Below are 57,671 nucleotides of genomic sequence, written 5' to 3'. Positions count from 1 at the left end.
GCTGACGCCGTCTATGCCGGACTGACGCAGTTTTCCGCCCGCGCCGGCGCAGGGAACTTCACGAGTGAGGCGCTCGACGAGCTGATCGGCTATGCACACAGCCTCAGTCGCCATGTCTATGTAACCTTCAACACGTTGGTGCAGCAGCGCGAGCTCAATGCGGCACTCGAAACATTTGCGCTGATCCGCGATCTGAACGCCGGCGGCGTCATTGTCCAGGACATGGGCATGGCCCGTTTGATCCGAAATAACTTTCCGCAGCTTCGTCTGCATGCCAGCACCCAGCTCGCGGTTCATAATTTGGCTGGAGCAAAACAATTAAAGGCATCCGGATTTTCCCGCGTCGTGCTGGCGCGCGAATTAAGACTCGCTGAAATTAGAGAAATCAGCCGAAACTGCGGCCTCGAAACTGAAGTATTCATTCATGGCGCCCTTTGCTTCTCCTACAGTGGACTCTGCCTTTTTTCGTCGCATATGCTCGGTCGAAGCGGCAACCGCGGTCGCTGCGCCTACTGCTGCCGCCAACCCTTCAAGGCTAAAGACGAAAATGAATCGCTGCCGTTTTCGATGAAGGATTTTTCTGCGGCTTCACATTTGCCCGCACTGCTTGATGCTGGTGTGGCATCGCTCAAAATTGAAGGGCGGATGAAGAGTCCGCTTTATGTTGCCGCTGTTACCGAATTCTACCGCAAAGCGCTCGAAGGCGATTCAGCGGATGAAGAGCAACGGCTCTCGGACATCCAAACCATTTTCGGACGGCCTTCAACCGGCCTTTATCTTGATGATTCAGCCGACAATCCGGTTGATCCTGTAAACGATGGGCACCGTGGTGCGTTGATTGGAACAGTTAAATCCGTTGTCGGTCCATGGCTCGTGCTTCACAGCAGTCGCGCTCTGCAAAAGCACGACGGTCTAAAGATAGAAAGCGATGGAACCCATCCGTTTGGTTTTGCGGCCGATGAGATGCGACTAGCGAGCGATCCGGAAAAGAAACGCCGTTTCGAACTTCCAGCGGCTGCGGAGATAGCGCTCAAGCTGCCAGCAGATTCGCCACGGATCGAGATTGGAGTTCCCGTCTATTGCTCATTTTCGCAGGCGGTGCGCCAGCGCTACGAATTCAGCACCCCTCGCCCCGGAGTGTTCCGCCAGCGCCGTCCGGTTGATATTCATGTTTTGCAATCCGCTGAAAGCGTTGCGCTGACGGCCTCGGCCGACTGCGACGGAACTCAGGTGCAAGTGGAAAATACCCTGCCTGGTCCATTTGAACCGGCGCGCCAGCCGGAAAAATCAGTGGAGGCAATTCGGCGCTGCTTTGAAAAACTCGGAGAGACCGATTGGATGCTCGGTAAACTCACCTTCGGCGAAGGTTCCGATCCGGTTTTTGTTCCGGCTTCCATGTTGAATAATGCCCGTCGGAAGTTGATCGACGATTTTTCCGAGGTATGGAACCAATCCAGAAAGAGCTTTTTCATTGAGGAGGTTATTCCTACCGAACCTGCAGCGCAGTTAATTTCGTGGTCCGTTAAAACGCGATGTTTTAAACTATTGGAAAACCTCGAAGGCATCGATGAACTTGTGTTGGAGGTTGATTTGTCTAACCTTGCATCTATTAATACTGCGATTGTTGCTTTGCCCCCGGAAAAATTACGGCTCGCCCTACCCGTTATTATTCGCGAAGAAGACACCGTTGCATTTCGCGAGTTCATTGATTCGTTGCCAAACCAGCAAAAATGGGAAGCAGCGAATGTTGGGGGGCTTCATCTATTGAAGGGCAAAGCGGATATTACTGCCGATTGGCCGCTTTACACACTTAATACCCAGGCCGCATTGCAATGGTGCGATCAAGGAATCCGGCAGTTTGTCTTTTCGCCCGAGGACGATTCGCAAAACTGGTCGGCATTGATTCCGCAGCTGGGCGATGCGGCCATTGTACCGGTTTACCAGCATACGCCCCTGATGATTTCCGCCACACCGCCGGCTGGGCACGAAGAAAAACTGACCGACCGCTCGCGCCGCTCCTTCCGTATTGAAAAAAACGGACGGCAGTTTGTAGTTGTTGGAAAAACGCCGTTTTCGTTGGTTGAACATTTCGATGAGCTGAAAGAACTTGGTGCGCGTCGCTTCCGCATCGATCTCTGCTACGGCATCGATACATCCGAGCAAGCTGGCGACATAGTCCACAAAATCATTCACGCTCAGCCCATAAATGGGCATTCCGGAAACTTTAACCGCGAGCTGCAATAAACGGATGCGACGAAGCGCATCCACCATACAGTCTAATGCTCAAATAGCATGGTTTTGCAATCGACGCCGGCAATGGCCTTTATTTCTGTAATCATTCTGCAGGTTTCAGCGGTATCCGCCATTTCCAGCAGAATGAGGCCGTTTGAGGAGCAGATGTCGTCATGAATGCCCAACCGGGTTTTTATCTGGGAACCGTAGCGGGTGAAAAGCTCTTGCACTTGAACAGCGTGTACTTCTCGCTCTACAATATGCACCCCAACAATAATATGCTTATCCATTATTTTTTCCTTATCCCATTCGTGAAGCGTGACGATTGAGGCGTGAATTCAATTCGATTACACCTTAATCTTCATGTGAAAATTCACGCCGCCTGATAATACTACACAAGTTCCTTTTTGTAGTATTTAGTATGGAGCAACTCATGCGATTTATGGCCCAGGGGTACGCCGAGGAATTCTTCGTAGAGTTTGGCGACACCTTCGTTTTCGTGCGACTTTCGCAGGGTCTTGCCTTCGTCTTCTGCGTAGATCGCGGCGATACGCTTTTTGCGGACTTCGTCGGTGGTGATGCGCGGTTGTCCTCCGCCTCCAATGCAGCCGCCGGGGCAGGTCATTACTTCAACGAAGTGATATTCCGCTTCGCCGGCACGGATTTTATCGACGAGTTTGCGGGCGTTGCCCAAGGCATGCGCCACGGCAACCTTGACGGTCACCCCTTCAAGGAAGCTCCATTCAGGAACGGTTCCCTCAATGGTAATTTCGGCATCTTTGATCCCTTCAAGGCCAACGACCGGCGAGACGTGCAAGTTTTCAAACGGCAGTTCGCGACCGGTAACAATTTCATAGACGGTACGAAGGGCAGCCTCCATCACTCCACCGGTATTGGCAAAAATGTCGGCCGCGCCGGTGCTGAGTCCGAGCGGCGCATCCATTTCGGAATCGGCGAGGCTGGAAAAGTCGATTCCAGCTTGTTTGACCATTTTCCCCAGTTCGCGGGTGGTGAGAACAATATCCACATCCTGCGCATCGCTATCGTTCATTTCGTCGCGGGCGGCTTCATGCTTCTTGGCGGTGCAGGGCATGATGGAAACCATGACGATCTCTTCCGGCTTTTTTTCTATTTTTTTTGCATAGTAGGTTTTAACCATGGCCCCCATCATCTGCTGCGGTGATTTGCAGGTGGAGAGATTGGAGAGCATATCGGGGTAGAAATACTCCGCGAACAGAATCCAGCTGGGACAGCAGCTGGTGAACATGGGCAGGGCCACGTCCTCCTTGTCGACTAACGCCTTTTTCAGGCGGGTGAGCAGCTCCGTCCCCTCTTCCATAATGGTAAGGTCGGCAGAAAAGTCGGTGTCGAATATGGCGTCGAATCCCATATTGCGCAGCGCGGTAGTCATTTTTCCGGTAACGAGCGTTCCGGGTTCCATGCCAAAGCATTCGCCGAGCGCGGCGCGGATGGCCGGGGCGGTTTGCACGACAACGGTTTTGGATGGGTCGTCCAGCGCGGCCCAAACCTCGTCGATCTGGTCGCGTTCGGAGATGGCACCGACCGGACACACAGCCGCGCACTGTCCACACTGTACACAGGTCACCGTGTCGAGGTTCTGCGCAAAGGCAGGGCCAATCGTGGTTTTGAAGCCACGGCTTTGCGGGAAGAGAGCGGATACGGTCTGAATGGCCGTGCAAACGGTTACGCAACGGCGGCACGAAATACACTTGGCGCTATCGCGCACAAGCCCGGCCGTACTGTGGTCCTGGAAGCGCTGCGCCTTTTCGCCCTCGTAACGCAACTCCTTGATGCCGAGGTCATGGGCGAGACTTTGCAACTCGCAGTCTTCGTTGCGATCACAGGTTTGGCAGTCGCCTTCATGTTCGGAAAGCAAGAGTTCAACGACCACTTTGCGAGCCTCGCGGACACGGCGGTTGTTGGTAGTTACCTTCATGCCCTCGGCCACGGGCATCACGCAGGAGGCCACCAGGTCCTTCACCCTCTCGATTTCGACTAGACAGACGCGGCATGCACCAATGGCTTGGATGTTTTCAAGATAGCAGAGCGTGGGGATCTTGATGCCTGCCTGCTTGCAGGCTTCCAGCACTGTGGTTCCTTCTTCAACGGTAAGCGGTGTGTTGTCGATGGTCAGATTAATCATATCTCAATTTCTCGTTTATTAAATTTCCATTACCAAGTGTGGACTTCTTCGCGGTAGTCGCAACGCAGGCAGCGTTTGGCCTGCCGGATTGCCGTGGCTTCATCCCACGGCTGCTCAACCTCGTCGAAGTTGCATCGCCGCCGCTCCACGGGAATGAGCGGCTGTTTTTCACGTTCATACATAACGGGTTCCGCATCGGGATCGAAGAAAGTGTTGTTCCGCTTCTCCTCGCGCCAAAAGGCATTGTTTTTACCGGTAAGAAATTGGTCGATTCCTGCCGCGGCCTTTTCACCGTCGGCCACAGCTTCAATCACTGAAGATGGGCCTGTAGCGACATCGCCGCCAGCAAAGATCCAATCTTTAGAAGTTTTTTTAGTGAGCGCGTCGGTAGAAAGATAGCCGTTGCGCTGTAAATTAAACGTGTAGTTGCCGCTCAGTGCCGGCAAATCCACACTTTGACCAATGGCCACGATGACTTGGTCGCACGGAACAATAAAGTCCTTGTCTTCCCCTGCAACGGGACGCCGTCTTCCGGAACGGTCGAATGCACCGAGCTCCATCGGTTTGCAACGGATGCCAACCACGTGGCCGTTTTCCACAACAATTTCTTCAGGAGAAGTAAGTAGCTGTAGTTTAACGCCTTCGGCTTCTGCCTCTTCAATCTCCTCTTCGTAGGCCGGCATTTGCTCCCGCGTGCGGCGGTAGAGCACGGTCACGGTTTTTGCATCTAGACGGGTGGCGGTTCGGGCGGCATCAATGGCCGCATTGCCGCCGCCAATAATGACGACGTCCTTGCCAACCGGAACGGAACCGCGGACGTTGTATTCGCGCAGGAAACTGATTGCTTCGGTGACGCCCTCTGCGTCCTCGTTTTCCAGCCCAAGCATTAAACCATCTGGGGCCCCTACTGCGAGAAATACGGCTTCGTAGCCGTCCGCCTTAAGGCTTTCGAAGGTAAAGTCCCGTCCAAGCGCCCGGTCGCATTCGATATCGACGCCGAGGCGTTCAATCATGCGGATCTCGCGAGCGAGGATTTCGCGAGGAAGGCGGTAGGATGGAATGGTCTGCGCCATCATGCCGCCGGGGCGTGACGAGGAATCGAACACCTTAGGCTTGTAGCCGAGGCGCGCAAGAAAGTACGCACAGGACAGTCCCGCTGGACCTGCGCCGATGATGGCGATTTTTTTTGAGGCATTCTTTGCGTTCTCTTTGCATTCGGGAACTTGAATGATCATTTCTTGTTCCACCATGAAGCGCTTTATGCCGCGGATGGAAATCGGGCTGTCGAGCGAGGAGCGGCGGCAGTGCTCTTCGCAGGCGTGGAAGCAAATGCGGGCACAAGCGGCCGCAAATGGGTTGCGTTCGCGGTGCAGCTTGAGCGCATCGGCATAGCGTTTTTCTCCGACGAGCGAAACGAAGCCAGGTACATCGACCGAGGCCGGACACGCACTTTGGCAGGGGGCACGGACGAGGCCGGCGCATACGCCGGCGCGGCACTTCTTTTCGCGAATGTGCTCTTCGTATTCCACCCGAAAATGCCGGATGGTGGATAGCACCGGATTGGCGGCGGTTTTGCCTAGGCCGCACAAGGCCGTTTCTTTGATTTGGTTGCCGAGGGAAATAAGCTTTTCAATATCGCCCTCCTCCCCTTTTCCATCGCAGATGCGCTCGAGAATTTCGAGCAGTCGTTTGGTTCCCACACGGCACGGGGTGCATTTGCCGCATGATTCTTCCTGAACAAATTCAAGGAAGAAGCGGGCAACATCGACCATGCAGCTTTCTTCGTCCATCACGATCAAACCGCCGGAGCCCATGATGGCGCCGAGTTCGTTGAGCGATTCATAGTCGAGCGCCACATTGAGATGCTCTTTTGGAATGCAGCCTCCAGACGGGCCGCCAAGTTGCGCGGCCTTGAACGGCTTGCCATCGATCATTCCGCCGCCGATGTCGTAGAGGAGTTCGCCGAGAGAAATGCCGATTGGCACTTCCACCAATCCGGTGTTGTTTACCGCGCCGGCCAGTGCGAATACTTTCGTTCCCTTGCTCTTTTCAGTGCCGAGTTCGGCATATTTTTCGGCACCGTCAGAAATGATAACCGGTATGCTGGCAAACGTTTCCACGTTGTTCAATAAGGTAGGCTTTCCCCATAGCCCTTTGATGGCGGGGAATGGCGGCCGCGGCCGTGGTTCCCCGCGGTTGCCTTCGATCGAGGTCATTAGCGCGGTTTCCTCTCCGCAGACAAATGCGCCGGATCCCATGCGTATTTCCAGATCAAAGCAAAACTGGGTTCCAAGTATGTTTTCACCAAGCAAGCCAATGTCGCGCGCTTGGTTGATGGCCCTTTGCAGGCGTTCGATGGCGATTGGATATTCAGCGCGACAGTAAACATACCCGCGAGCGGCACCAACGGCATACCCCGCGATGGACATGCCTTCGATTACGCTATGGGGATCGCCTTCCAGCACACTGCGGTCCATGAATGCTCCTGGATCACCTTCGTCCGCGTTGCAGACTACGCTTTTGATATCGGACTCCGCCTCGCGGGTGAATTTCCACTTCAGTCCGGTCGGGAACCCTCCCCCGCCCCGCCCACGCAATCCGGATTCCAAGATGCTGTTGACTACTTCTTCGGAACTCATTGAAGAAACGGCCTTTGCAAGCGCCTGATATCCTTTGGTCGCGATGTACTCGGTTATTTTAAAAGGGTCGATATTTCCGCAATTTCGTAGCACCACCTTATTTTGCCGTTTGAAATACTCGATATCATCAATGTCCGCTACCGGTTTTCCGCTAGCGGCGTCCTTATGCAGCAAATGCGAAACTATCTGCCCCTGCATAATATGCTGCTCGACAATGGTTTTTGCGTCCTCAGCAGTGATACCTTGGTAGAACACATTGTCGGGCATAATTTTAGCAACAGGACCTGCGGCGCAAGGCCCCATGCATCCGGTTTCGACCAACGTGGCCTTATGTGCAAGGTCGTTGTCTGCAATGGCCTGCTTAAAGGCTTTGCAAATTTCCAGAGCACCAGAAGCCAAGCACCCTCCTCCAACACAGACTAATATTTCACGCGCTGAGCCATCGCGAGACTTTGGAAGCGAGTGATCGACACGAAGTCCAAGCTTTTGGATCTCTCGGATTTGTAGTTTCGTTAGATCTGCCGGCGATTTAATTTTTTCAGACATAGCTACGCTTCCTCCATTTCAGTTTTATAGTAAGGAGCAAGGATTTGCTTAATTCGTGTAGGTTTGACGCGTTGATGGACGTCGTCATTGATCATGATGGCCGGCGCTAACCCGCAGGCGCCGAAGCAACGTGCCACCTCCAATGAGAAAACCTTATCTTCAGTCGTTTCGCCAACGTCAATATGGAGCTCCTTTTTAAGGGAATCCAAAACCTGTTTTCCACCTCGAACATAGCATGCTGTTCCTAGGCAGACTCTTATAACGTTATTTCCGCGTGGTTGCGTTGAAAAGTAGGAATAAAATCCTACGACACCAGCCACCTCGCTATAGGGCTTGTTCATTTTAGTTGCAATGTGATGCAGCGCCTCTTCTGGGAGAAAGCCAAACAGCCCTTGTGCGATTTGGAGAACAGGAATAAGGCCGCCCTCTTTGAATTTGTACTCTTCGAGAATCTCATCCAGCTTATCAAATAGTGTTTCATTGTTTTCATTCGTTCCACAGGAACAAGTTACAGACATATTTGCATCAGGCATTTTAATCTCCACTGCTAGGGTTCTCACGCTGTATATACGGAAAGTCCACATTCCAAAATACTTAAAAAAACGGAAAGATCAACGGAACTCCTTTTATATCGATATATTTATACGAAATATAGTTTACAGACTAATCACTAGCATTATTTATCCTGCCATACTTGGTAATAGGTAGCTAATATGATCAACTTTATCGTCATTTATCTCGGCATCGAAAATATACTTGAGCATTATATGCTAAATTTCAGGATAAATTTGTAATCCACTATATGGTAAGAATAAACCCTCGCTTAAATTATTAATTAGAGCCAAAAGGATGCCCCGCTAAAACCTAGTCATGAGTTCGATTTAAATGAGGGATTCGATAAATAAATCCATGAACTCAAAGTTGAGACATGGATCTAATGGTAGGGATGAAAAATCTATTAATATACGGGGAAATGAAATGACGATCTAAGACATCGTCAAGGCACTATTTCCGTTGTATATGGCGTTTAAGCCACATAGCAAGAATGGAAACGTCGGAAGGATTTACACCCGATATGCGGGCAGCTTGGCCCAGGTTTTCTGGTTTTATTTTCTTCAGTTTTTCACGGGCTTCAAAACGCATGCTATTAATCACATCGTAATCAAAATCGAGTGGTATTAACTGACTTTCTTGCTTTTTCGATGATTCAATACGCTCTTTTTCCCGCTTAATGTATCCAGCATATTTAACTTCAATTTCAACCTGCTTAATTACTTCTTCATCTAAGGAAGATGATTCCTGCGGCAAAGTTTTATATGAAGATTCCGGGCGACGGAGAAGTTGGCCGAGAGAGTTTCCTTCGTGAAATACTTTTTCGAGGCGTGAGATTTCCTTTTCGATCTCTTTCCATTGCCGAGAAATAAGGCCTATTTCATTGGAGTCGATAATACCGAGCTGTTTTGTTTTTTCCAGCAAACGGAAATAGGTATTGTCCTGACGAAGTGTAAGGCGATGTTCTGATCGCGAGGTAAACATGCGGTATGGCTCATCCGTACCTTTGGTAACTAGATCATCGATTAAAACGCCAATATAGCTTTCGTTACGGCTTAAAGTTAGGGGGTCTTGGCCTGAAACCTTTAGCGCAGCGTTGGCACCGGCAATAAATCCTTGTCCGGCGGCTTCCTCATAGCCAGTTGTCCCGTTTAATTGGCCTGCAAAATAGAGGTTTTCTACTCGTTTTGTTTCCAGAGTATGGAATAGCTGCGTTGGATCGGAATAGTCATACTCAATGGCATAGCCTGGTCGGAGGATTTCAGCGTTTTCAAGCCCGTGAATTGAACGGACCATTTGCTCCTGAATGTCCTCGGGAAGGCTGTTGGATGTTCCGTTGGGGTAGAGGCGGATGTTGTTTCGCCCCTCAGGTTCAATAAAGACGTGATGCGAGTTGCGGTCGGAAAACTTAACAATTTTATCCTCGATTGAGGGGCAGTAGCGCACGCCTGTGCCTTCAACCATTCCGCCATACATTGCGCTTTTGCTGAGGTTGTCCGCTATTATTTGGTGAGTATTTTCATTCGTGTGAGTGAGCCAGCATGGAATCTGATCTGCGCCCGGCATCCATGGGTGAAGAGCGTTATGTTCCACGTGGAACAAGCGCTTCATCTCTTCTGGGTCTGGGTTTCCATGTTCCACGTGGAACATTTTCCATTCTTTGCGGGCCATTCGCGAGAAAAAGGGAGGTGGATCATCCCCTGGCTGATTCTCCATTTTGGAATAATCCACCGAATCTCTGTGAATACGGGGCGGGGTGCCTGTTTTAAGCCGTCCTAGGTCGAATCCAAATTGGTCAAATGATGCGGAAAGACCTTCAGCAGATTCTTCTCCCATGCGTCCTTCCTTGATGCTTTTCATGCCGATAAGCACTCGGCCACGAAGAAAGGTTCCTGTGCATATTACAACGGATTCGGCATTAATATCTCCGCTGGAGCGACAGGTGACTCCGCATATTTTTCCATTCTTTGTCCGGATGGCCGTTACAATATCATCCAGCATTTCCAGATTGTCCTGCATGGCGAGAACTGCTTGGATTCGTTGGGGGAATAAGTCCTTGTCGCACTGAATCCGGTTTGATTGCACTGCTGGTCCCTTTCGGGTATTTAGCATGCGGTATTGGATTCCGGTGTAGTCAGAGTTGCGTCCGAGTTCTCCTCCAAGAGCGTCCAGTTCAGAAACAAGGTGTGATTTTGCAATTCCTCCAACAGCAGGGTTACATGGTAGTCTACCTATAAGTCCCTTTTTTAGAGTTATTAATAGAGTATCAACTCCCATTCTCGCAGAGGCTAACGCGGCTTCGTATCCAGCATGGCCTCCTCCAACTACAACCACTTTGTATAAAGACTTGTACATAAATAAATCCAATCTTTCAGCGTAATAAAATAGAAGCAGATAGTTGCACCCTCTTAACTAGGGGTCAACAAGCAGTTGCACACAATAAGGGAAGGGGGGTGGTTATTCTTCCAAGTCGCCCTTTATGGCCTCCGCTGTATCCATTGCGCGTTTGCATTTGCGAATCTGCTCGTTGTAGTCTTCAACTGATTCTTTAGTGATATCAGTTCCATAACGGGCGGCTAAAGCAGCCATATGATTGATGGAGCGGTAGGCCTTCTCATACTCACTGCTGACGTAGTAGGCCTCAGAAAGCGTGCTCCATACGTGGTGGTCGTTCGGGGCAAGTACGATAGCCTGCCTAGCCAGAGAAATGGCCTTTTGGCCATCACGGAAACTCGGATCCTCTGCTGTCGCATAGAGCCATGCCAGGTTGTTCAGTAGTTTGAAATCTTCAGGGTAATCTTCAATCAGGGCAGAAAGCTGTTCCTCGGCTTTCTTATACTGTTTTCCGCTGATGTAAACATGGCCGATGATGAATCGCGTTTGCTGGTGCATGGGATCGATCTCTAAGATGCGCTCATAGGCACTGATCGCCGACTCAAAATCGTCTTCATTGAAATACGCCGTTGCGACATCCAGAAGAAACTGAATACGTTCTTCGGTGGTTTGAGTTTCGATTGAAAGTCCTGACAAGGCCGCATTTGAAGTGCTTCCAGTTTCCTGTGAAAAAACGCAGGAGGAGGCGAGTAGAAGGCTTGCAATGACTAAAAGATGGGATTTCATGGTATAAATTTCCTCTGCTAATTTTCAACATCAACGTGTACAACCGTAGGAACTGTTTTAACAAGCTGAACATCTTGGGGAAGATCCAAAACAACGGGCAAATCGTAGCCGGTGTTTTCCGCAAGGTCGGAACAGCTTACAAAAGCAAAGACATCGCTTGATCGCATTTGTTCAATCCGCTGCTGCTGCCCTTTTACGGTGACTGATATAGTTTGCGGGTGAATATTGAAGTGCCTTTGTTCTCCAGATGCGCACATTATTTTAACTTCTACGTTTTCAAAAGATTGCACAGAGCTGCGCTCTTCCAGGATAAATTCAACCGATACCCAGTCGGGATCCACCTGCATTCTGCCCGCCTGGGGCAGGGCAACAGGAATGCTTTCCTTGAATGTTGCTTGGCGGTCTTTCAGTTCAATCGTTTCCGTATGAATGCTTTCCATCCCATCCAGCACCTGCTGCGCACCGAAAACCCTAACCGATGCAGGTGTGCAGACAATCCGGTCCACCTCTAGTCCTTCAGGCAGGGTTCCGTTGATCGTCGCCTTGACCGGGAGGAGGCGTTCGCCTTCATGGTCGAGTTTGACCGTGACGTCGGAAGGGCTGAAACGGACCACTTTGGCGCCCGTCGGGTTCCTGAGGAATTTTTCCGAGAGCTTAACATTAATATCTTCGCCGTATGCAGGATTGGGCAAGGGGATGACAACGCGAAGCTGCTCGTTATTTAGATAACGGATGTCTTCGCGCGATCCACGAAATAGAATATTCACCCGGTGCGTGGATTTTTCCCAAACCGCAACGCCTTCGGGAACATCCACATCGACCAATATATCGGATACAGAAACCTCGAAGCCCAGATTTCTTCTAATCCCTTGCCAGGCAAAGAAAGCCAGCACGAAACAAAAAAGCATCAACCACTTTTCTTTGCGGAGGTTGCCCCAGAATTTGGAAAAAGGCTTACTCATCGTGCTCTTCTCCGTAGGGCATCAAGACCGTATCCGAGAGCGTCGCTTCTCCGGTTTGGATTTTCTGCTGGAACCGCGCGAGGCCGGTTCGTTCGCGCCTAAGCATGGATGTGAGAACCCGTCGCAAGCGTTCTTCTTCCATGCCCCGCCGCAGGCGTCCGTTGTATGCAATCGAAACGGCCCCGGTTTCTTCCGAAATCACGACGACAATCGAATCGGTTTCTTCAGTCAGTCCAATCGCGGCGCGGTGGCGGGTTCCAAGCGTCTTGCTTAGCTCTTCCTTTTGGGAGAGGGGGAAGAGGCAGCCTGCCGCGCAGATGCGGTCGCCGGAAATAATGACGCCGCCGTCGTGCAGCGGCGTATGCGGAAAGAAGATGGTGGAAAGCAGTTCGGCGCTGACCACGCTGTTGATCTTGGTGCCGGTATCCTGGATGGCGCGGGTTCCGATTTCCCGTTCAATGGCAATCAGCGCCCCGATCTTTCGGGTTGAAAGTGTTTTTACGGTTTGCATAATCGGTTCAACCAGAGACTTTTGCTTCGTTATTCCGTTGGTGCTCCAAGGTTGCCTTCCCAGTTTGGCAAGTACGCGTCTGATCTCCGGTTGGAAAATAACCACGACGGCCAGCGAGATATAAAGCATGAGTTTGGAGAGCAGCCAATTCAGCACGTCGAGATGGCTCAGGCTGGTAATGGCGTAGAGCGTGCCGGATAAGATGATCAAGCCGGTTAGGATCGCCGCGCCGCGTGTGCCTTTGAATAGCCGGAAAATAAAATAAAGCAGGGCGGCCACGATGAATATTTCTATCCATCCCAGCACGTCCGGCAGTTCAAAGGCTTCTTTCCATTGCATCAGGGCTCTCCGCAAACGAATGTATCCAACATGCGGCAAACATCGCAAGTTTCGATTACATCGTGCACCCGCAAAATATGCGCGCCTTGAAGCACCGCCCATGCGGCTGCGCCCAGGCTGCCGGACAGTCGTTCGGCGGGATTGTCGCGCCCAAGCAACTGTCCGATGAAGCTTTTTCGCGAGGCGCCAACGAGCAGCGGGCGGCCGCATTCCGCCAAATCGGGCAGCCTGCGCATCACGTCCAGATTGTGTTCAAGTGTTTTGCCGAAGCCGATGCCGGGGTCTACCACCAAGTGTTCGCGCCCGACGCCGTGGGATGCCGCAAAGTCCATGCGTTGCTGCAAATAGCTCCGAACATCCTGAACCACGTTTGCATAAGCGGGATCATCCTGCATCGTTTGCGGTGTGCCCTTCATATGCATTAAAACCGCTCCTGCAGCAGTCTGTGCGGCTACTTCAACCATTTTGGGATCGGTCTCGAACGCCGAGATGTCATTAATGATGTTTGCTCCGGCTTCCAATGCCTGAAAGGCCGTTTCAGCCTTCATCGTATCGATTGAAATCGGAACAGAGGAGTGCTCGCGGATCTTTTCTATGACGGGAAGCGTGCGTTTAATCTCTTCTAAAGCCGGAACAGGCGTTGCGCCGGGCCGGGTTGATTCGCCGCCAATATCAATGATGTCTGCGCCTTGGGCCTCCATGTCCAGCGCACGGTCCACGGCGGCATTGATATCGTAAAAATCGCCGCCATCGGAAAACGAGTCGGGCGTCGCATTTAGAATGCCCATCACCAGCGTTCGGTCGCCCAACTTCAGAGTGAGGTTGCGACACTTCCAATTGTAGGTTCTGCGGTTCGTCATAAGTTGTTCATAGCACGATTTGCAGGCCATCCCAAGGAACGGTTGCCGCTTCGCCAAGCTTCTGCTGCAGGCTGTGGTGCTCGGAGTTGTGGGTGAGGTGGGTGATGAACGAACGCTTGGCGCCGATCCGTTCCAACTGCTCGATGCATTCGCCGGTGGAAAAGTGGGTGGGGTGCTTTTGCGGGCGGAGGCCGTCGAGGATCATCGCATTCATGTTTTCCAGCAACTCGAAAGTAGTTTCTGGAATGCCGTTGCAGTCTGGAATATAGGCAATCCGCACCCCACCGGCTTCTACGAGAAATCCGTAGACGATGTCCTTTCCGTGCGAAACGGGCAGGGGAGTGACCATCACCGCGCCGCCGATTTCAACCGGTTCGGTCTGATCCGTAAAGCGAACGCGCGGAACGCCTCCGAAGGAGTGGCTCTTCCGGTCCACATAGTCGAACTTTTTTCGCATCTGTTTGATGGTTCTGGGCGATCCATAGACCGGGATATGGCCGTTTTGAATATCGGAAAAGCGGCGGACGTCATCGAAACCATAAATATGGTCGGCATGCGGGTGCGTTAGAAAAACCGCATCAACGCGCTCGACGCCAAAGTTGAGCACTTGGTCGCGGAAATCCGGAGGTGTGTCGAAAATAAGGTGCTGGCCTTCGGCGACCACATAAAGGCTGCAGCGCCGGCGCTTGTTTTTAAGATCCGTGGAAGTGCACACGCTGCAAGAGCATCCAATCATCGGGATGCCGTGCGAGGTTCCCGTGCCGAGAAATGTAAATTTCATATCAGGCCACCACGCAATGCCGCACCAGCGCTTGGCTGCGAGGAAAAATAATGTCGAAGCGGTCGGACAGCTCGCTCTCGGTATCGATGGAAGGCTTGTGGGCCACGTTGCGGAGCAGCAGGTATTTTTCTGAATATTCCTGCAGCAGCCCAGCGAATTCGATCACCTCGCCATCCTCGATAATTTCAACAATCACTTGCTTGCAGAGATATTTTTCAAGCACCGGTTCGTAGGCGTTCGGCACGGTGCCGAGCAGCGTATTGCCAATATCCCCCGCGCGCTTGTCGGCACCGGACACCTTGCCCATAGGGGTCTTGGTCTTCATGGTGCCGATAATCATGCCGAGCGACTGCGAGATGGCATCGCGCAGCGTATTGAAGACATTCCAGATCCAGCGGCGACAGCGGCGCAATAACGAGGGATTCGCGATCTGCTGGATTTCCTTTTTCCATTTTTCGTGTTCTTTTGTGCCCGACTCCGGCGGGGGCTGGAGGATTTTCTTGATGCCGTCAATCTCCGGCGTATAGAGGACATAGCTCGCCTTCCGTACGCCCGATTCGTCTTTGGGCGGATTATCGAAAACCAGTTCCATGGTTTTGGGGTAGGCGAACAGCTGCCCCCAAAGCCACTTGCCCGACTGCATCAGAATCATCACCGGCTCGCGGTTGAAATATTTCAAGCAGCGGTCGCGCTTTCGCCTCGCGACGATCGCAGCAATGGTGGCGGCGACAAAAAGCAGGGCCATCGGCAGCCAAAAATCGAACATGGTTGAACTCCTTTTCCAAAAATCCGCAAAAAAAAACGCGGTGTCAAAACAGACACCACGCAATACAGGTAAAATCTGAAAAAGAAAAGCCCCGTTTGAATCCGCTCAAACGGGGCGCTCGCTATGCGGCGGCGTGTTCGTAGTAGTGGGCGTCACTCCAGCACTGCGGCAGCGCTTCTCCTGAAGGGAACGCGAGTTCGGTCTTCAGGAAGTTTTCCGGACGCTGAATGATCTCGCCCGTATGGGCTCTTGCCCGAACCGTGGGGGATCCGGGGTTGATCACGTCCGGCAGGTCGATCACCTCGACCAAGTCGCCTGATGGTACATGCTTTAGGAACATAACATACCTCCATTGCTTTCAAACCCTTCGACCACATTGCCTCAAAAGGGTTCAAACCGGTATTGTGCTCATTTCCTAAATATATATTGCTCAACGGATTTCATTCCATCGAGCGCCGAACTTACGATGCCTCCGGCATAGCCGGACCCCTCGCCGCACGGGAAAAGCCCTTTTACGCCAGTCGATTCGCCGTCTGTATCACGTAAAATGCGCACAGGGCTGGAACTGCGCGTTTCAGAGGCATATAGAACTGCTTCTTCCAGTGGCGTGCGGTTCAATTCCCGCAACATGTTTGGAACGGCTGATTCCAACGTGTGGAATACGAACTCCGGCAAAATATCCTGCAGGAGGGCGGGGGAGGACTGCATGCACGAGCGCTCTGTTGGTAAGTCGCCCTTTTTTCCTTCAAGAAAATCGATTAACCGAGCGGCGGGCAATCCATAATTGGAGCCTCCGGCTTCAAAGGCCGCCCGTTCCATCCTTTTCTGAAAATCAATGCCGGCGAGAGCGGGGTTTTCTGCAACTGGAAAGTCAGCTACATCAACCGGAACCAGGAACGCCGCGTTTCCGAACGGTTTGTCGCGCGCAGAAAGGCTCATTCCGTTGGAGGTTATCAGCCCTTCCGACGAAGCGCACGAAATCACCAATCCGCCCGGGCACATGCAGAAGCTGTAGCAGCGGCGCGCGTTTTTTTCTTCTTTGCGGGTCAGCCGGAAGCTCGCGCTTCCGAGCATCGGAAGTTTTCCCGCCCACTTGCCATACTGCGCCTGGTCGATCCGCTGTTGGGGAATCTCCAGCCGCACGCCAACGGCAAAAGGCTTTGCTTCGAGGGGAACGCCGTGTTTGTCGAGCATTCCATAAACATCGCGTGCGCTGTGGCCCGTGGCTAAAAAGCAGGCATTCGTTCGGATTTGATTTCCAGACGCCACAATGCCGTGCAAGGCGCCGTTTTCAATCTGCAGCCCTTCGAGCTTGGAATTAAACGCGCACGCGCCGCCCAGTTCCCAAATGCGGTTGCGGACGGCCGGAATAATATGGGTTAAATCATCGGTGCCGATATGCGGCATGGCATCGAACAGAATCTCCGGCGATGCGCCACAGGAAACCAGTGTTTCAAAAAAGCGGCGGATGCGCGCGCGGTCCTTCGAGCGTGCCGTCAGCTTGCCGTCGGAAAAAAGGCCGGCTCCGCCTTCGCCGTAGAGCACGTTGCTCTCCACATTGAGCGCTCCGTCCTTCCAAAAGGCTTCCACCTGCTTTTCTCGCTCGGGGGTTTCTGCGCCACGTTCAATCAGCAGCGGCTTGCGTCCTGCTTCGGCGAGCGTCAGCGCAGCCATCAATCCCGCGGGGCCGGCGCCAATCACCACGGGCGGGGGATCAATTGCTTCAGCGCTTGGAAACACCAGCGGCGGTTCAGGCTTCGGGGCTTTTTCAAGATGCCCCTGTTTCCACATTGGCGGCTTGCCGGAATAATCGATCTCCACCGAGAGAATATAGCGGGGTTCCTTGTCTTTTTTGCGCGCATCCAGCGACCGGCGCAGGATTTCCAGATTTTGGAGCTGCTCCTTATGGCAACGCAACACGCGGCAGACGGCCTTGAGGACGTCGCTCTTGCCATAGGTCAGCCGAACGGAAATTTGATTTATTCTAAGACGCATGGGTAAAGGATCCTTTTTCAAAACGCGGATAGTGCCTGATTAAAGCGTAAAACTGCAATTAACATTTTACACGTGTGATGACTCGGATCTAAAAATAGTTCTAATTCAGATTGACGGCCGTGAGTCTGGATTAGAACATGGTACACATGAGGTGGGTGGAGTTCCATGATCCCAATATCAGTCTTCCGGTCGTGAAAAGGCGCATCGGGCTTGAGCTGATGGAAATGCTGGACCTGACGGCAACCTTCTTGACCCAGGGCGGGTGGGGGCTGCTGAAAAAGTCGTGCTATCCAAACGAGAAGGCGTATTGGAACGCCGTCTACCGGCTTCGCAAATCCGGACTGGCCGTTACGGGGCAGGGCGGAGGGAGAATACCGGTGCTGCGGCTGACCGAAGAAGGGGAGGGAGTGCTCGCCGCCTATTTCCGGCCTGAAAAATATTGGAACCGGTCGTGGAACGGCATTTGGTATCTCTTTGTCTACGACATCCCTGAGCGGAACCGCGTCTATCGAGACGGGTTGCGCAAATATTTGAAGCGGCTGCATATGGGATGCTTGCAGCAGAGCGTGTGGATTTCGCCAAACGACATCCGGCCGGAGTTTGACGACTTGGCGAAGGCGGCGGGGGTGGACTCGTTCGCCTATCTGTTCGAGTCGCGCACGGTTCTGGGGCTTCCGAACCGCCGGGTGGTGGACGATGCCTGGAACTTTGACCGGCTGAATGAAATCCAGCAACGCTACTGCGATGTATTCGGCGAAAACCTAGACCGGCTCAGCTCCGGCGTATGCGACGCTGAAGCACTTGCTTTTTTGGTTAGGGATGAGCTCGGCGCCTACCGGTCGGCATTCGTGCTGGATCCGCTGCTTCCGCGGGTGTTGCGTCCGTCCGGCTACATGGGCGAGAAGGTGTATTCCCTTCACAACCAGATCATGCACGCCGTAGCGTCCCGTCTAGAAAACATCTAATCCAAACTCACGGCCGTGAGTTTGGATTAGAGCTTTTTCTGGGGAGCGGGCTATGCCTTAGCGGAGGCCTGGTCGTTCCCTGCCTTCTTGAGCATGAACCACTTCATCGGCAGGCCGAGCCAAGCCGTAATGAGGCCGCGGCCAACAAAGAACATGCAGATAACGCCGATGGTCAGCGAAGAGGCCACCAGCCGGCCGATGCTTCGGAAGCCAAAGCCATTGATGAAGCCGGCGGCGATGGACGAAACCAGCATGCCGCAGGTCAGCAGCAGGTTGACGGCGGTATCGTAGACAAAATGGCCGACGGTGTAGGAAGAGGTTTGCGCCGAGGCCGGGTCAACGCCCAGTATGCCGGAAATCAGATTCAATGCTCCGAGAATCATCGTGAGCAGGAGCAGGGTAATCATAACATAGCCGCTGCCGAAGAGGAACGCGGCGAATTTGGTGCGTTTCTGGATGGTGCGCGAAAGGAACAGCTTCTTGCCGTGCGCCATGAAAGCGCGCATTACGCCATAGGCCCATCGCATTTGCTGGCGGAATAGATCGCCCGGCGTGTAGGGGACTTCGCAGCGGATGCGCAGGTCGGAAACATAGGCGATGCGCTTGCCGTCGGTAATCACGCGTAGCGAGTAGTCCACGTCCTCCGTCAGCGCGCCGGCCGTCCAGCCCCCGTGCTCTTCGAGATAGCTTTTCTTTACCAGCTCGCCCGAACCGCAGAAAACGCATTGGTTCGTGGCTGCTTTCAAAAAGGGAAGAATCACGGTGTGGATAATGTTTACGATGCCGGTGCCCATCAGCGTGCTGTGGTTGTCGTGCACGTTAATGATGCGCCAAGCCGCCTGTGCGCCGGCCAGCGTTGGGTCCTTGATCACCGGAACCACCAGGCGCTTGAGGAAGTCCCGCTTCGGCAGGAAGTCGGAATCGAGGATCAAAAGATAGTCGCCCGTGGCCTTGGGCAGCATCACGTTGAGGTTGCCTGGTTTAAAGCCGGCGTTGTCGCCCCGGCGGCTGATTTCGATGCGCGGGTTGGCGACGGCAAATTCGTCGATCTGGGCCGAGAGCTCCGGTTGGTTGCTGTCGTCGCCGATCATGATCTGCAGCTTGTCGGCTGGATAGTCGAAGTCGAGGCAGCGCGCGGCGCAGTTCAAGGCCGCCAGCTCGTTGTACGTTGGAATCTGGACGGTGACGGTTGGATAGAGCGACTCGTCTTCAATGGTCTCAGGCTTGTCCCGAAGCCGCGAAAGAGCCAGTGCAAATGCGGTCACAATAAAGTAGCCGAGCGAAAGAACAAACGCCCCTGTCAGCGCAACTTCAAAACCGGTTTTAACAATTGTGTGAAACCCCATATCTATATCCCCCTGAAAAAAAAGGTTATATCCTGTTTTCTCTTTCAATAGACGGCGTTGTTTATAGGGATTTTTATCCAAAGGCAACCCCCATAAGGCTTTATTTTTCCGCTCGGATAACGTTGGAAATGGCTTCCGTGGTTTGGGCGCGCCTGTTCCTGCAGAGTCGCGGTCGACGATTGGCTCGGCGCCCGTGTCCGGAACAGGAGGGAACCGCCGAATCATTTACTGCCACGGCTTCATAAGAACAGGAATAAAAACATATTAAATACGCATTCAAATACTATTTAACATGCGGTGAATGGTTCTTGCATTTCTTGATTGAACGGGTGTATTCCTGCTTTGGGCTTTGCGCAAGTACGGAGGCGTGGCATGACAACGAACATTCGGATGGCAACATGGTTTGTTTTCCTTATTGGCGGGCTCTTTGCCTTTAATGCTGAGGGAACGACCGCCGCCTACACCTTTGACAACTATGTCGACGGCTCGATTTGCGGGCAGCAGGGGTGGAAAATAATCTTGGGCGTGCCCAGTGGCTACCGTGTGGTCGATGGGGCGGGAAAGAGCGGAAATCCCGGGGACAAGGCGCTTAGAATTGAATTCAAAGGGGCCTACAGTAAGATTTCCGCACCGGAGACGCTCAGCTGGAAGCCCGGGGAAACCAGTTCGGTCGAATTTGATTTCCGGCTCAATTTGGACGCGAAGCCGGTTCCGGAGACCCGCGAATTTCTCCTGCTGGCCATGGGCGACCCCAGGCTGGAAGAGGACTCCCGCTGGGTGGAAGCGCTCGGCACCGAACCTGATGGTGAATGGTGCTGGGGGGGCGGTGCTCCCGACTGGCAGCTTTTGCGCAATCAACCTGCTTCGACATTTGTCGCCCGGCCGGAAACGGGGAGCGCCGATTCAAAGTGGTTCCATTTGGTGTTCACAACAACCAAGGCGGATGAACAGGGCGCTTTTGAGAGCGTGCTTACGGTAACCGATTCCGCTGGCGTCGCAGTGCTGCATCGGGTTTACACGACGGAGCCGGACAACAAACCGAAACAGATAAAAGTCTGGAGCCTTGAAGAGATGACGTGTGGTTTTGTTGTGGGAAAAGAGTCTCCCCACGGAACGGTATTTATCGACAACTTGAATATTTCATCCAAGCCGAGGGCAAAAAGCTATGCCTGCAACTTCGATGATTTTCACGAAGGTTGCTTGGCCGGGCAGCAGAACTGGGCTCTTATCCGCGGAAGCTCCGTCGGCTTCAAGGTCGAGAAAGCGCCCGGCCGATCAGAAGGAAAGGCGCTTAAAATAGACTTCGAAACTGCGCACAGCACGATTTTGGCGCCGGCCGCGCTAAGCTGGGATTTGGGCGAAACCTGGTCGCTGGATTTTGATTTTAAACTGGATCTGGAAGCCGGGGGAATCAGCGAAACCATTGAGCTGTTCACTCTGCTGATGGGAGGTGGCGAACTGGCCGATGGCTGCCGCTGGGTCGAAGCTTTGGGAATCCAGCCCGACGGGAAGTGGAGCTGGATAGGGGGTGCGCCGAATTGGAAGCTCGACAAGAATCTCCCGGCATCCCTGTTTCTGGATCGCCCAGAGACCGGCCTTTCCAAATCGCCCTGGTTCCATTTCAGCTTTTCGTCGAAGAAGTCCGAGGAGAGCAATCGGTTCAAAAGCATCTTGAAAGTCATCAAACCCGATCAGAGCGGCATCATTATCGAACATGCCTACAAAACCGGCCGGGACAACACGAAAATGGCTTCCACGGTCTGGAATCTGAAGTCGATGCGGTTTGGGCTCAGTCAAGGCAAAGCCCCGCCAAGAGGAAGCATCTGGATCGATAATATTAAGGCGGCTTCCCTCGAGGCCGAGCGCGGGGCCGTGGCTGCGCCTTCCAGTCGGGCGGAAAAAAGAACCGAGGCGGGTGGATATGCAAAGATATACTGCAAAAGGCCGTTCAGCGGATTTCGGAACGACGATGATATATCCCTCGATGAATGGGGCGGGGTTTTTGCTTCAATTCCCGATAGGTTCAAAGGGTTCAAAATAAGCCAAAGCCGTACCAATACAGAGAAACCCCTTCAGTTTACGGTTAAGAGCCAAGGGACCGTTTGTCTCGTTGCCCAAAAATCGTCAGTTAGAACGCTGACCAAGGATGGGTGGAAAATTTCGGGAGAAGCTAGGATGCTCAACAGGGAGACCGGCGCAACGGTACCGCTGATGATCCTGGAAAAGCATCTGGATGCAGGTGAATATGAATATCCCAGCAAAGGAAGGATCGGCACTCAGATTCTTAAGGATTAGCTGGCATGTCCCGCAAAGATCAAATTGTTGCAGACGGGGTTCTGTCTATTCGTCACGTCGGACCGCGGTAAATCAAATTCAAGTTTACTGCAATTTACTCATTCCTCACTTTATTCATGGGATAAACTGGAGTACATTGGATTTCAGTTTACCGCAGTTTACGAATAATCGGAGGCAGAGGCATGGAACAGGATTTGGATCGTGAATCGTTGATTTGGGCCAATTACGGCTTTTTGAGCAATCCCTTCGAAACCCGGCCGTTGAGCCTTTTCAGCCAGTCCGAGCTTTCTGTGAGTAATGCGTATCTTCCACGGGAAACGACGGAGGAGCTCAATCCCAGCGAAAAACTGGACCAGTTCCTCAAATCCGAAGGCGGAGGCTGTGTGCTGGTTGAAGGGAAAATCGGGGTCGGCAAGACGTCGCTCGTAAACCACCACCGAAACGGGTGGCGCAAAACGAGTCGGCCGCTTTTTACGCCCATCAGCGAAATCTCGGCGGAGAAGGATTGGACGAAACGACAGTTCCTGATCGATATCCTAAGCTGTCTGGCCCGCACCTTCATTACCGAGCTGGATGACAAGTCGATTGAAGAAAACCAGCTGCTGATGGAGGTAATCGCAACGACGGGCACCTACTATCAAAGCAAGAGCGGAAAAACCTACGGATTTTCGATTGCCGGATCGGGGCTGCAGTTTGGGCAGGGAAAGGCCACCACCATCCATAAGGGCGAGATTTCAAATACCCAGCTGGAGGACTATATCCGCAGAGTCATTACGATGTGCCAGGCAAACGGCTACCGCGGCGTGCTCATCCATTTGGACAACGTTGAAATCCTGTTGGACAAGGATGCCGATGCCTGCCGGGAGTTTTTCGACGACATCAGAGATGTTCTCCAAATCAAAAACGCCTACTTCGTATTTGTCGCCAGAAGCGGATTCTTTCAGCAGGTCGTTTCCCCCCAGGAGCGGGTGCGGAGCATTTTCTATGGCAACCCGGTCTACGTTCGCCCTTTTACCGAAAACGAGACCATTGCCATCATAAACAAGCGCTATGAAGTGCTGGCCCACGAAGACCGGCAATTCATCAAGCCGGTGGATGACGATCTGATTAGGCGGCTCTGCAGAATTCATGACAGCCGGATTCGGAATGTGATGAACGACATCGAGATGCTGGTTTTGGAAAACATTTCGCCTAACCGGGTGGGTACGCTGAAAACAGAGCAGGCGCTCGATGCCTTGAAAAGGCTGACGGAAGAAAAGCTCAATTGCCTGACCGCCGGCCAGAAAAAGTTCATGCTCGGTCTGCCTGTCGGCACCTTTTCGAACCAGGATCTGGTGGATTCGACCGGCAAGTCCAAGCAGAATGTCAGCAACGTGCTGCGGGAGCTAAAGAAGAACAACTTCATTCGGCAGGCGGAAGGGGAAGAGGATCATGTCTACGAAATATCTCCAGAGTTTGGAATTTTGTATGAGGCTGGAAGCGCAGGGAAATAACAGGCTCTGATCCTCGTCATCAGCTTGCTGCGGATGTTGAGCGAGAGGCTGGAAGTATTTCCTCCACCGGATGCTGCTTTGGCTCGTTCTTCCCGATTTTATTAGGCGGATGCTTTATCAGGATGGCCACTGGAGGGCCTCCCTGATTCCATGCTACCGGTCCGAATCCCGTCATGTTTGTCCATTGAATATTCATCGTCCACCTCCAGTGCCTCCCCTTGCTCGTAATAAAACGTGATGCAAAGCGGAATATTGCAGCGCAGGTCACGAGTAAAAAAGGCCACCCATTTGGGGTGGCCTTTTTCATAATTCCTGCCGCTGGAACTATTTGGTGGCGATGTTCAGGAAGTCTTGGATCACCGGGGAAAACTTGACGACGACGGGGGTGAAGACGACGCTGACCATCGTCATCAGTTTGATGAGAATGTTGAGCGAGGGGCCGGAGGTGTCTTTGCAGGGGTCGCCGACGGTGTCGCCGACGACGGCTGCTTTGTGGGCGTCGGAGCCCTTGCCGCCGTGCGCGCCTTTTTCCACATACTTTTTGGCGTTGTCCCATGCGCCGCCGGCATTGTTGAGCATCGTAGCGAGCACGAAGCCGGTGGTGAGGCCGCCCGCGAGCAGGCCCATCACGCCCGGCACGCCGAGGATCAGGCCGGTGGCGACCGGCACAATGATGGCGAGCAGGGAGGGCATGAGCATTTCCCGCTGGGCGCCCTTAGTCGAAATCGCGACGCAGCTGGCATAGTCCGGCTTGCCGGTGCCTTCCATGATGCCGGGGATTTCTCGGAACTGGCGCCGCACTTCTTCCACCATCGCGCCAGCCGCGCGTCCGACCGCTTTCATGGTCATGGCGCAGAATACGAAGGCCATCATGCCGCCGAGGAAAAGGCCGCAGAGCAGCAGCGGGTTCATGATGTGCAGCTCGAAGGCGTCTACGAAATCCATGATGCCGGCATGTTCAGCCTGTTCGGCGGTGAATCCGGCAAACGAGCCTTCGCCGGCAAGCTTGGCGATCCAGATTTTTACTTCTTCAATATAGGCAGCCAGCAGCGCCATGGCGGTGAGGGCGGCGGAGCCGATGGCAAAACCCTTGCCGGTGGCGGCGGTGGTGTTGCCGAGCGAGTCGAGCGCATCGGTGCGTTCGCGCACTTCCGGCGGGAGGCCGGCCATTTCGGCGTTGCCGCCGGCGTTGTCGGCAATCGGGCCATAGGCGTCGGTGGCCAGCGTGATGCCGAGCGTGGCGAGCATGCCGACGGCGGCGAAGCCAATGCCGTAGAGCCCCATCGACATATCAGAGAAACCACCCGCAAAGCCAAAGGCGCAGATAATGCCGACCACGATGGTGATGACTGGGATGCCGGCGGAATACATGCCCGTCGCCAATCCGTCGATAATGGTGGTGGCCGGGCCCATGACTGCTTGGTCGGCAATGCCTTTGGTCGGCTTGTATTCAGCGGAAGTGTAATACTCGGTGGCTTGGCCAATAATCACGCCGGCAGCAAGGCCGGAAATAACGGCGAGGACGATGCCTCCGGCAATCATGCCGCCGAGCCACATGCCGATCAGCGCCAGCACGATGAGTATTGAGCTGCCCAGCGTTCCGGTGAGCAGCGCCTTGAGCAGGTTTTTCTGGGATGCCCCTTCTTTGCATTTCACGAGGAACATGCCGATGATGGATAGAATGGTACCGATGCCGGCCACAACCATTGGAGCGGTAACCAGGGCGATCGCATCGGCTTCGGTGCCGGTGCCGTTCATCACGTTGTGCGCGCCAACGGCCGCGCCGAGGGCGGCGGTGGCGAGGATCGAGCCACAGTAGGATTCGTAGAGGTCGGCGCCCATGCCGGCGACGTCGCCCACATTGTCGCCCACGTTGTCGGCGATGGTGGCCGGGTTGCGCGGATCGTCTTCCGGAATGCCGGCTTCAACCTTGCCGACGAGGTCGGCGCCGACGTCGGCCGCCTTGGTGTAGATGCCGCCGCCCACGCGGGCAAACAGCGCCTGAGTGGAGGCGCCCATGCCGAAGGTGATCATGGTGGTCGTCATGTGGACGAGCTTTTCGGCCACGGAGCAGTCGGCAGGAACTAGCTCCATTCCGAGGAAGTGCCAGCCGTCAGCCATGTGCTCGGTGGTGTAGACGAGCTTATCGAGCACGAAGTACCAGATGCAGATGTCGAGCAAACCGAAACCGACCACGACGAGGCCCATCACCGCGCCCGAACGGAACGCAACAATCAGTCCGCGGTTAAGCCCTTCCGAGCAGCCCTGCGCGGTGCGCGACGAGGCGGCCGTGGCCGTCTTCATCCCGATATAGCCGCAAAGGCCGGAGAAAAAGCCGCCGGTCAGGAAGGCGATCGGCACGAACGGATTCTGGATTTCGAAGAGCGCGAGCGCCTGCAGAATCACAAGCAGCACGACGAAGACAATGATGACCACCTTGTATTGGCGCATCAGATAGGCCATGGCGCCATCGCGGACGTGCCCCGCAATTTCGATCATGGTTTCGTTGCCTTCGTTGGCGGCCATCATTTTCTTGTAGAAAAAGACCGCGAACAGCAGTGCGAAGATGGACGCGATCGGCGCGATCCACCACAGGCTGGTGATGACTGAGCTCATAGTTTCCCCAATTGTTAGCTATAAATCAAAAGACTCAAAATTTAACAAACATTAGAGAGAAGGGCAACGCATATCAAATGGGAAAATGCGTCATTTTAGCGCTGAATTTGCGCATTGCTGGTTCTAGGGCTTGGGAAACCAAACTTGACTTGCCGGTTTTATTTTCCTATTTCCCCTCAACGGAATTCTTGCACAACTTGGTCGTTGTGCCTACCCTTCCCATTGAAACCGGTTTTCGGCAGCTTTTTGCTGGCTAGCCCGATGAAGTTTGCTGATAACCACCCAGCCAATTAAACCAGCCTGCCGGAATGCATGGCCGTTATGAAAAAAGGATATAAAAGGATATAAATGGATACATTCAGTTGGACATTGTTAATCGTTGCGGGAGGAAGTTTTCTCGCCTTGGGCTATGCGGCGATAAAGACAAAGTGGATTTTCGGGCAGCCGGTCGAGAATCCCAAGCTCGTAAAAATCGGCGGGTACGTGGCCGATGGAGCCATGGCGTTCCTGACTCGGGAATACAAGGTTCTGATTCCCTTTGTTCTGATTGTTGCCGCTTTCCTTGCCATCGCCAACCAGGGTTCGTTGAGATACCAGTCTGTGGCGTTCGTGGTGGGAGCGATGGCTTCCGCGCTGGCGGGATTCATCGGCATGAAGGTGGCCACCGCCGCCAATACCCGCACCACCCACGCCGCCCAAGGCGGCTTGATTCCCGCCCTGAAGGTTGCGTTCACGGGTGGCAGCGTGATGGGCATGAGCGTGGTCGGGTTGTCCATGCTCGGTTTTCTTGTCCTTCTTTTTCTTGGGAGGCTGTTTTTCGGTTCCTCCGTTGGAGTCCTTGCCGACCAGATTCTTCCGATTGTTACCGGATTCAGCCTGGGTGCGAGCTCGATGGCCTTGTTTGCCCGGGTGGGCGGCGGCATCTTCACCAAGGCGGCTGATGTTGGGGCGGATTTGGTTGGAAAGGTCGAGGCGGGAATTCCCGAAGACGACCATCGGAATCCGGCCACCATCGCCGACAACGTGGGCGACAATGTTGGTGATGTGGCCGGGATGGGGGCGGACTTGTTCGAGTCCTATGTGGGCTCAATCATCGGCGCGATGGTTCTCGGGGTCAGTATTGCCGGGAGCGATGCATATCGGCTGAAGCTGGTGGTCTTCCCCCTCCTGCTTGCGGTGGCCGGCATCGTTGCCGCGATGATCGGGGTGGGGCTGGTGCGCGTGAAGGAAAGGCAGTCGCCGCAAGCGGCCCTGAACAAGGGAACCTTTGGCGCGGCGGGCATTGCCGCCGTGTTCTCCTTCCTGCTCAGCTATTTCTTTTTGGGCGGCGGCGCGGGTGAAGCGGCTGTGGGCTGGCTCAATGTGTTCTTCGCCTCGGTGCTTGGCATGGTGGCCGGCACGCTGATCGGGATGATTACGGAATACTATACCGGCACCGATACCAAGCCGGTGAACAAGATCGTGAAAGCCTGCGAGACCGGTCCGGCCACGACCCTCATCACTGGAATGGGCGTCGGCATGGTTTCGGCCTTTCCCCCGATTGTGATTATTGTGGCGGCCATCCTTTCCAGCGAGGCTTTGGCCGGGCTCTACGGCATTGCCATTGCCGCGCTGGGCATGCTGATGACGCTAGGCGTCCAGCTGGCCGTCGATGCTTACGGCCCGATTGCGGACAATGCCGGCGGCCTGGCCGAAATGTCGGAGTTTCCTCCGGCGGTGCGGGAGATTACCGATGAGCTTGACGCCGTAGGGAACACCACCGCCGCCATCGGAAAGGGATTTGCCATTGGTTCGGCTGCCCTGACGGCGATCATCCTGTTTTCGGCCTACCGGCAGCAGGTTGGCGTGGGAACCATCGACCTGATGAATGCGAAGGTTATTTCCGGCGTGCTGCTGGGGGCGGTGCTGCCTTATCTATTTTCCTCCATGGCCATGAACGCCGTTGGCGAGGCCGCTTTTGCCATGATTAAAGAAGTCCGCCGCCAGTTCCGCGAAAAACCGGGCATCCTGAAAGAGACCGAAGAGCCGGACTACAAAAAGTGCGTCGATATCTCCACCGCCTCTGCGCTGAAAGGCATGGTTGTGCCGGGAGTGGTTGCCGTGCTGACACCCGTTCTGGTCGGGTTTATCGGCGGTCCTGAAATGCTGGCCGGAACCCTGATTGGCGTGACGGCTTCGGGGGTTGTCCTGGCCATCTTCATGTCGAATGCCGGCGGGGCTTGGGACAATGCCAAGAAAATGATCGAATGCGGCGCTAGCCAGGGCAAGGGCTCCGAGGCGCACAAGGCGGCGGTGGTCGGCGATACGGTGGGGGACCCCTTCAAGGATACCGCCGGACCGTCGTTGAATATCCTGTTGAAACTCATGGCCATCATCTCGCTGGTGATTGCGCCAATGCTCAAAAACTACTGGGGGTTGTAAAATGAACTATGAAAACCGGCTTTATATGGTGCTCTACCCGAACACGGCGTTGATTGCGTCGCAGCTCGAACCTAAAATGTTTGCCAAACACTACACGTCTGGTTCCAGTCGCCATTATTCCGGCAAGCTGGTCTTTGCGGAAGTGGATGTGGACTACCGAAACGATTACTTCGACATAGAAAACATGCTGAAGGAGCTCATGCCCCACGAGGACGGACGCCTTAAGGCCACCAAGTTCATTGCCTCCTACCGCGTGCTCGAGCATGTTGACTTTTCGGCGATCGGGCGGCTGTACCTGTCGACGGAAGAGGGCCATTGCATCGGTCTTGACCGGGGAGAGCACGATATATCGCATGCCGAGACCATCAGGATCTATGCCGAAATTGCGCCCATGCGCCTGCTGGTGATGTCGAAACTCACCCCCCCGGAATTTGGGAAACGGATCACCAAGCCCGGCCATACCAAGGCCGCCCCGAAGCAGTTCTATACCCAGCTCAACATTGATATCCCGGAATTCCTCAAGGAGTTCGAGCAGAATCCCTTCAAGCCCTCCCCGGTGGCAGCCCTGCATCCATCAACGATCAGGGACGCCTTTCTCGATCTGACGACCAGTCCGGAAAAGAACAGCAAGGGGCTCTCCCTGGACAGCAACCTTGACAGCATTTCCTACCGCCAGTTGAAGCACGGCTTCACCTTTGCCACAGAAGGCGAAAACATCTTCTATCCGTTGCCAAGCCAACGCGAAATCGAGGCCAAGAATCTCAAGTTCTGGCGAACCATGTAGCTAGGGAGTGTCACGATTGAGTTGCCGCCGTAGACGCAATCGGCTCATAGAGCCGACGCTACACCAGTGCGTGTTGTAGAGTTGGCTCTGTGAGCCAATCCGTTTGGTACCGTCTTCAGGTCGGTCTTGGCATATTCGTAGAAGCGACGTCCCCGTCGCTTTTTCCGTGAGCATGGCCGCCATCACGGCCATCCGTTTCGTCATCTCCCGTCCGGGTTAATACTGGAGCATCAATCTACGTAGTTCGGGGCTCCGACGGAGCGTCGCCCTCCATTCAACTCATGCCATGGGGATTCTACAAACGAGGTCTGGCAGGGTCGTGGTATTTGGGTGTTAGTTCCAATGGCCGGAACATTCCGGCTGTGCTAGCTTTCACCATATGGAAAACCAACCGGTCATCGAATTGGTGAAGCACTACACGAGTTGCCGGAGGCAGAAAGCATGCGGGACTTTGCCAAGGATGATGGCGGGATCGGGTGATTTTGGACGGTGAGTGAGAGGATTTGATGTATGACGGAATCGAACCGCATTGAATATAAACGTCAGCTGACGGATTCGCTGGAAAAAGAGGTGGTCGCATTTCTGAATTATCAGGATGGCGGGGTGATCCATCTGGGGATCGATGCCGATGGCGAAGTGGTCGGGATCGCGGATTGCGATGCGGTTCAGCTGGCGGTGAAGGATCGCCTCAAAAACAATATCCAGCCGTCCATCATGGGGCTTTTTGATCTGGTACTTGAAAAGCATGACGGGAAGAACGTGGTGCGCATCACGATCGCAGGCGGACAGGAGAAGCCGTATTACCTTCGAAAATACGGCATGACGGAAAAGGGGTGTTTTCTGCGCGTTGGGAGCGCATCGGAGCCTAGCAGTCTGTCGGACTTAGCTTGCGAATAATATTTCAATATTCATGAGACTGTGCCAGTCTATGCCTGTCTTAACCAAAAGGAAGTGATGGCCACACGACTCAAGAACCTCGACCGCGACACCCCGATGCTGCTTCCGCCAGACCTGCGCGACTGGATTCCTCAGAAGCACATTGTGCATTTCCTGATCGATGCGGTGGACCGGCTTCCCGCTGGAGACTTCCGCTTCAACCTTCGGGGAACTGGCGACGAGCAGTATCCGCCGCGCATGATGCTGACTCTGCTGATCTATTGCTACGCCACGGGCCGCTTCTCCTCGCGCGGGATCGAGGATGCGACCTGGTCGGACGTCATCGTTCGCTACATCTGCGGCGGCAGCCTGCATCCCGATCACGACACGATCTGTGCCTTTCGCCGCACGAACCGCGAGCTGTTCGAAAAGGCTTTTGTACGGGTGCTGCTCATGGCGCAGGAAACCGCCGGTCTCAAAAAGGTCGGCACCGTGAGCGTCGATGGCACCAAGATCAAAGCCAGTGCCAGCAAGCATTCCGCTGTCAGCTACAAGCATGCCGGCGAGCAGGTCGAACTGCTGCGCAAGGAAGTCGAACAACTCGCCGCCAAAGCCGAGCAGGTCGATAACGTCCCGCTTGATGACGGGCTGAGCATCCCGGACGAAATCGTCCGGCGCGAAGACCGCATCAAGAGCCTGGAGCACGCCCGGGCAGTGATCAAGGCGCGCTACGAAGAGGAGCGCAAACAAAAACAGGCCGAGTACGAAGAGAAGAAAACGGCCTTCGAGGAAAAGCGTAAAAACAAGAAACCGCGGGGAAAAGAACCTAAACCTCCATCCGCAGAGCCGCCGGATAAGAAGCAATACAATTTTACCGACCCCGAAAGCCGCATCATGAAGGCCGGCAACGGCAGCCACTTCGAACAGGCCTACAACGCGCAGGCCGCTGTAGACACCGAAACCTATCTCATCGTTGGTCAGCTCGTCACCGATGCGCCCAATGACAAAGAGCAGCTCAATCCTGTTCTCGCAAGCATTCCTGAGGAAGCGGCCACTCCGGAAAGCGTATTGACCGATACCGGCTACTACAGTGAGAAGGCCGTCAAAGACGCCGAAACCGGTGGCGGGCCGACGGTGTACAGCGCCATGGCCAAAGGCTCGCACCACGTCAGCGTTGCCGACCTCGAGAAGCAACCGCTGCCGACCCCGCCGCCACCTGGCGCACCCATCAAGGAACAGATGGCCTACCGTCTCAAGACCCCCGAAGGGAAGGCGCTCTACAAGCAGCGCAAGCAAACCGTCGAACCCGTTTTCGGGGTTATCAAGGAAGTGCTCGGCTTCCGCCGCTTCTCGATGAGGGGGAAGGAGAAAGCCGAAACCGAATGGAGCCTCGTCTGCCTCAGTTACAATCTAAAGAAAATATTCAAGCTCATGGCGGCGCGTGCCCCGAAACACCCGGCGGCAACCGCAAAACAGCACGCCAATGCACTGTCGGCACATTTTCGGGCGTATTTTCAGACATTTTCTTGCTTCGCCCGGCCTTTGCCTCTTTTACTTGATAAGTTCATGCCGGGATGTCGCCAGTGCGGGGTTCTAACTCCGACAGACTGCTATGACGCAGGAAATGATCGAGTCGCTCTACGGCCGGCGCGTTCGGAACATGATCGGCCGCATGCCGTCCACCCGCCTTGACCTGGCGTTTGAGCAACTCAAAATTTATTACGAGGCGCGCGGTCTCCAGCTGAATACCGCCTTTATGCAGAATTTGGAACTGCTGACGCCGGAGGGGAAACCCAACTATGCCGCCTATCTGCTGGCCGACGAAAACGGGGTTTCCATTCAGGTGGCCAAATATGCCGATGCTACGCGGGTTGAATTGATTGAAAACCGCGACTATGGCCGCTGTTCGCTCGTGAAAGCGCTCAAAGGGGTGCTGGAGCGGATGGATGTTGAAAACACGATTTACACCCGGATCGGCTATCCCTTGCGGGAAGAGCGCGAGATGATTCATGGCCGCGCCATGCGCGAGGCGGTGATTAATGCCATTGTCCACAACGACTATTCCAACGGCGCCTGCCCCAAGTTCGAGTTCTTTTCCGACCGTCTGGAAATCACATCCGCGGGTGGTCTGCCCTATGGTGTGACGCGGGACGATTTCTTTAACGGCTACTCCTCGCCCCGTAACAAGGAAATCATGCGGGTGTTCCGCGATCTGGAAATGGTCGAGCAGCTGGGCAGCGGCGTGCCGCGCATCCTGGAGCGCTACGGTCGGGAGGTGTTCGAAATCCGCCCGAATTTCCTGCGGGTGATCTTCCGCTATGAGGGGGCGGAGGAAAGTTCACCGAAAAGTTCACCGGACATGCCCGGTTCGGGGTTGGCGGAAAGGTTGGTAGAAAGGTTGGCAGGTCGGTTGGTGGAAAGTCAGCGGACTATTCTTTTGCTCGTTTCAAAAAATCCTGCCGTCAGCAAACGCGAAATGGCGGAAACAATCGGCATCAGTACAACGGCGATTGATAAAAACATTGATAAGCTTAAGAAAATGGGTGTGTTAAAGCGCGTCGGACCCGATAAAGGCGGTTCTTGGGAAGTTCTGGATAAATAGGGTTTTTAATGAGTTTTAGTGAAACTATGGAAAGTCAGCCATTCATCAATTTAGTGAAGCACCGGACCAGCTGCCGGTCGTACGAGCCAAAGCCGGTGCCGCGGGAACATCTGGAGTTGATGCTCGAAGCGGCGCGGCTGGCGCCGTCGGCTTGCAACAAGCAGCCGTGGCGGTTTGCGGTGGTGGAAGACGAAGCAACCCGGATGCGGCTGGTCAATGAATCCTTTCTGAAAGGCATCCCAATGAAATGGGCAGTAAATGCGGGGGCGATCATTGCGCTGGGCATGGAGCGGTCGGGCATTGTTCACGCGGTGGGAACGAAAATCTCGGGCGTCGATTACCCGCAGCTCGACCTCGGCATTGCCGGCGAGCATCTGGTGCTGCAGGCCGAGGAGCTCGGGCTGGGCACCTGCTGGATCGGCTGGATCAAGCCGAAGCTGGTGAGCCGCATCGTTGGCTGGCCGCGTTCGATCAAGCCCGTCAGCCTCATCACCGTCGGCTGGCCGGCGGGGGAGCGCAAAACCCGGCCGCGGTTTTCTGCCGCCGAAATCGCTAAATGGATTTAATACGGTTTCAAAAAACACGATATAGCATTCATGAGTACTGATTGTTCGTATCGGGCCGCTGGCATACACTTCTTTTTCAAAGATGAACCAATGGTGATCTGAATGGCGAAATGGACAAGATATCTGGTGCCGCATCTATACACGGCAGACCCGCATGCGCATGTGTTCGACGGAAAGTTGTATATTTATCCTTCGCACGACATCGATGCGGGCATTCCTGAAAATGACAATGGCGATCATTTCGCCATGTGCGATTACCACGTTTTTTCGATGGATGAAATCGATGGCGAAGTTACGGATCACGGGGTTGCGCTGGATGTGGAGGATATCCCCTGGGCAGGGCGTCAGTTGTGGGATTGCGACTGCGCCTGCAAGGACGGTAAGTACTACCTGTATTTTCCCGTTAAGGATCAGAATGACATTTTCCGTATCGGCGTGGCCATCAGCGATAAGCCCGAAGGGCCTTTCATTCCGCAGGAGAAGCCGCTCGAAGGAAGCTACTCGATTGATCCCTGTGTCTTCCGCGATGCGGACGGCTCGCACTATATGTATTTTGGCGGCATCTGGGGCGGGCAGCTGCAGTCCTATCGAAGCAACAAAGCCGTTGAGGGCGGGCAAGAGCCTTTGGACAACGAGCCGGCATTGCCCGCGCGGGTGGTGAAGCTGAGCGATGATATGTTCCAGTTTGGCGAAGAGCCGCGCGCCGTCCTGCTCCTCGATGAAAATGGCGAAGAGCTGAAAGCCGGAGATCATGATCGCCGTTTTTTCGAAGCGGCGTGGGTGCATGAATACCAGGGGAAATACTACTTCTCGTATTCCACGGGCAATACGCAGAAAATTTGCTATGCGATGGGGGATAATCCATATGGACCCTTCACCTACGAGGGCGTGATCCTGACTCCGGTTGTTGGGTGGACCACGCACCATTCGATTGCGGCGTTTAAAGGCAAGTGGTATCTGTTTTACCACGACTGTGTGCCCTCGGGGGGAAAGACCTGGCTGCGCAGCATGAAAGTTTGCGAACTGGAATTCCGTGAAGACGGAACGATCTGCACCATCGACGGCGGGGGTAGAATGGAACCGCTGAAACATCATGATCTCGCTGAGGATTAAGGGGTAATATGGGACACTTTCATCAGAAACTATCATTTCGCGAAAAGGCAGGGTACAGCTTGGGCGACGGAGCAGCCAATTTGGTTTTCCAGGTGCTTATGGCGTATCAGTTCATGTTCTTTACCACGGTCATGGGGCTCAGTCCCAAGGCCGCGGGGCTCCTGTTCCTGATTGGCCGTTTTTTCGATGCCTTTACCGACCCGGCGATGGGTTTCATTGCCGATCGCACTCAAACGAAATGGGGACGCTTCCGTCCCTGGTTGATTTGGTCGGCACTGCCTTTTGCCGCCATTTTCTGGCTGACCTTTACCAGTCCCGGATGGTCGCCCACGGGACAGATGGTCTATGCCTACGCCATGTATTTTCTGCTGATGGCCATATATACCGTCAACAATGTACCTTACTGTGCGCTGAACGGGGTGATGACAGGCGACGTGGACGAACGCACCAGTCTTTCTACGTTTCGGTTTGTTTGTGTGATGATCGTTTCGTTCATCGTTCAAGGCATGACGTTGCCGCTGGTTGATAAATTCGGGCAAGGAGACGATGCCAAGGGCTGGTCGATCACGATGGGCATTTTCGCGCTAGTGACCATTGTGCTTTTTGTGATTTGCTTCTTCTCGGTGAGGGAACGGGTGGAGCCCGACCCGGACCAGCAGTCTTCCGCAAGACAGGACATGCTCGATACCTTCAAGAACCGCCCGTGGGTTATTCTTTTTAGCGCCACACTGATGATTTTCATCATGCTGGTGGTTCGCGGCGGATCCATACCCCTTTTCATGGAACACTTTGCCGATCAGCAGGCGTTGGCTGATTTCATCGGAAGCATGGGGCTCCAGTCGGTTGAAGGGGTTGCTCCGACCGGCTTCGGAAAGGTGCTGAACGCGTTCGGTTATCTGCTCAAGCCGGATCATTCCAATGTGCCCAGTGTGGCCTACGGCATCATGGGCATGCTGGGTACCTTTACCATGTTCCTTGGCGTACTAAGCTCCAAGCCTCTGTCGAAGCTCTTCGGGAAGAGGATGGTTTTTGTAGGATCACTTGTGGTTACCCTGCTCGTGACCCTCTGGCTTTTCTATATTCCTGCAACGAATGTCCGCGCCATGCTGTGGCAAAGCGCGCTGTGGGGATTGGCCTATGGACCTACTGTACCTTTACTGTGGTCTATGATTGCGGACTCGGCCGACTATTCGGAATGGAAGACGGGCCGCCGTGCGACCGCATTCACGTTCGCAGGCGTGGTCTTCGCCCTTAAATTCGGATTGGGGGTCGGTGGCTATATCCAGGGACATATTCTGGGCATGTATGGCTACGAGGGCGGAGTGGAGCTTACAGAGCGGGCGGTTACGGGTATCCGTATTGCCACTTCCGTTGCTCCGGCGGCCTTCATTATCGTGGCGGTTGCCATTCTGCTGTTCTATCCGATTTCCAAAGAGTTGAACTATCAGATCGGCGATGAGCTGGCCCAACGCAGGAAGTCCAGAGAGGTCTAGTACACAGATGACGGGTGTATGACCGCAAAGACACGAAGACGCAAAGGAATAAGAAATGGGATCTGAAAAACTTATTTTTAATGTTTGGAGCGAATCCAGTCATTTGTTTCCAGAGATTGGAACCGGGCTCTTTCCCTTTGCGTCTTCGTGTCTTTGCGGTCAAAAAACACACGTAGTTGGGGTCCTGCCGAACAGGACAAATATTTCATGACACAGTACTGGTCTAACGCGCCCGTTCCTCACGTTTCATTTTACGGTATTTTCCAGGCGTCGTATCGAATGCGGAGCGGAAGCTGTTAATCAGGGTGTCGACGGAATAGAAGCCGCAGTTCTCAGCAATGTCTTCCAGTTTGGCTTCGGTGCAGCTGAGCAGATGGGCAACGGACTGGATCCGTTGATATCGAATTTCCTGACCCGGCGAGCGTGTGTAGTTGACCGCAAATGCCTTTTGCAATCCCTGCTGGGTCACGCCCATGGCTTCGGCCGCATCGGTGGCTTGTATGCCGGTATGAAAATTATTTTGAATCCAGTGCAGTGCTTCAGAAACCAGCGGGTTCCGCACGGCGTAGCAGTCGGTGCTTCGCCGCACGACTACTTCCTTGGGCGAATGGCGAATGAGTTCGGGTTTCGATTTTTTAGGGGGATGTTCAAGTATGCTCCGCAAGACGTTGGCCGCTTGCCGGCCCAGCCCCTCTTGGTCGCTGTCAATACTGGTGAGTCCAACGGTAAGCCCCGCGTTAATCAAATCGTCATTATCAACGCCCAATACGGCGATGTTTTCGGGAACGCGGAGTTCATGCTGGAGGCAAATGGAGATCAGTTCCGCGGCCATAACATCCGTGTAGGCAAAGAATCCCAACGATAGCTCCTCAAGGCGATGGTTGCGTTGATTCGCAATTTCTTCCAACTCCTGGATCACGGCCCGTTGCATGTTTTCCGATGTTTGGAGAACCGTCACGGAACCGCCATCTTCCTCCATAAACTCCTGCAATGCATCGAGCCGTTCCTGATACATACGCACGTTGCCGGGGCCCAGTGCAAAAACTTCGCGGTAGCCGTGGTCGCGGAAATGCTCGGCGGCCATGCGTCCGATTTCCCGGTTGTCCGTCACGACCCGCGGTATGGGGAGCTTATGCTCGCCGAGGCCGAGGTCGACCAGTGGGATTTTGTGGGTTCGGAAATATTCCAGCGTCTCGGTGCATTGCAAAAGCGCGATACATCCGTCGCCCTTCCAGTCTTTTAGAAAGCCCTCGTTGGTGATGGGGTCTTTGGGGCAGTTGAGCTGCCATCCGGCTTGGCGCGCCACTTGCGCCACGCCGCGATGGATGCGGTAATCGTACCATTCGAGCAGCAGCATAATATGCTTTCGTTTAATCATCCTAGTTTCACCAATTTGGAGTTTTAAGGTTAATAGACGGATTTCTGAGCTGTGTCAATCGTTCGTGGATAGTTTCATATTTACCGATTTTAGATTCGTTACTAGGGATTGAAAGGATGGTTGATTTCCTTATATTAGGTACACATGAAGAATGCGGTGGCAGAGTAAGCTTGGAGTCAGGCGGTGCCATCAATGACAAAATAACAGGAGAGGTGGAATCATGAAAAAATGCATATTAACTATAATGGCAATGAGCGCAATGGTGGGCGTCGCGTTTGCGGTGGATTATGACTGGAACGGAAGCGTTAATGGAAACTGGTCCGAAACCAACAACTGGGTCGGGCTGGAAAAACCCGCCGGACTGGGAACAACCGATCTCTATTTTACGAACGATACGGTTAATGTGGCCACAACCAATGATACCAGCACTGCGCTGAAGCGATCCGATATCGTGTTCGGTCCAAATACGAATGGAGCGTGGTCGATTAGTGGCAACAATTTGACGGCGGGTAATTTAGGCAATACATCCATTACGCTACAAGATGGAGCGGGAACCGTGACCATCAATTCCAAGGTGGAATTTGCCGTCAGTGAAAAAAACCATACGCTTACCCTCGACGGCGCTGACACGCTGGAGTTCAACGGTGATTTTGACAATACCACCGGAGGCGACGTTATTTTTGAGGGAGGACTCTCTGGAAGCATAGTTCAACTTAACGGTGCGACAAAGGTCATCGGCGGAGATTGGCAACTCCAAAAACAGGGAAGCCTGGTGTTGGGGGCCGTGGGTTCCATGACGTTTGAAATCGGGGCGAACGGCGTGAATAAAAAAATAGTTGATTCCAATCCGACCAGTTGGAAGCCGAAATTCAACGGGAATGGTACCTTTATTTTTGATTTAACGGCCGCCGGCACGACGGTCGGCGATTCCTGGACGATTGTTGATCTTGTTACTCCTGATCCAGCCAAGCAAGGCAAGGCGACTTGGGATGCACCCTTCAATGTGCAGGGCTTTACCGAAACTTCTGTAGGCTCAGGAGTCTGGGTCGATGGCGCAATGGCGTACCAATTCATCACGACCCCATCCAACGGTGTACTGTCGGTGATTGGGACTCCGCCGCCTCCGGCGTTACTGGCGGTCGACTTTGATTTCAGCCAGATCACGAACAACGTATTCTATGAATACATTCCCTTCTTGCTGGACATGAACACCCCGAGTTTACCTGTTTCCACGAATTATTCGGGGCAGCCGATTTATGCCGGGTTTGATGTATATACGTCGGTGGATCCCGCCTCCAATAATGCCGCTCTTGCTTTTAATAATAGTACAGGATGCGCGCTGCAGTGGAATGGGCCTCGCGGAACGAGTGATGCGGGGAAAAACGCGGAAGACGATATTTCCACCGGTATTTTTCTGTTTCAAAAGGAAGACTTCCTGAACGGCCTTGATGCGGGAACTGTCTTCATGGCTTCCACGAACGATACCCTCAACGCATCGGTTAATTTTGATCCAAAGGATCCCGCACGCCTGAAATCGGCCAGCTTCCGCTGGGTGGTGCAAGATGCGGGCAGCTATTATATCAGTGCGACCGTAACCAATATCGACAACTCCGCGGGGTTGATTACGGACGATGTGTATGTTGATCTGACCGCAGAGGCGTCGGAACTTTCCTGGTTCGACTACGATCCGGAGTCGAATGTTGCAGCCATTTCGAATGCGGCGACTCCATCGTTGCAGGACATCGAGGCGATTGGTTTCTGGACACAGGCGACGATTTTAACAAACGCCGCTCTGCACAAATATCCGCGTATGGCCGTTACAAGCTTCGACGCGCAGGCTGGCACGCTGACCGTCACCCCGACCTCGCTCTGGAACGACTGGCTTGGTGGATATCCCGGAGTCGGCGCCAACACCGGCCTGCTCGACCATGGCGACAGCGATATGGTCGACAACCTGTCCGAATATGCATTCGGCGGCGATCCATCCAACCCGGTAGACCAGGGCAACACTCCGGTACAGTCGCAGTTGAGTGGTGCGACCAATGTAATCGAGTATATCTACTTCGAGCGCGATGATGCGGCAACCCGAGGTTTGGTCTCGATTCTCACGGTGGGAACTGATCTGGTCTATACCAACTGGGCAGACGGCAGTGGTTATGAAATCGGCAGTGGTACTTCGGCCGTATCGGGATATAATGCGGTCACGAACTGGATTCCAACTGAGGTGGAAGACAAACAGTTTATTCGTTTGCAGATCGAGTTCACGCCGTAGGTGGTGCTGGTTTGGTAGATTGAATGCGCCCCGTTTGCGGGGCGTTTTTTATATCTGAACCATTCCGTGATTTGGGATACAAAGGTTCTGAACCGAAGAATGAGGGAAGCGGTGTTCAGCACAACGTTTCATTCGCTTCGCGAAGGTAAACGTTCTCTACACAGTTCATAAAAAGAGGAGAATAAAATGAAGACGGAATTTAATAGAAAGAGCGTTATAGCGATACTTGCTGCCTTTTCGTGCGCGGCACAGGCCGCTTTGGTAGTGGATTTCGATGACGCCACTCAGGTTCTAGTCGACTCCGGCCTCACAGGCGCGTCTTTCGCGCTGGATACGGGGACTCCGACATACGCCCCCGACGGCGTAAACTATACCGGTCCGGCTATCTATGCCGCCATGAACGAGCACTCCGCGACGCTTATGTCTTTAAAGCCTGGAGACGGAACGAGAATTCGGATGAACGACTCCACCGCAAATGGAGGGGAAGCCTTGTTCATGTTCAAGACTCCCGCCGTTAGCTTCGAAGCCGGTATGGATGTCTTAAACATCGGTTCTGCCTTTGTCTCTACAGCCGCAAGGCTAGATTCGGCCACGATGCGCTTTGTGGTCGAAGAAGCCGGGCAGTTCTACATTTCCGATGCCTCTGCCTCTCATGCCACCTCGTACAGCGTCAATGCATTAACCGCAAACTGGTTCGCCTATGATCCATCAACGATAGCTGGCGTCTCAGTAATCGGAGCGGCTGCTACTCCTGCGTTCGCAAGCATCGACTCTATTGGCTACCTCCTGAGCGCAGATGGTCCTGCAATCGGTGGTGATGGTGTCAACTTCGGAGTGACGAAGTTTACGGCAACCGCCGGCACTCCGCCCCCGCCGACCGTCGAGCTGGATGTGCCGGTTTGGGAAGGCATTGATGGATGTGTCTTTCAGATGGACGCAAAAGAGCATTACCGCTTCGCGATTGATTCAACCGACCAACGGGTAACCGGCTGGGATGGAGTTTATGGTGTCGGACAGGTAGATGCCTCGACTTCTAGACGCCCGCTCTATGTTGAAAGCGGTTTTAACGGAATCAATGTATTGGATCTTCCTGCGGATTGTTATCTGGACTGTGTATTTGATGCGCCGGTGAATGAATTTCAGGTTTTTGTGGTGTATTGGTCGGATTCAGCGGCACCAGCCGCTTTGGTAGTGGATTTCGATGACGCCACTCAGGTTCTAGTCGACTCCGGCTTAACAGGCGCGTCTTTCGCGCTGGATACGGGAACTCCGACATACGCCTCCGATGGCACAAACTATACCGGTCCGGCTATCTATGCCGCCATGAATGAGCGCTTAGCTGGGACCAAGATGCTTATGTCTTTAAAGGCTGGAGCCGGAACGCAGATTCGGATGAACGACTCCACCGCAAATGGAGGGGAAGCCTTGTTCATGTTCAAGACCCCCGGCGTTAGCTTCAAAGCCGGCGTGGATGTCTTAAACATCGGTTCTGCTTTTGTCTCCACAGCCGCAAGGTTGGATTCGGCCACGATGCGCTTTGTGGTCGAAGAAGCCGGGCAGTTCTACATTTCCGATGCCTCTGCCTCTCATGCCACCTCGTACAGCGTCAATGCATTAACTGTAAACTGGTACGCCTATGATCCATCAACTATAGCTGGCGTCTCAGTAATCGGAGCGGCTGCTACTCCTGCGTTCGCAAGCATCGACTCTATTGGCTACCTCATGAGCGCAGAGGGTCCTGCAATCGGAGGTGGTGGTGTCAACTTCGGGGTGACGAAGTTTACGGCACAGGCAGGTGGGCAGGAAGTGTTGATTGATCATCCGGATTTTGAGGTCGAGCTGTGGACTTCCTCAGATGCGGCTCCCGCCATTGCGGTGGGAACGGCATCCGGCTTGACCGATATGGATCAGCTGTTTCTCGGAAAGACCTATAACGGAAAGGTGGCCGAGGTGGTTGTTTTTGACCATCAGCTCTCCGTGGTAGAAGAGCAATTGGTGTATGACCGTCTGAATGTGAAGTGGATCGAACGGGTCTCCCGGGACGTACCCAACCTCTTTAAAACCCTGCTGGGCAAAACGGATGCTCAATTTGCCGATGCACTGGCCACGGTGAGCTCAAATTTGCTGCACGATTATTACACGACTTCAGAAGGGTTCCGCGGCGATACCAATACCATCTTCTGCCAGGGTCTGAAAGATGACGAAGTGGTGTCGGCGCATCAGGGCGAATGGCTGGAGTGCATTCTCCTCAGCCTGAATGATAAGACCCTATTCGACAAAGGCGTCAACCTGTTTGAGGATTATCATTGGCGCTGGGATTCCGTGGTCGGGCAGTGGTATTTTTATGATACCATTTACGATAGCGGCGACGAATACCGCGGGACGTATTCGGGACAGGGAAACCATTACATGCTGGCCAGCGTTCTCTATCAGGCCTACGCAAAATGGCGCGAACCGCGCTACCTCGAACTGGCCGATCGCCATGCTTCCTTCTGGCAGGCTCACAGTAGCTTTGAAGATCCTGAAGCCGACCAGGAAATGATTTTCTCGGCCGACAACAGCGCAGGTTACGGAAAGGGCGTGATCAAAATGTTCCGGGGCGATTCGCTCGGGCTGGATGCCTATACGGAATGCACCTATCAAAAACCGCTCGGCTGCCGGTTGGCGGCGGACTTTGGTGCCGACGTTGACGCAACGTTTTATGATTTGGCACCCCATGCCCAGAACCAGTGGCTGCTGCGCTCATCGCATCCCGTAACCGGGCTGGTTCCTGCCACCAGCGACCTGCAGGGAAATCCTGTGGAACACAAAGATGAGCAGTGGGCCCGCTACTGCAACGATCCCACCGAAAAAGTGTGGGATCGATATGTGAACTCCATGATCAATTATCCGCAGGATATGGACGCCGACTTACTGGAGTCGCTTAATAAAGTCGCTGCGTGGGCTGCCGGAATCGGGGTCAATAATTTCCAGAACGACTATGCGCTGGACGGCACCCGAACCAACCAGCAGGTAGTCTACAAAAACGGCGGAGCAACCGAAGGTGGAATTGCCACCATCGCCGCCCTGGCACAGGTAGTGGATACCGACCTCACATCCTGGGTTCAGCAGGCCTGGAACGATGTCGGCAACACGGATCGTAGTCAGCGCGGCTATGTCCGTTCCTTCTTTACCATTTCAGGACTCGCTCAGGTTCAGAACGACGGCCTGCGCAAAAACTATGTTTCCAATCTGGGATTTGAAACACCGGCTGACCTGACGGGTTGGGACGTGTCTGTTGCATCCGGTAGCGTTGCGACGAACGCAGCTCGGCGGGGTTCCTACGGACTCGCCTGTACGTACCAATCACCCTCGCCGGAGCTGGCAGCTTCCGCTTTCCTCGCGGGAGCCACCTATCGGTATCGGGCCTGGGTGCGTTCGACCAGCGGAGCTCAAACCGTTAACGTCCACTGTGCGCTTGACGCCACCACATCGACCTCGGAGCCGTGGGGTATTACATCCGATTGGAAGCTTGTTGAATACACCTTCAGGTTGCCTTCAGAGGAGACAACCTCCTCCATCCGCCTTTGGGTTGAAGCCGGCCCGGCAGTCACCTATGACCTGGATGATGTCAGTGTGGTGTTGATGAGCGCGCCTGCCGTGATGTCTGAGCCAATGAATAGTGAAGTGACGCCTGCATCCTGGTGGAATCAGTGGATTGCTGAATATCCCGAGCTCGGTGGCACCACAAATTTTGGGGATCATGCCGATAACGATCTGCTGGTCAATCTTGTAGAATATGCGCTGGGAGGAAGTCCGGTGGATGGAGACGACCAAGGCAACACGGCAACTCAGACCATGATTTCTTCCGATGGATCAAATTATATTGAGATTGTTTACTACGAACGCGACGATGCCGTCGAACGCGGGCTGGTTACTATTCTTGATGTGGGAACCGATTTGGTCAACACGAACTGGGCCGACGGCAGCGCCTATAAGGTAGGTAGCGGAGCGTCGGGAATTACTAACTTCAATGCCGTCACCAACTGGATTCCAACCGACGCGGAAGACCAGCTGTTCATCCGCCTGCAGATCGAGTTCGCCCCGTAGGTGGTGCTGGTTTAGCAAAATAAATGCGCCCCGTTTTCGGGGCGTTTTTTGTATCTGAACCATTCCGTGATTTGGGAAACAAAGGTTCTGTATGGAGTTTTGTGGAGAACAGGAATTCAATCGAACAAAAGATTCTCAGAGATTTAAGCGCGACTTAACCGGGGGTGTAGGACCGCTTACCCGAAGAATGAGGGAAGCGGTGTTCAGCACAACGTTTCATTCGCTTCGCGAAGGTAAACGTTCTCTACACAGATCTATAGAAGGGGAGATCAAACAATGTCAGGATTAAACAGAACGAGCGTTATCGCGATATTGGAAAAGGGGGTTTCGTTTTTGCCGATTTTAGATTCGTTACTAGGGATTGAAAGAATGGTGGATTGTCTTATTTTAGGTATACGTGAAGAAAGCGGTGCCAGAGTAAGCTTGGAGTCAGGCCGTGCCATCAATGACCAAATAAAAGGAGCGGTGGAATCATGAAAAAATGCATATTAGCGATAATGGCAATGAGCGCAATGGTGGGCATTGCATTTGCGGATGAATATGACTGGACCGGTGTGGTTAATGGAAACTGGTCCGAAACCAACAACTGGGTCGGGCTGGCCAAACCCGGCGCACTGGGAACAACCGATCTCTATTTTACGAACGATACGGTTAATGTGGCCACAACCAATGATACCAGCACTGCGCTGAAGCGATCCGATATCGTGTTCGGTCCAAATCCGAATGGAGCATGGTCGATTAGCGGCAACAATTTGACGGCGGGTAATTTAGGCAATACATCCATTACGCTACTAGATGGAGCGGGAACCGTGACCATCAATTCCAAGGTGGAATTTGCCGTCAGCGAAAAACCCCATACGCTTATCATCGACGGCGCTGACACGCTGGAGTTCAACGGTGATTTTGACAATACCACCGGAGGCGACGTTATTTTTACGGGAGGAAAGTCTACAAGCAAAGTTCAACTTAACGGTGCGACAAAGGTCATCGGCGGAGATTGGCAACTCGAAAAACAGGGAAGCCTGGTGTTGGGGGCCGCGGGTTCCATGACGTTTGAAATCGGGGCGAACGGCGTGAATAAAAAAATAGTTGATTCCAATCCGACCTCTTGGCAGCCGGAATTCAAAGGGAATGGTACCTTTATTTTTGATTTAACGGCCGCCGGCACGATGGTCGGCGATTCCTGGACGATTGTTGATCTTGTTACTCCTGATCCAGCCAAGCAAGGCACTGCGACTTGGGATGCAACCTTCAATGTGCAGGACTTTACCGAAACTTCTGTAGGCTCAGGAATCTGGATTGATGACGCTTCGGGCGGGTACCAATTCACCACAACCCCGTCCAACGGCGTGCTGTCGGTGCTGTCGGTGATCGAGGCACCCGAGCTGGAGGTGCCGGTTTGGGAAGGCATTGATGGATGTGTCTTTCAGATGGACGCAAAAGAGCATTACCGCTTCTCGATTGATGCAACCGACCAACGGGTAACCGGCTGGGATGGAGTTTATGGTGTCGGACAGGTAGATGCCTTGACTTCCAAACACCCGATCTATGTTGAAAACAGTTTTAACGGAATCAATGCGCTGGATCTGCCTGTGAGTCGTTTTATGCGCTGTGTGTTTGATGCGCCGGTGAATGAATTTCAGGTTTTCGCGGTGTATTGGCCGGATTCAGCGGCACCAGCCGCTTTGGTAGTGGATTTCGATGAAGCCACTCAGGTTCTAGTCGACTCCGGCCGCACAGGCGCGTCTTTCGCGCTGGATACGGGAACTCCGACATACGCCTCCGACGGCGTAAACTATACCGGTCCGGCTATCTATGCCGCCATGAACGAGCGCTCCTCGGTGCTTATGTCTTTAATGGCTGGAGCCGGAACGCAGATTCGGATGAACGACTCCACCGCAAATGGAGGGGAAGCCTTGTTCATGTTCAAGACCCCCGGCGTTAGCTTCAAAGCCGGCGTGGATGTCTTAAGCATCGGTTCTGCCTTTGTCTCTTCAGCCGCAAGGTTGGATTCGGCCACGATGCGCTTTGTGGTCGAAGAAGCCGGGCAGTTCTACATTTCCGATGCCTCTGCCTCTCATGCCACCTCGTACAGCGTCAATGCATTAACCGCAAACTGGTACGCCTATGATCCATCAACTATAGCTGGCGTCTCAGTAATCGGAGCGGCTGCTACTCCTGCGTTCGCAAGCATCGACTCTATTGGCTACCTCCTGAGCGCAGAGGGTCCTGCAAGCGGAGGTGGTGGTGTCAACTTCGGAGTGACGAAGTTTACGGCACAGGCAGGTGGGCAGGAAGTGTTGATTGATCATCCGGATTTTGAGGTCGAGCTGTGGACTTCCTCAGATGCGGCTCCCGCCATTGCGGTGGGAACGGCATCCGGCTTGACCGATATGGATCAGCTGTTTCTCGGAAAGACCTATAACGGAAAGGTGGCCGAGGTGGTTGTTTTTGACCATCAGCTCTCCGTGGAAGAAGAGCAATTGGTGTATGACCGTCTGAATGTGAAGTGGATCGAACGGGTCTCCCGGGACGTACCCAACCTCTTTAAAACCCTGCTGGGCAAAACGGATGCTCAGTTTGAGGCCGCGCGGGCTACAGTAAGCGCAAATATGCTGCACGATTATTACACGACTTCTGACCATTTCCGGGGCGATACGAATACCATCTACGCCCTGGATGATTCTTCTGGCGAGGTGAGCTCGAGGCATGCGGTCGAATGGCTGCCATGCATTCTTATGGGCGAGAATGACAAGGCCATGTTCGACCAAGGCGTCAACCTGTTTGAGGATTATCATTGGCACTGGGATGCTGTCGTCGGACAGTGGTTTTTCAACGCTACCGTTTACGAAAGCGGCGAAGAATATCGCTCCACGTATGTGGGTCAGGGACACGATTACGGGCTGGCAACCGTTTTATATCAAGCGTACGCAAAATGGCGCGAACCACGATACCTTGAATTGGCGGATCGCCACGCGGCCTTTTGGCAGGCACATAAGGGTTTTGAAGACCCGGCCTCTGATAGAGAGGTGATTTATTCCGCCAATAACGCCGCGGGGTATGGAAAGGGCATTATTAAAATGTTCCCGAACGATTCTCTCGGGCTGGATGCCTACACAGAGTGTACCTACATGCAACCGCTGGGGTGCCGGTTGGCGGCTGAATTCGGAGCTTCTGTAGACGCTGAGTTTTATGATTTAGCGCCCCATGCCCAGAACCAATGGCTGTTGCGCGGTTCGCATCCCGTAACCGGGCTGGTCCCCGCTACCAGTGACCTGCAGGGAAATCCGGTGGAACATTCAGGCAAGGAGGATTGGGCTCGGTACTGCGACGACCCAACCGAGAAAGTGTGGGACCGGTATTTGAATTCGATGATCAATTATCCGCAGGACATGGATGCCGGCTTACTGGAATCGTTCAACAAGGTGGCCGCGTGGGCTGCCGGAATCGGGGTGGACAATCTTTTGAACGATTATGAGCTGGATGGCACCTGTACCAACGTAAATGTAGTCTACAAAGGTAATAAAGCGACCGAAGGCGGGATCGCGACGATTGCTGCCATGGCCCATGTGGTGGATACGGATCTCACGCCATGGGTTCAGCAGGCCTGGAACGATGTCGGCAACACGGATCGTAGTCAGCGCGGCTATGTCCGTTCCTTCTTTACCATTTCAGGACTCGCTCAGGTTCAGAACGACGGCCTGCGCAAAAACTATGTTTCCAATCTGGGATTTGAAACCCCGGCTGACCTGACGGGTTGGGACGTGTCTGTTGCATCCGGTAGCGTTGCGACGAACGCGGCTCGGCGGGGTTCCTACGGACTCGCCTGTACGTACCAATCACCCTCGCCGGAGCTGGCAGCTTCCGCTTTCCTCGCGGGAGCCACCTATCGGTATCGGGCCTGGGTGCGTTCGACCAGCGGAGCTCAAACCGTTAACGTCCACTGTGCGCTCGACGCCACCACATCGTCCTCGGAGCCGTGGGGTATTACATCCGATTGGAAACTTATTGAGTACACCTTCAGGTTGCCTTCGGAGGAGACAATCTCTTCCATCCGCCTTTGGGTTGAAGCCGGGGCCTCATCCACCTTTGACCTGGATGATGTCAGTGTGGTGTTGATGAGCGCGCCTGCCGTGATGCCTGAGCCAATGAATAGTGAAGCGACGCCGGTATCCATGTGGGATCAGTGGATTGCTGAATATCCCGGGCTCGGTGGAACCACAAATTTTGGGGATCATGCCGATAACGATCTGCTGGCCAACCTCGCAGAATATGCGCTGGGAGGAAGTCCGGTGGATGGAGACGACCAAGGCAACACCCCCGTGCAGTCGCAAATGGAAGATAGTGGAACAAACTACATCGAGTTTGTTTACTTTGAGCGTGACGATGCCGTCGAACGCGGGCTGACTACTATTCTTGACGTGGGAACCGACTTGGTCAACACGAACTGGGCCGACGGCAGCGCCTATAAGGTAGGTAGCGGAACGTCGGGAATTACTAACTTCAATGCCGTCACCAACTGGATTCCAACCGACGAGGAAGACCAGCAGTTTATTCGTTTGCAGATCGAGTTCACCCCGTAGGTGGTGCTGGTTTATCACAATGAATGCGCCCCGTTTCCGGGGCGTTTTTTGTATCTGAACCATTCCGTGATTTGGGAAACAAAGGTTCTGTATGGAGTTTTGTGGAGAACAGGAATTTTGATCGAACAAAAGATTCTCAGAGATGTAAGCGCGACTTAATCGGGGGTGTAGGACCGCTTACGCGATATAAATTGGCGACTCTACGATAATTTTTATGGAGAGACAGCTAAGCTGGAATATTTTTTGACCGGATGAACTGGATGAACGGGATTTTATCCGGTTGATCCTCTTGGCAGAGAGCCCCGAAGCTCAAGCACTGCAATAGGTGCGGAAAACAAGCAATTAAAATCAATTTACGGAATATGGGTTGGGATTGAGCAGGATTCCATTCAACCACATCCTGAAAATCCTGTGATCCCGTCCCGCGAGCGTAGCGACCGATAATTTGCGGAGAAAATAATGACCAGAGGTCATGGTTCAAAAAAGCAGTCGCTCGGAGTTTCATTGGGTAGGTATATTCTTTCTTAGAACGCTCTAATCCGGCAGTCCGAGCTTCTCGCGATACCATGTTGCATAGTGTTCCGCAGCGTTTTCTTCTGTGATGCATCCTTGATCGCCTTGCTGCCGCATCCAGCTATCCAACTGTTGTGACAGTTCCTCCTTCTTGGATGTATATTCCGGGAGGTCGGCTAGGTTGTTCAGTTCAAGAGGATCTAGTTTTCGGTCATACAATTCCTCCGCCGGGCGCTGTTCATACCGGAGGATCTTTGCGGCGGCTTTGGTATTGCCTTGAGCAGCATTCATTTTCCAGGATGGGTAGTATTCGGCATCGGGATTATTGTTGATCACATTTTGGAAGCGGTTGTTCGGGTGCAGGTTCCGGATGTAGGAATATCGTTGGTCTCGAACCGAGCGAATCCCGAACGGTTGCGTGCTGCACTTGATGCCGGTCGATGTATGGATGCCAAACGTATAGTTCTTATGAAAATTGGTTTCGCCACGTAGCACAGGGAGGAAGCTTTTTCCTTGAATCGATGGGGTCGGTTCGACTGCTGCGATCGAAAGCAGGGTTGGAAGGATATCGGAATACTCGACCATGGCCTGGCTTGTTGCGTCGGGCTTGATCTGTCCCGGCCAGCGCACAATCATTCCGCTGCGTAATCCTTCTGCATAGCACGTCCATTTGGCGAAGGGGAATGCGCTGCCTTGTTCGCTGGCAACCATCAAAGCGGTGTCGTCGGCAAGCCCTTCCTGGTCAAGCAATGTCATGGTTTGGCCGACTTCCCGGTCAAACTCCGTGATCTCTGCAAGATAGCGCGAATAGCAATCTCGCGTCTCGGGCGTATCCACCCAGTGTGGTGGAAGCTCCAGTTGATCGGGTGGGTAGCGCGTCGGATCTCCCGCGTCCCATGGATCATGCGGATGGTTCGACATCAGGAACAGGCAGAACGGTGTATCTGTATTCTGGCACTCGCGGATGAATTTCCGGACAACGGTGAAGTCCGGATCCTTGTTCACCGAATAGTATTCGAAGTCAAATACCGTTCGGGGGCTGATATGTGTTTTTCCGGACATTGCAATGCGGTATCCGACGGGTTTGAGGAAGTGGAAAACGCTTTTTATTTCGGGGTCAACCTGACTGTGATTTGGGTAGGCCCCTGATTTAACTGGATAGGTGCCGGTTAGAATATTCATCCGGGTCGGGGCGCACATGGGTGCGGTTTGCCAACAATTGTCAAATCTCATCCCCTGTCTGGCGAGGCGATCCAGGTTGGGCGTGAACGCTTGTCCTCCATATACGCCGAGATCGGTATAGGTACAGTCGTCGGCCATAAGAAAAATAAGGTTGGGTTGGGTTGGAGCGGCCAATGAAACGAATGGCAACAGGCAGCAGAGGAGTAGACGGTGTTTCATGGAGTTTGGAGTAAGTATTTTCATAATGGATGGCTCATTATTATAATTAAACCTCAATTGTTCATAGAGTGCATGTTGGTGTCAACGGGTGGTTTTGAATTCATTATCGTTAATAGTGAAATTCCAACGGTGCTTCCTAAATTCATGGGGCGGTACCTCCATGTGGAGTTTCATTTTTTTGGATTTTTGTTTCGATAACATGGGTTGCGTGAATGTTTCGGGGGTTTATGGTGTACCCATAGAAAGAACTCGCCTGTTGAATCTGGTGGGCTAATAACCAATAACTTTTAACGAATAACCGCCTCGCAAACCCAAAGGGTTTTGCAAGAGGCTCTCAAGTAGAAAGATACGCTATACAAAAAAGGAAACTCCAATGCGCCTATTGATACCCTTATTGATCCTGTTGAACTGCTCCGCTTTTGCGAAACCCGTGAAACCAAATTTAATGTTCATTTTAGCCGATGATTGCACCTTCCGGGATCTGGAGGTTTATGGCGGACAAGCCAAAACACCGCATCTCAATGCGTTGGCTGAAGAGGGGCTGAAGTTTAATCGATGTTATCAGGCTGCAGCCATGTGCTCGCCGACGCGCCATAATCTCTACACCGGAATCTATCCGATCCACAGCGGGGCGTACCCCAATCACACCTTCGCAAATCCCGGCACAAAAAGTATTGTGCATCATCTGAAAGCGCAGGGTTATCGCGTGGCGCTGGTGGGGAAGACACATATTAATCCTGAATCCGTCTTTCCCTTCGAATATCTTGACGGCATGGAACATGGCTATAGCGACAACAAGAACACTCCGGCAAAAGAGGTCGTGATTCGCAACCCGCAGCTCAAGCAGTTCATTGAGGAATGCACGGAATCGGACACGCCGTTCTGCCTGTTTGCTGCTTCGTATGATCCGCATGGCCCGTATACCCGTGGCAACCCCGATGCTTACGACCCGCAACAGTTGGTGCTGCCTCCCAATATTTTTGATACCCCTAAGTATCGGAGCGACTATCACAAGTACCTTGCAGAATGCACCTTCTTTGATCAGCAGGTCGGGGAATGCCTCTCGTATCTGGATGAATATAAGGTCAAAGACAACACGCTGGTGATGGTCGCCACGGAGCAGGGTAGTTCGTTCCCGTTCGGAAAGTGGAACAACTATGAACACAGCCTGTCGAGCGGGCTTATTGTTCGCTGGCCCGGTAACGTGAAGCCTGGCACCGAAACCGAAGCGCTGGTCGAATATGGCGACGTGGTTCCAACGTTCGTTGAGGCCGCCGGCGGGAAACTGGTTGCGCCCGTCGATGGGAAATCGTTTCTGGCCGTCCTGAAGGGCAAAAAGCAGCATAAAAACTATTCCTATGGATCCCAGACCATGACGGGCGTGAATGGAAACAAAGAGCCCTATGGCATGCGAACGGTCGTGAGCGAACGCTATCGCTATATTCGCAACCTGAAACCGGAGCGCCCGATCACGTTTCATGCGACGAACCCCTTTGTCCCGGAGCTGAACCCCAAACGTTCAGAACTTGCGGCGCTGGCTCTCAACGGTGATGTCGATGCACAGGCCTATATTAATCGCATGACGCATCGTCCGGCGGAAGAACTCTACGATATCAAAAAAGATCCGTATTGCCTCGTTAACCTCATCGATCAACCGGAGCTTAAATCCGTTAAACAGGATCTCATCAAGCAACTCGATGCCTGGATGCTGGCGCAGGGGGATCAAGGCTGGGCGACCGAGCTGGAAGCACCGGAGCGTGTCACGAGAACCAGTGCGCTGTGGAAGGAAATCAGAAGTCAGAAATAGATGAAAGAATACGGACTGCTGCAAGGACTGCTCAACCCGCACAAAATCACCAGCCAGAAACCATAAGGGAGAGCCGAGTAAACCGGGTTCATTTTTTAGCATTCGGCGTTCACTTCTAGGGATTGAATGTTTTGGCCTGAGAGCTAACATACGCTTTCAAATAAGAAAATGAATACAGGCAAACAAAGGCGATAATGCAATGAAGATGAGATATGTATTTACCATTATGATGGGGTTGCTTTCCGTGGCGGCACAAGCCGTTGTGGTCGTGGATTTCGACGCAGCCACTCAGATTCTAGCCGACTCTGACAACACACCCTCGTCTTTCGTGCTGAATACGACAACTCCGACATACGCCTCCGCCGGCGTAAACTATACCGGTCCGGCCATCTATGCCGCCATGAACGAGCGCTCGACGACTCTTGTGAGTTTAAAAGCTGCAAACGGAACGTTCATTCGGATGAACGACTCCACCGAAAATGGAGGGGAAGCCTTGTTCACGTTCAAGACCCCCGGCGTTAGCTTCGAAGCTGGCGTGGATGTCATAAAAATCGGCTCTGCCTTTGTCTCTAAAACCACAAGGCTGAATTCGGCTACGATGCACTTTGTGATCGAAGAAGCTGGGAAGTTCTACATTTCCGATGCTTCTGCCTCTCATGCCACCTCGTACCGCGTCAATGCATTAACCGCAAACTGGTACGCCTATGATCCATCAACTATAGCTGGCGTCTCAGTAATCGGAGCGGCGGCTACTCCTACGTTCAAAAGCATCGACTCTATTGGCTACCTCCTGAGCGCAGAAGGTCCTGCAATCGGAGGTGCTGGTGTCAACTTCGGAGTGACGAAGTTTACGGCAACCGCCGCCATCTCGGAGCCAGCCACGATAGGACTGATTAGCGCATCTGGAAAGGGGGTCTATCCGCAAGCCGAAAAAGATCCGGTCTGGGTGACGACACCGATGCGTGCTGCTGGCCGGAACGGAATAGTTGAAGATCAAAGAATTCTATAAATTCATCAATAGGGGTGCGTATTTGAATATGCAGGAGAAAAACAGCATTCATAACCAGGAACGAACAGGAAATACGATGAAAGTCATAATGACAATAGTGGCACTCCTGGTTCTCTCGGGATTTTCCCGGGCCGACAACCGGACGGATGTCAGCCTGAAATGGAAAGACAAAGCAACGCAGGAATCTGAGATCCACTCCGAAAGCGGGAACCTGTTCCAGAAGCTGGCGCATCACGGCCCGGCGATTGAAAACGAGTGGATGGGGGTGAGGATCTATTTCGACAAAAAGTGCGCGCTCGATGTCTATAACAAGCAACGGGCCGGCCTGGAACTGGCGGGTGCTTCATGGTATCCGACCGAAGAGCAGCAACAGGCGGGCTGGGGTTCCGATCAATACAAGGTTGGGCCGACCATTGGGATCGGGGGCGTACGCCTGTGGGATAATGGCAACGTCGTCCGGCTTGATCCGGTTTCCATGCGCACGGCCCGGGTCCGCAAAGAGGCCAGCTTTTCCCAAATTGAAATGCTTTCCGAGGACGTTCCGTATAAGGGTGGAACAGTGGATATCCTGATTCGTGTTTCGGCCTTTACCGGCATTCGGGAGATGAAGGTGGAGGCGTTCGCGCTTTGCGATGATCCGGTCGAATTTGTGACCGGGATTAATTATTGGGAGACCACGGACACCTTCGAGGGCGATCAGTATATCGGCACGTGGGGCATCCACCCGGAAGATGTGGCGGCATCCCCGCAAGCCATCGGTGCCGCCGTGTTCTATAATCCCGGCGACGTTGCTAAAACAGTTAGAACAGATAGCGAAATCCTGCTGGTTTCGAAGCCGACAAAAATGCTCTCAACCTGGATTATCAGCGCCTGCGAAAAAGAGGCAGGAATCAGCCGCCAACGTTTTGAGCAACGTTGCGCGGAGAGCCATTTGAATCGGTAGAAACGGGAAGTATTTTTTTTTAATGTTAATAAGGGCATATGTTATGAGAAACACGATTTCAGCTTTGTTGCCAATTTTTATTGGTGCAGGTTGCCTCTTCGCTTCTGGGCACCTATTCGCTCAATCAACCGAGGACATCGAAGAGAACTCTGTGGAGCAGGTTGCTGCTTGTAAGGAAGCAGAACCAAAAGCATTCGAAATATTGGAATTCGGCAGCGGAGGAAAGCGCAACATGCTTTACGACGCACGGCAGCGACCGCAGTCTGTCCTGCTGCATGGGCGTCTCTACATCGTCTACAATGCTGACGCGACCCCGACAAAGAACCTCAAGGGTGACGCCTACCCGATGTTCATCAGTTATGATCCAACATCGCGCACGTTCACTGAACCCGTACGTATCGGACCCAGGAATGCCGATCACCATTACAGCCCCATTATATGGGCTGACGAATCCGATTTCCTGCACGTGCTCCATGGATGCCACAGGACGCCGGGCATACACCTTGTCTCAAGCAAGCCTGTCGCCGCAGGAGTGGTGGATATCGAATGGGAGGAGGCTCCCCAAATTGCTCCTCAGATTTCTTACCAAACGGTTTTCCGCATTTATGATGACAAAGAAGTCATCACCTATCGAACCGATGGGCATACCAGCTCGTGGACGTATCGCATCAGCGATGACAACGGAAAAACATGGGTTGGGCCGGAGCAGGACGTCACCGACCTAGACATCAAGGGGAGAACCGACTGGTCCGCTTATCGAACTGCTTTGCCGAGTCGTGATGGAAAATATTTACATATGGCCTATATTGACTATGACGACAATATTACAGAGAAGGCTAATGAGCGCCTCTTCAATCCGCGTTACGATAAGAAGGTTGATATTCGGAAATACAATCTTCATTACGTAAAGATCAACCTAGAGACTTATGAGGTGGTCAATGCGGACGGAAAAACGCTGACGACGCCGATCGATCTCGATTACTCAAAGAAGCATTGTCTTATCTGGGACACGGATTGGCGGGGGGCAGGCATTCCTCCGGCCATCGCATTGGATAAGAACGATGAGCCAACCTTTCTGCACATACTCACTGGTGAGACGTCTCTGACGAAGCATGACTTTTATTATGTCCGTCGCGAAAACGGAGAATGGCGAAAAACCAGAATTACTCATTCAAACCATTACTGGAACAGCGGCCATCTTATCCATGGTGAAGACGGCGTCATTCACGCATACCTAATCACTGGCAAAGGGTATCGTCGGGGCGGCTATATGGATGATCGTGGAGGCGGCAACGTTGAGGAGTGGATTTCAGCGGATAACGGGGAGACCTGGAGAAAGTTCCGGGATCTGACGCCGGATAGAAAACGGTATCCCGGATGGCGCTTCAATCATATCCAGCCGGTTGTAGAACCAAACGGTGAAATCGTTGATGGCATGTTGCTGTTCTATGGCTGGAAGGATGAGGATGCTCCAACAGCAAAGGCTTTTCTGCTGCACCCATCATCCTAATCAAACGTTGCACGCTCCGCCGTTCCGCCGCCCGTTTAACTACTAAAAACTGACCGAGATTCAAGGAACCAAAAATATGAAATCAATCATCACTTCTCTAGTCCTGCTAACCAGCATCACTGTTTCAATGGCGGACACCAACCTTTCGGGGGTCCCGAGTAATGATCCCAAGGAACTTGCCGGCCGTGTCATTGACAACCTGCTTTCCCGCGGAACCATGTATTATGGAGATCAGGGACTTCATTATGCCGAAACGTGTGCGGCAGTTGGGGCTCTTCGCTTTGCTCAAAAGCAAAACGACACCGAACGGCTTGAACGAATCATTGCCCGCTACGAAAAACTACTGGAACCGGGCAACGATCTCATTTCCCGCCATCCGCATGTCGATCAGTTTGTCACCGGGGCTCTCTCGCTACAGATCTATATGATTAACGGCGACAAACGGCATCTCGAGCTGGGATTGTGGTTTGCGGATCAGCAGTGGGAAAAGCCCCGAGAAGACGGTCTAACCTCCCAGACACGCTGGTGGATTGACGATATGTATATGGTGGGGATGCTTCAGATTCAGGCCTATAGAGCGACCAAAGAGATGAAGTACGCCGATCGTGCGGCCCTGCAATTGGCCGCTTATCTTAAGAAGCTCCAAACGGATAATGGTTTGTTCTATCACGGTCCTAAATTTCACTACCATTGGGGACGCGGTAACGGTTGGGTCGCTGTCAGTCTGGCCGAAGTACTCAGCGATTTGCCTGCCGATCACAAACTCCAGCCCGAGATTATGAAAGCATACCGGAAGATGATGGCATCGCTTCTGGCCTATCAATCCGACAACGGCATGTGGCGTCAGCTCATCGACTATGAATACGCTTGGGCTGAAAGTTCCGGTACCGCCATGTTTGCCTTTGCCATGAGTGTCGGCCTCAATCGCGGCTGGTTGGATGCATCAGATTATGAACCGGCAGTGAAGCAGGCCGTTAAGGCCCTGTGTGCCCATGTGGACCGAAAGGGCCAACTCCGCGAGATTTGCATTGGCACCGGACAGCAGGACGATATCGAATTTTATCTAAACCGACCCCGGACGTTGGGCGATTTTCACGGTCAGGCCCCCTTTCTCTGGCTAGTAACAGAAACTACAGAGTTGGTTGCATTGGCCCAAACGAAGTCTCCTCCGAATATCGTCGTCATTATCTGCGACGACCTGAACGATACGATCGCGGGAATGGGGGGCCATCCGCAGGCCAAGACGCCCCATATCGACCGCTTGATCAAGGGAGGGGTGCGCTTTGCGAATGCGGCATCGAACTGCCCGCTGTGCGGACCATCGCGTGCCAGTTTGTGGAGCGGACTGTATCCGCATGCCTCTGGTTTTTATGGTACGGGCCGGCCAACGGATCATTGGAATGAAAATCCAGTCATTGGAAAAACAAAGTCGCTGTTTGAGCACTTTACGGCCAACGGATATAGGAACTTTTCCACCGGTAAAATCCATCACAACGGACACGAGGTTCTGAGTATATTTGAAAATGAGGATGGGTTTCCCGGATTTGGCAGCCTCCCGAGCTTCGGTCCCGTTCCCAACAATGGGAAGCCCGAAAATAAAAAACACGGAATCGCCCCCCCGTGGTGGCCGGAGGACTGGCGTAAGGGGAGTGGATGGGGCGATGGATTTGGCCCCGTTGAGGATCTCTCGTCTTTCGGAGAAGGGTATGGATGGACCTCCTTTTATCACGGGAAGCCCTGGGAATATAGAAACGGACACGACCGCGACCCGCTGCCCGATGAAGTGCATGCGGCCGAAGCGGTTGGTTTTCTGGGGAAGAAACACGACAAACCTTTTCTTCTGACCGTCGGGTTTTCACGACCCCATACCCCTTTGTATGCTCCGAAGAAATACTTTGACCTCTTTCCCCTTGAATCGGTTGAGCTGACACCTCTCCTCGAAAACGATGCGGCGGATTGTGCGAAAATTTTGACGGAGCAGCACGATCTCGCCCATCCGTGGGGATGGGAAAAGTACGATTCCATCATGAAGAATGGAGGGGAGGAGCGATTGCGGGCGTGGACTCAGGCTTATCTGGCCTGTGTGGCATTTGCGGACGATATGATTGGTCAGGTTCTCCATGCACTGG

Annotated in this window: 36 protein-coding genes and 2 pseudogenes (2 of these 38 only partly in view); 21 read left to right on the top strand and 17 right to left on the bottom strand. The window is 53.4% G+C overall.

The features are described from left to right. Window positions 1–2,244, top strand: the 3' portion of a protein-coding gene (locus SCARR_RS20785; protein ID WP_168433495.1) for a peptidase U32 family protein. 75 nt of this gene lie to the left of the window's left edge; only the last 2,244 of its 2,319 coding nucleotides appear in the window; the start codon falls outside the window, past its left edge; its stop codon occupies window positions 2,242–2,244. Window positions 2,245–2,276: 32 nt separating this feature from the next. On the opposite strand, the gene SCARR_RS20780 is transcribed toward SCARR_RS20785, so the two are convergent. From SCARR_RS20780 to SCARR_RS20720, 13 genes are all read right to left on the bottom strand, one after another. Beyond that, window positions 2,277–2,522, bottom strand: coding sequence for a hypothetical protein (locus tag SCARR_RS20780; RefSeq protein ID WP_136063564.1), 246 nt, complete (start codon window positions 2,520–2,522; stop codon window positions 2,277–2,279). A gap of 101 nt (window positions 2,523–2,623) precedes the next feature. After that, window positions 2,624–4,396 carry an NADH-dependent [FeFe] hydrogenase, group A6 gene (locus SCARR_RS20775; protein WP_136063563.1) on the bottom strand — a complete coding sequence of 591 codons (1,773 nt, stop codon included), beginning with the start codon at window positions 4,394–4,396 and terminating at the stop codon, window positions 2,624–2,626. A 29-nt stretch (window positions 4,397–4,425) separates the two neighbouring features. Beyond that, window positions 4,426–7,581 (bottom strand): NADH-ubiquinone oxidoreductase-F iron-sulfur binding region domain-containing protein, encoded by a 3,156-nt coding sequence (locus SCARR_RS20770; protein WP_136063562.1) that lies wholly within the window; start codon window positions 7,579–7,581, stop codon window positions 4,426–4,428. Window positions 7,582–7,583: 2 nt separating this feature from the next. Continuing rightward, window positions 7,584–8,114 carry an NADH-quinone oxidoreductase subunit NuoE family protein gene (locus SCARR_RS20765; RefSeq protein ID WP_222846377.1) on the bottom strand — a complete coding sequence of 177 codons (531 nt, stop codon included), beginning with the start codon at window positions 8,112–8,114 and terminating at the stop codon, window positions 7,584–7,586. A 472-nt stretch (window positions 8,115–8,586) separates the two neighbouring features. Continuing rightward, complete coding sequence (locus tag SCARR_RS20760) at window positions 8,587–10,488, bottom strand: tRNA uridine-5-carboxymethylaminomethyl modification enzyme MnmG/GidA (protein WP_136063561.1); 1,902 nt, start codon at window positions 10,486–10,488, stop codon at window positions 8,587–8,589. Window positions 10,489–10,590: 102 nt separating this feature from the next. Further along, complete coding sequence (locus SCARR_RS20755) at window positions 10,591–11,253, bottom strand: tetratricopeptide repeat protein (protein ID WP_136063560.1); 663 nt, start codon at window positions 11,251–11,253, stop codon at window positions 10,591–10,593. 17 nt (window positions 11,254–11,270) lie between these two features. Then, window positions 11,271–12,215, bottom strand: coding sequence for a CdaR family protein (locus SCARR_RS20750; protein WP_136063559.1), 945 nt, complete (start codon window positions 12,213–12,215; stop codon window positions 11,271–11,273). After that, entirely contained in the window at window positions 12,208–13,065 is an 858-nt protein-coding gene (gene cdaA, locus SCARR_RS20745; RefSeq protein ID WP_168433494.1) for a diadenylate cyclase CdaA, read from the bottom strand. Before cdaA ends, SCARR_RS20750 begins: the two co-directional genes overlap by 8 nt. Next, window positions 13,065–13,925 (bottom strand): dihydropteroate synthase, encoded by an 861-nt coding sequence (folP, locus tag SCARR_RS20740; protein ID WP_136063557.1) that lies wholly within the window; start codon window positions 13,923–13,925, stop codon window positions 13,065–13,067. Before folP ends, cdaA begins: the two co-directional genes overlap by 1 nt. 7 nt (window positions 13,926–13,932) lie before the next feature. Continuing rightward, on the bottom strand, window positions 13,933–14,706 hold the full coding sequence (locus SCARR_RS20735) for an MBL fold metallo-hydrolase (protein ID WP_136063556.1): 774 nt from the start codon (window positions 14,704–14,706) through the stop codon (window positions 13,933–13,935). A gap of 1 nt (window position 14,707) precedes the next feature. Next, complete coding sequence (locus tag SCARR_RS20730; RefSeq protein WP_136063555.1) at window positions 14,708–15,472, bottom strand: hypothetical protein; 765 nt, start codon at window positions 15,470–15,472, stop codon at window positions 14,708–14,710. A gap of 121 nt (window positions 15,473–15,593) precedes the next feature. Then, entirely contained in the window at window positions 15,594–15,812 is a 219-nt protein-coding gene (locus SCARR_RS20725) for an acetyltransferase (RefSeq protein ID WP_136063554.1), read from the bottom strand. Between the two features lie 68 nt (window positions 15,813–15,880). Beyond that, window positions 15,881–17,467, bottom strand: a complete 1,587-nt coding sequence (locus SCARR_RS20720; protein ID WP_136063553.1) for an NAD(P)/FAD-dependent oxidoreductase — start codon at window positions 17,465–17,467, stop codon at window positions 15,881–15,883. A gap of 137 nt (window positions 17,468–17,604) precedes the next feature. On the opposite strand from SCARR_RS20720, the gene SCARR_RS20715 reads away from it, so the two are divergent. After that, the gene (locus tag SCARR_RS20715; protein WP_136063552.1) at window positions 17,605–18,432 is read left to right on the top strand and encodes a PaaX family transcriptional regulator C-terminal domain-containing protein; all 828 of its coding nucleotides are present in this window, start codon (window positions 17,605–17,607) and stop codon (window positions 18,430–18,432) included. A 50-nt stretch (window positions 18,433–18,482) separates the two neighbouring features. Here SCARR_RS20715 and SCARR_RS20710 read toward each other — a convergent pair whose 3' ends face one another. Continuing rightward, window positions 18,483–19,778, bottom strand: a complete 1,296-nt coding sequence (locus tag SCARR_RS20710; protein WP_168433493.1) for a glycosyltransferase family 2 protein — start codon at window positions 19,776–19,778, stop codon at window positions 18,483–18,485. Window positions 19,779–20,150: 372 nt separating this feature from the next. Between SCARR_RS20710 and SCARR_RS20705 the strand changes: the two genes are divergently transcribed. Together SCARR_RS20705 and SCARR_RS20700 are read left to right on the top strand one after the other, a co-directional pair. Continuing rightward, window positions 20,151–22,073 carry a hypothetical protein gene (locus SCARR_RS20705; protein ID WP_136063550.1) on the top strand — a complete coding sequence of 641 codons (1,923 nt, stop codon included), beginning with the start codon at window positions 20,151–20,153 and terminating at the stop codon, window positions 22,071–22,073. Window positions 22,074–22,255: 182 nt separating this feature from the next. Continuing rightward, the gene (locus SCARR_RS20700) at window positions 22,256–23,566 is read left to right on the top strand and encodes a hypothetical protein (RefSeq protein WP_136063549.1); all 1,311 of its coding nucleotides are present in this window, start codon (window positions 22,256–22,258) and stop codon (window positions 23,564–23,566) included. A 324-nt stretch (window positions 23,567–23,890) separates the two neighbouring features. Here SCARR_RS20700 and SCARR_RS20695 read toward each other — a convergent pair whose 3' ends face one another. Then, the gene (locus tag SCARR_RS20695) at window positions 23,891–26,182 is read right to left on the bottom strand and encodes a sodium-translocating pyrophosphatase (protein ID WP_136063548.1); all 2,292 of its coding nucleotides are present in this window, start codon (window positions 26,180–26,182) and stop codon (window positions 23,891–23,893) included. A 348-nt stretch (window positions 26,183–26,530) separates the two neighbouring features. Between SCARR_RS20695 and SCARR_RS20690 the strand changes: the two genes are divergently transcribed. The 8 genes and pseudogenes from SCARR_RS20690 (at window position 26,531) to SCARR_RS20655 (ending at window position 36,037) form a co-directional block, all read left to right on the top strand. Then, window positions 26,531–28,603 carry a sodium-translocating pyrophosphatase gene (locus SCARR_RS20690; RefSeq protein ID WP_136063547.1) on the top strand — a complete coding sequence of 691 codons (2,073 nt, stop codon included), beginning with the start codon at window positions 26,531–26,533 and terminating at the stop codon, window positions 28,601–28,603. Window position 28,604: 1 nt separating this feature from the next. Then, the gene (locus tag SCARR_RS20685; RefSeq protein WP_136063546.1) at window positions 28,605–29,387 is read left to right on the top strand and encodes a hypothetical protein; all 783 of its coding nucleotides are present in this window, start codon (window positions 28,605–28,607) and stop codon (window positions 29,385–29,387) included. A gap of 510 nt (window positions 29,388–29,897) precedes the next feature. Then, window positions 29,898–30,254 (top strand): annotated as a pseudogene (locus SCARR_RS20680) (AlbA family DNA-binding domain-containing protein); the annotation flags it as partial. 87 nt (window positions 30,255–30,341) lie between these two features. Continuing rightward, window positions 30,342–31,694: pseudogene (locus tag SCARR_RS20675) on the top strand (transposase); the annotation flags it as partial. A gap of 181 nt (window positions 31,695–31,875) precedes the next feature. Continuing rightward, window positions 31,876–32,865, top strand: coding sequence for an ATP-binding protein (locus SCARR_RS20670; protein ID WP_136063544.1), 990 nt, complete (start codon window positions 31,876–31,878; stop codon window positions 32,863–32,865). 8 nt (window positions 32,866–32,873) lie between these two features. Further along, the gene (locus SCARR_RS20665) at window positions 32,874–33,431 is read left to right on the top strand and encodes a nitroreductase family protein (protein ID WP_136063543.1); all 558 of its coding nucleotides are present in this window, start codon (window positions 32,874–32,876) and stop codon (window positions 33,429–33,431) included. A gap of 102 nt (window positions 33,432–33,533) precedes the next feature. Further along, window positions 33,534–34,544, top strand: coding sequence for a glycoside hydrolase family 43 protein (locus SCARR_RS20660; RefSeq protein WP_136063542.1), 1,011 nt, complete (start codon window positions 33,534–33,536; stop codon window positions 34,542–34,544). Between the two features lie 8 nt (window positions 34,545–34,552). Continuing rightward, a complete protein-coding gene (locus SCARR_RS20655) occupies window positions 34,553–36,037 on the top strand; it encodes an MFS transporter (RefSeq protein WP_136063541.1) in 1,485 nt (494 codons plus the stop codon). Between the two features lie 223 nt (window positions 36,038–36,260). On the opposite strand, the gene SCARR_RS20650 is transcribed toward SCARR_RS20655, so the two are convergent. Further along, the gene (locus SCARR_RS20650; RefSeq protein WP_136063540.1) at window positions 36,261–37,415 is read right to left on the bottom strand and encodes an AraC family transcriptional regulator; all 1,155 of its coding nucleotides are present in this window, start codon (window positions 37,413–37,415) and stop codon (window positions 36,261–36,263) included. A gap of 220 nt (window positions 37,416–37,635) precedes the next feature. Here SCARR_RS20650 and SCARR_RS20645 point away from each other — a divergent pair, with 220 nt between their 5' ends. The 4 genes from SCARR_RS20645 to SCARR_RS20630 all read left to right on the top strand — a co-directional run bounded on the left by SCARR_RS20645 (window position 37,636) and on the right by SCARR_RS20630 (window position 48,359). Then, window positions 37,636–39,687, top strand: coding sequence for a hypothetical protein (locus SCARR_RS20645; protein ID WP_136063539.1), 2,052 nt, complete (start codon window positions 37,636–37,638; stop codon window positions 39,685–39,687). Window positions 39,688–39,873: 186 nt separating this feature from the next. Then, entirely contained in the window at window positions 39,874–43,776 is a 3,903-nt protein-coding gene (locus SCARR_RS20640; protein ID WP_136063538.1) for a carbohydrate binding domain-containing protein, read from the top strand. A 276-nt stretch (window positions 43,777–44,052) separates the two neighbouring features. Then, window positions 44,053–44,253, top strand: coding sequence for a hypothetical protein (locus tag SCARR_RS20635; RefSeq protein WP_136063537.1), 201 nt, complete (start codon window positions 44,053–44,055; stop codon window positions 44,251–44,253). After that, complete coding sequence (locus SCARR_RS20630) at window positions 44,250–48,359, top strand: carbohydrate binding domain-containing protein (protein ID WP_136063536.1); 4,110 nt, start codon at window positions 44,250–44,252, stop codon at window positions 48,357–48,359. Before SCARR_RS20635 ends, SCARR_RS20630 begins: the two co-directional genes overlap by 4 nt. 534 nt (window positions 48,360–48,893) lie before the next feature. Here SCARR_RS20630 and SCARR_RS20625 read toward each other — a convergent pair. Next, window positions 48,894–50,297 (bottom strand): sulfatase family protein, encoded by a 1,404-nt coding sequence (locus SCARR_RS20625; protein ID WP_136063535.1) that lies wholly within the window; start codon window positions 50,295–50,297, stop codon window positions 48,894–48,896. 406 nt (window positions 50,298–50,703) lie between these two features. Here SCARR_RS20625 and SCARR_RS20620 point away from each other — a divergent pair, with 406 nt between their 5' ends. The 5 genes from SCARR_RS20620 to SCARR_RS20600 form a co-directional block, all read left to right on the top strand. Continuing rightward, on the top strand, window positions 50,704–52,080 hold the full coding sequence (locus SCARR_RS20620; protein WP_168433492.1) for a sulfatase family protein: 1,377 nt from the start codon (window positions 50,704–50,706) through the stop codon (window positions 52,078–52,080). Window positions 52,081–52,279: 199 nt separating this feature from the next. Beyond that, entirely contained in the window at window positions 52,280–53,089 is an 810-nt protein-coding gene (locus SCARR_RS20615) for a hypothetical protein (protein WP_136063533.1), read from the top strand. A 76-nt stretch (window positions 53,090–53,165) separates the two neighbouring features. Further along, complete coding sequence (locus SCARR_RS20610; RefSeq protein ID WP_136063532.1) at window positions 53,166–54,032, top strand: DUF4861 family protein; 867 nt, start codon at window positions 53,166–53,168, stop codon at window positions 54,030–54,032. Window positions 54,033–54,075: 43 nt separating this feature from the next. Further along, window positions 54,076–55,542 (top strand): BNR-4 repeat-containing protein, encoded by a 1,467-nt coding sequence (locus SCARR_RS20605; protein ID WP_168433491.1) that lies wholly within the window; start codon window positions 54,076–54,078, stop codon window positions 55,540–55,542. 76 nt (window positions 55,543–55,618) lie between these two features. After that, window positions 55,619–57,671 carry the 5' portion of a glycoside hydrolase family 88 protein gene (locus tag SCARR_RS20600; RefSeq protein WP_136063530.1) on the top strand. The gene runs 551 nt beyond the window's last position, so the window shows 2,053 of its 2,604 coding nt (coding positions 1–2,053); its start codon is at window positions 55,619–55,621; its stop codon lies beyond the right edge, outside the window.

Origin of the sequence: Pontiella sulfatireligans, from assembly GCF_900890705.1 — a bacterium.
Taxonomy (GTDB): domain Bacteria; phylum Verrucomicrobiota; class Kiritimatiellia; order Kiritimatiellales; family Pontiellaceae; genus Pontiella; species Pontiella sulfatireligans.
Note: the sequence above shows the minus strand (reverse complement) of the source record. Positions and strands in the feature narration are given on the sequence as shown.

Bases quoted from the DNA above. Each gene is read 5' to 3' on its own strand.
- SCARR_RS20780 (WP_136063564.1), bottom strand. From the start codon at position 2,522: ATGGATAAGCATATTATTGTTGGGGTGCATATTGTAGAGCGAGAAGTA.
- SCARR_RS20775 (WP_136063563.1), bottom strand. From the start codon at position 4,396: ATGATTAATCTGACCATCGACAACACACCGCTTACCGTTGAAGAAGGA.
- SCARR_RS20770 (WP_136063562.1), bottom strand. From the start codon at position 7,581: ATGTCTGAAAAAATTAAATCGCCGGCAGATCTAACGAAACTACAAATC.
- SCARR_RS20765 (WP_222846377.1), bottom strand. From the start codon at position 8,114: ATGCCTGATGCAAATATGTCTGTAACTTGTTCCTGTGGAACGAATGAA.
- SCARR_RS20760 (WP_136063561.1), bottom strand. From the start codon at position 10,488: ATGTACAAGTCTTTATACAAAGTGGTTGTAGTTGGAGGAGGCCATGCT.
- SCARR_RS20755 (WP_136063560.1), bottom strand. From the start codon at position 11,253: ATGAAATCCCATCTTTTAGTCATTGCAAGCCTTCTACTCGCCTCCTCC.
- SCARR_RS20750 (WP_136063559.1), bottom strand. From the start codon at position 12,215: ATGAGTAAGCCTTTTTCCAAATTCTGGGGCAACCTCCGCAAAGAAAAG.
- cdaA (WP_168433494.1), bottom strand. From the start codon at position 13,065: ATGCAATGGAAAGAAGCCTTTGAACTGCCGGACGTGCTGGGATGGATA.
- folP (WP_136063557.1), bottom strand. From the start codon at position 13,925: ATGACGAACCGCAGAACCTACAATTGGAAGTGTCGCAACCTCACTCTG.
- SCARR_RS20735 (WP_136063556.1), bottom strand. From the start codon at position 14,706: ATGAAATTTACATTTCTCGGCACGGGAACCTCGCACGGCATCCCGATG.
- SCARR_RS20730 (WP_136063555.1), bottom strand. From the start codon at position 15,472: ATGTTCGATTTTTGGCTGCCGATGGCCCTGCTTTTTGTCGCCGCCACC.
- SCARR_RS20725 (WP_136063554.1), bottom strand. From the start codon at position 15,812: ATGTTCCTAAAGCATGTACCATCAGGCGACTTGGTCGAGGTGATCGAC.
- SCARR_RS20720 (WP_136063553.1), bottom strand. From the start codon at position 17,467: ATGCGTCTTAGAATAAATCAAATTTCCGTTCGGCTGACCTATGGCAAG.
- SCARR_RS20715 (WP_136063552.1), top strand. From the start codon at position 17,605: ATGGTACACATGAGGTGGGTGGAGTTCCATGATCCCAATATCAGTCTT.
- SCARR_RS20710 (WP_168433493.1), bottom strand. From the start codon at position 19,778: ATGGGGTTTCACACAATTGTTAAAACCGGTTTTGAAGTTGCGCTGACA.
- SCARR_RS20705 (WP_136063550.1), top strand. From the start codon at position 20,151: ATGACAACGAACATTCGGATGGCAACATGGTTTGTTTTCCTTATTGGC.
- SCARR_RS20700 (WP_136063549.1), top strand. From the start codon at position 22,256: ATGGAACAGGATTTGGATCGTGAATCGTTGATTTGGGCCAATTACGGC.
- SCARR_RS20695 (WP_136063548.1), bottom strand. From the start codon at position 26,182: ATGAGCTCAGTCATCACCAGCCTGTGGTGGATCGCGCCGATCGCGTCC.
- SCARR_RS20690 (WP_136063547.1), top strand. From the start codon at position 26,531: ATGGATACATTCAGTTGGACATTGTTAATCGTTGCGGGAGGAAGTTTT.
- SCARR_RS20685 (WP_136063546.1), top strand. From the start codon at position 28,605: ATGAACTATGAAAACCGGCTTTATATGGTGCTCTACCCGAACACGGCG.
- SCARR_RS20670 (WP_136063544.1), top strand. From the start codon at position 31,876: ATGACGCAGGAAATGATCGAGTCGCTCTACGGCCGGCGCGTTCGGAAC.
- SCARR_RS20665 (WP_136063543.1), top strand. From the start codon at position 32,874: ATGAGTTTTAGTGAAACTATGGAAAGTCAGCCATTCATCAATTTAGTG.
- SCARR_RS20660 (WP_136063542.1), top strand. From the start codon at position 33,534: ATGGCGAAATGGACAAGATATCTGGTGCCGCATCTATACACGGCAGAC.
- SCARR_RS20655 (WP_136063541.1), top strand. From the start codon at position 34,553: ATGGGACACTTTCATCAGAAACTATCATTTCGCGAAAAGGCAGGGTAC.
- SCARR_RS20650 (WP_136063540.1), bottom strand. From the start codon at position 37,415: ATGATTAAACGAAAGCATATTATGCTGCTGCTCGAATGGTACGATTAC.
- SCARR_RS20645 (WP_136063539.1), top strand. From the start codon at position 37,636: ATGAAAAAATGCATATTAACTATAATGGCAATGAGCGCAATGGTGGGC.
- SCARR_RS20640 (WP_136063538.1), top strand. From the start codon at position 39,874: ATGAAGACGGAATTTAATAGAAAGAGCGTTATAGCGATACTTGCTGCC.
- SCARR_RS20635 (WP_136063537.1), top strand. From the start codon at position 44,053: ATGTCAGGATTAAACAGAACGAGCGTTATCGCGATATTGGAAAAGGGG.
- SCARR_RS20630 (WP_136063536.1), top strand. From the start codon at position 44,250: ATGAAAAAATGCATATTAGCGATAATGGCAATGAGCGCAATGGTGGGC.
- SCARR_RS20625 (WP_136063535.1), bottom strand. From the start codon at position 50,297: ATGAAAATACTTACTCCAAACTCCATGAAACACCGTCTACTCCTCTGC.
- SCARR_RS20615 (WP_136063533.1), top strand. From the start codon at position 52,280: ATGAAGATGAGATATGTATTTACCATTATGATGGGGTTGCTTTCCGTG.
- SCARR_RS20610 (WP_136063532.1), top strand. From the start codon at position 53,166: ATGAAAGTCATAATGACAATAGTGGCACTCCTGGTTCTCTCGGGATTT.
- SCARR_RS20605 (WP_168433491.1), top strand. From the start codon at position 54,076: ATGAGAAACACGATTTCAGCTTTGTTGCCAATTTTTATTGGTGCAGGT.